Raw genomic sequence first — 57,671 nt, 5'->3', positions numbered from 1 at the left:
GACGCCTTAATCTCAATCAATGCTGACGATCAAGATGCAGTGAATGAAGTAAGTATAAAGGAAATTCGGCCGAATCCATACCAACCGCGCAAAGTATTCGAAGAAAAACCTTTGCAGGAACTGAAAGCATCCATTCTCGAACATGGAATTATTCAACCCCTTATTGTACGGAAAAGCATAAAAGGGTATGAGTTGGTAGCGGGTGAACGAAGGCTCAAGGCGGCCCAGTTAGCCAATCTCGATAAAGTTCCAGTGGTCATCAAAGAGTTCACAGATGAACAAATTATGGAGATTGCACTCATTGAAAATTTGCAGCGGGAAAATTTGAATCCTATGGAAATCGCAGTGGCCTACCAAAAGCTGTTGAAATCTTTTTCTTTGACACAGGAAGACCTTGCCCAGAAGGTGGGGAAAAGCCGACCCCATGTAGCTAACTTTCTGAGGCTTTTGCAGCTTCCGGAAGAAGTCCAAACATTTGTATCGGAAGGACAACTATCCATGGGACATGCTCGAGCGTTATTGGGAATTGAAGAGGACAAGCAGCGAATCGAAATAGCTAAAGAGGCCGTGAAAAAAGGATTAAGTGTCCGGGAATTATAGGAACTCATCAAAAGATTAAATGGAGAAAAGCGTGTTCCACGTGAAACAAAAACTCCAATAACCTCGCCTTATATTCGAAATTTCGAGGAAAGGCTGCGTGAAAGACTTGGTACTGCAGTTACTGTAAAGTCTGCTGGAACAAATGGTAAGGGGAAAATTGAAATTTCCTTTTTCTCCGAAGATGACTTGACAAGAATTCTAGATTTACTCGAAAAAAACAAGTAATACAAGCAACTTGCCATTCGGCAGTTTTTCTTGCTTTATAAGTATCTATATACCTTGCAACTAAACCACAAACGAAGGCGGAATTCCTTGCGGCAAGGCTTGGAATCTGCCTAATTTTTTTTAGGTCGCAAAGCATATTTTGCTATCCACGGCGTCTAGGCTAAGGTGGCTGACCTGCGCCCGCGGCTTTAGCATCAACCAAGTTTTCTAATGCAATTGGATATAATAGCAGCAGGAGCCAAAGCATCGTTGTGATTGGCTGTTACATCTGTGAGAGGGGGATCACTGGCATGGAAATTACCTATTTGGACAATGCTGCTTCAACCTGGCCTAAACCGGAAGGAGTAGCCGAAGCCATGATGGAGGCTGTTCGCGACTATGGGGCAAATCCTGGGCGTGGTGGCCACCAATTATCTATGAAAGCCAGTACAATTGTTTATAAGGCCCGGGTTAAGCTAGCCCAACTATTTTCCATCAAAAACCCAAATGATATAGTGTTTTCAGCAAATGCAACAATGGCGCTGAACCAAGCGATAAAAGGATACGTAAAACCGGGTATGCATGTTATTACTACATCATTAGAACATAACTCTGTGCGACGTCCGCTTGAATTTCTAAAGCGTACCGCTCAAATAGATATCACTTACATTAAACCTTCCAATAAAACTTCCATACTAGATGATATTGCGAAGGCCGTTCATAAGGATACAGGCCTGATTGTGGTGAGCCACGCATCCAACCTGTTAGGAAGCATTCTTCCTGTGGCGGAAATTGGCCAGCTTGCTTATGACAATCGCGTTCCGTTTCTTGTGGATGCATCGCAGTCTGCAGGTGTGCTTACTATCGATGTCGAGAAGATGCATATTGATATGCTGGCATTTCCCGGACATAAAGGTTTATATGGCCCGCAGGGAACAGGAGGGCTGTATATAAATCCTAAAATTGAATTGGTCCCGCTGGTTCATGGGGGTACAGGAAGCCAATCCGAAGCGATTGATCAACCGGCGACAAGGCCGGACCGGTTTGAGAGCGGTACGCTGAATACGCCTGGAATTGCTGGTCTGTTGGCTGGATTAGAATTTGTGCTGGAAACGGGAGTAGAGGCTATTCACCAGAAAGAAAAGAAACTGGCTGATAAAGCGGTAGAACGGCTTTCGTCGATTACTGGAATTGAAATAATCGGCAGGAATGTGGAGCTGGAGCGGCTGGGTGTCATTTCTTTTACTATGAGTGGAATAGAAGCGAATGAGCTGGCTTATGTGCTGGACCAGGAATATGGGATTGCCGTAAGGGCCGGATTTCACTGTACGCCGCTTGCCCATGAAACGGCAGGCACAATGGAAACAGGAGCCGTCCGGATCAGTTTTGGTTATTTTAATGAGGAAAAAGATGTTGATAAGCTTGGAGATGCTTTAGAAGAGATTAGAGAGGGTTATATGTTGTAGGAGGCGTGAAGTATGGTTTTGTTCGGTACCATCGTAAACGCGGTGGCGATTGCGGTAGGAGCCCTGCTGGGTACTCTACTGTCAGGAATTAAAGAAAGTGTGAGAACAACGGTAATGCAGGGCATTGCATTAGCCGTACTGATACTTGGAATAAAAATGGGAATGGAATCCGATAATTTTCTGCTGGTTATTTTTAGCCTCGTTGTTGGAAGTATACTCGGCGAATGGTGGAGGCTGGAGGACAAGCTGAATGCCCTTGGTTTTTGGCTGGAAAACCGGATTGGTGGCAAAGGAAAGGGCAGTGTGGCAACCGCCTTTGTAACGAGTACACTTGTTTATTGTGTAGGTGCGATGGCGATATTAGGTTCAGTAGACAGCGGCCTGCGCAATGACCACCAAATCTTGTTGACCAAATCCATGCTTGATGGTTTTTCAGCCATCATATTCGCCTCAGCGCTTGGGCTAGGTGTGCTCTTCTCTGCTATTCCTGTTTTTGTTTATGAAGGGATAATGACGCTGGGTGCGCATTATATAAACCAAATTATCAGTAAGGATATGCTGTTCGCCATTGTTAAAGAAGTAACCGCAGCGGGTGGTATTATGATTATTGCTATCGCAATAAATCTGCTAGAACTTAAAAAAATAAGAACGGCAAACATGCTGCCAGCTATTGTTATTGCAGCTATTGGTGTACCGGTTATCCATAACTGGCCCCACATTAAAGACTGGTTTTCCGGTTTATTTTAAACAAACAAAAAAGCATATGTTTCACTGCTTATCTCATAGGGAGCCGTGAACATATGCTTTCGTTTTATTCAGGAATTGTACCGAAGACCGGATTTAATGTCATCGATGGTGTCACGTAGCGATATGAATTCTCTCGCAGTGAACCCGTCAGCTTGATGGCCTTGTTTAATGATTGTGCGATTGTGTCAGCCATTTTCATTACAACGCTTAGGCGGGTATTCTGCAAAACGAAGTACTCCATGAAACCACCGATATTCACTATACCTGTTATGTGGAAAATACCGACCTCAGGCAAATTCTTTTTTACACCTGCACCGGGTTTAATCGGTCCGTGTGAAACGGTAATTTTACCTACGCTGCTTAGCTGGCCAAGACATGCATCTATCGCAATTACGAGTGGTTTGTCAAACATGGAATGAACACGATCGATCGTTTCAGAAAGGTTTACCGCATGAACGGGATCATCAAGTGTTCCGAATACGGTAAAATGCCGGGGATATAAACTTTCAAGTTTGGTTCCGATTAGCGGGCCAAGGGAGTCACCGGTTGATCGGTCAGTGCCGATGCAGAATACAACAATGTCCGAATACCCCCGGTAGAATTTAAGCCGTTGCTGTATATTTTTACTTAGAGAATCAATGGCTCCATCCTCTGAATGGTCGATGCGAAAAGGACCGGGTGGAAACAGTTGTACCATTCCATCGTTATTCATACGAGCCTCCCATACAACATAATAATTACAGTATATGCCAGATAGAAGCCAGATATACTTGTGTAATAATATATTCAAGCAGAACAAAAAGGGGACATTAGTAACACCTTACAAAAAGGGGTATAAAGATGTTTACCACGTTAAAATTGTTTCAACACGCGCAATGGAGTGCAAATACGCGGAGGGCATGGGCTTCTCTCAATCTCCACTATGATTTATACTAGAAAGTGTTCAGATGAAGGAAGAAGAGCGGATAGCGATAAAGACCGGATTGGAGAGGGGTTTAGCCATTGACGGCTGTAGAGAAATATTATAGCGATTTAATGCTGTATCTAACAAACGTGGAAAGATGGATTCTGCTGGGGGAAACCCTGCTAAAAATTATTGTGATTCTCATTGCTGCCCGGATTGTCGTGGGTATATCCGGTGCTGCCGTCCATAAAATTCTGCGGGATCGGGAAAGCGGACCCCTGCAGCGTATTCAGATGGATTCCCGCCGGAGCGGGACCATGCGTACCCTTATATCAAATATTATTAAATACACGGTGTATTTTATCGCATTCTACAATGTGTTTACCTTTATAGGCTTTGATCCGGGACCTCTGCTTGCGAGTGCCGGTGTGCTTGGACTTGCCATTGGCTTTGGCGCACAAAATTTGATTCGCGACATTATTACAGGTTTCTTCATTATTTTTGAGGATCAGTTCGCGGTAGGTGATGTGATAACGGTCAAAAATGTTACCGGCACCGTACAGGCAATTGGTCTGCGGATCACAAGAATTAAGACGTGGACGGGTGAGGTGCATATCATTCCAAATGGAAGTATTACAGAAGTAACAAACTTGTCCATGGAAAATTCCATGGCTGTGGTGGATGTAAGTGTTGCCTATGGAGTGGATATTAAACATGTCATTGAAATTCTTGAGGAGATGGCCTCTCAATGGATGATGGAGATGGATGATATCGTAGATACACCATCTGTTCTTGGTGTAGAAAAATTCGGGACGTCAGACATCGTAATTCGCGTTATCGCCGAGTGTAAACCGCTCAAACATAATGATGTTATGCGTACGTTACGTGCTGACATCAAGGAACGGTTTGACAAGGAAGGAATTAAAATCCCTTATCCCCATATGGTACTCGTATCAGCCAATGGGGAACTAAATGAGCAAAATACAAGCGGAAATCGATCCGGCCAGCCTATTCAATAAAGGGGGATTACAATGGAAGCAAAACAGTACGGACTAGGGGATATCGTTCAAATGAAAAAACAGCACCCTTGTGGAACGAATGAATGGAAGATCATTCGCCTTGGGATGGATATCCGAATTAAATGCATGGGTTGTGAGCATAGCGTGCTCATTCCGCGGCAGAAATTTGATAAACGGGTAAAGAAAATAATTGTCCAAGCTGAGCCGAAAGAAGAACAACAAGAAGGAATATAAAAACAAAACCATAACAAGCGGACAAGTAAGAAGGGGCTGTCCGGAAAGTGATATTTCAGCCGAAACCTTGATAAAAGGAAAACCCAAGAATGCTATTAAATCAACATTCTTGGGTTTTTGTTTTGTGTGCATTTTACTCTTAAATGGACTTTTTAGACAGCCCCTTTTTTAGGCTGCTTTTGTGTGGATGTTGAAAAAGATTTGTTTCAGTGAAAAATTATCCATTCCTTCATTAAAATTTTACATGTAATTAAAATATCTTAGCCGTTTCAATGGTATGAATATAGTAATAACAAATCATGTTCCATTGATAGGTAATAAGATACAGAAGGAGAGTAGAAGGGATGAAATTTCTTCGAATCAACCATTCTATAACACGTAAAATTTCCATCGGGTTTATTGTGCCATTTGTGTTATTTGCTTTATTTTTTAGTACCCTGCTTTATCAAACTTCCGCTTATATTATCAATCAACAGGTGATCCCGGGTTTTGAAAAGACGCTTAAGGTGTACGCGGATGGGCTCGGGAACACGGTTGGCCCGATTCTAGTAAAGGGCGCTATGGACAATGATGCCCAGTATGAACAACTGGCTGCCGTACTGAATAGTTATCAGAAAAAAACAGGCGTCGAGAATGTGTATGTTATTGTCAAAGAGAACGGAAAGGCAAAGCTTGTTGGCCTCTCTAACTCGAAGGCACATAATATTCAGTATCCTCTGACACCGGAAATGCAGGCTTCCTTTAACAGCTCTGCTCAGATCAGCGGAATTTACACAAATCAGCTGGGGGTACATAAATCTATTTTTACGCCTATTTTGGGAATGGATGCGATTCTCGGCATAGATATGGATGCAAGTTTTATTACTGGTTTACAGAAAAACCTCTTAATCGGCAGCGTGCTCTTAATTGTGTTAAATATTATAATCGGTTTGATAGTGGCATCGATCCTGGCAAAGAAAATTACAAAGCCGATTATCTCGTTAACACAGCACGCTAATGCATTGGCGTCCGGTAATCTAAGCAATAAAATTACAACGAGCAATGAAGATGAGATTGGGATGCTTGCCAACAGTTTTGAGTCGATGAGAGAGAAGCTTCATACGCTTGTGCAGAAGCTTTACACGAGTTCGGCACTTGTGGGTGAGACAAGCCAGACACTGTCTGATGCATCTCATCAGGTATCTGCTGGTTCCCAGCAAATCGCGGCCGCAACACGCCAGGTTGCCAGCAGCCAGAACGACCAGCTGGGCTACATTCAAGAAGTATCCAGCATGTTTACGGATACTTCAGAGAGGATTTCTTCTGTAAGTGAAAAAATTCAAACAATGGCCGATGGGTCTCTGGAAGCTAAAAACCTGTCTCAGCAGGGAAACGAACAGGTTGCATTAATATCAGATCAGATGGAGCGGATTATCTACCTTGGAAATCAAACCGCAGAGGAATTAAAACGACTGGGAAGCCGTTCACGTGAGATAGCTGATGTCGTCAATATTATTAAAGATATTGCTTCTCAGATTAACCTGCTCGCTTTGAATGCTTCCATCGAAGCCGCACGTGCCGGGGAGGCAGGCAGGGGTTTTGCTGTAGTTGCTCAGGAGGTAAGGCGTCTTGCTGAACAGACGAATTCTTCTACCATAAGCATTATTGATAACATCCAGGCACTGCATACCGCTTCCGATGCTGTAATTGATAAGAATGAGAGCAGTTTTAAAGAAATTATAAGAGGCGCGGAATTAATCCGCAAAAACGGTGAAATATTCGAAACGATATCTGCGGAAGTATCGGCACTTGCTGAGGGCACAGCCAGTATTGCGAGGGAAACGGAAGAGATTGATGGACGAACCCAGCAGGCCATGGCTTCCATTCAACAGGTTGCGGCTATCTCCCAGGAGGAAGCTTCCGCTATTAAGGAAATGTCTGCCTCAGCAGAGCAACAGAATGAATCGGTAACCCAGTTGAAGACACTGAGCACGGGGCTCACCGATTTATATAAAGAGCTGGAGCAGTCATTTAATTCATTTACAATGGAAATCAATAAAGAGCAAGCAGATGAAACTGAACCACGTGATTTTGAAACGAGTAACTTGGAAACATGTGAACCTGCAATAAATGAAGAAGAAAGAGAAGAGGTTCAAGCTCAGTAGACTGTCTGTTGGAACACCGGCCCTGCCGGTGTTTTTCTATACCTGAACATGCTATAATGATAAAAGTGTATTTTGGGAAATTATCGAAGGAGTGTTTATATACATGGCTAATTCTTGCGGTATTGTCGGTCTTCCGAACGTTGGAAAGTCGACTCTTTTTAATGCAATTACACAGGCAGGCGCTGAATCGGCAAATTATCCGTTCTGCACAATTGACCCGAATGTGGGGGTTGTGGAAGTGCCGGATCCCCGGCTGGATAAACTTACGGAGATGGTAGTGCCAAAGAAAACGGTTCCCACTGCCTTCCAGTTTGTCGATATTGCTGGCCTCGTGCGCGGTGCAAGTAAAGGGGAAGGGCTCGGCAACCAGTTTCTCTCCCATATACGTGAAGTGGATGCTATTACGCATGTCGTCCGCTGTTTTGAAGATGAAAACATCACACATGTAGAGGGAAAAATCGACCCTATTAATGACATAACGACGATTAACCTTGAGCTTATTCTTGCAGATTTAGAATCCGTCGAACGGCGGGTTGAGAGGTTGGGAAGAAAGGTTAAGTCAGGGGATAAAGAAGCGAAAGCGGAATATGACGTTCTTGTGCGCCTAAAGGATGCGCTTGAGAATGAGAAGCCTGCCCGCAGCCTGGATTTCAGTGAAGATGAGCAAAAGCTCGTGAAGCACTTTCACCTCCTAACGGCAAAGCCAGTTCTTTATGTAGCAAACGTTAGCGAAGATGGCATTCATGAAGCGGAAGAAGGCGGTAACCCATACGTGGAAAAAGTTCGCGAATTTGCCGCTTCAGAAGGATCTCGCGTCGTGATTATATCCGCTAAGGTAGAATCAGAAATTGCGGAGATGGACGAAGAGGATAAGGCAATGTTTCTTGAAGAGCTTGGGTTGAATGAATCTGGATTGGATCGGTTAATTCGTGAAGCCTACGCACTTCTTGGCCTTATTACGTATTTTACAGCGGGTGTGCAGGAAGTACGCGCATGGACGATTCGCAGAGGAACCAAAGCGCCTCAGGCTGCGGCTGTCATCCATAATGATTTTGAACGCGGCTTTATTCGTGCAGAGGTCGTTGCTTATAGCGATTTAGTGGAGGCTGGCTCCATGAATCAGGCCAAGGAAAACGGGAAATTCCGCTTAGAAGGCAAGGAATATGTAGTTGAAGACGGGGACATTATGCATTTTAGATTTAATGTATAAAAAAGGCTAGACATTATTACCAATAAATGGTAAATTATAGACAAGAAAACTAAATCAAACTTCTCGTACAAGCTTTCGATTAAAGTATTGCAAATGACGCTGGGCTTTGTTATAATTTTGAAATGCGAGTTTTGAAACGAATTTAGTGATTTGCTCGCTCCTTGCCCTATTTAGGGCCGTTTAGTCCAGAAGGAGGTGAAAGGTATGCGCAAGTATGAAGTAATGTACATCTTACGTCCAGACCTTCAAGAGGAGGCTGTTAAAGCCGACGTTGAACGTTTTGCAGCGGTTATCACTGATAACGGTGGCGAAATGGAGAAGGTTAATGAACAAGGTAAGAAACGTCTTGCATACGAAATCAATGATTTCCGCGAAGGATATTATGTATTAATGAACTTCCAATCCGAGCCAGCGGCTGTCAATGAGATGGAACGTCTGATGAAAATCAGCGATGACGTCATTCGTTATTTAATCGTTCGTGAAGACGAGAAATAAGTTTGAGGGGAAGGGGTTATTATGATTAATCGTGCGATATTGTTAGGTCGCTTAACCAAAGATCCTGAACTTCGCTACACGCCAAATGGAGTTGCTGTCGCTACATTTACCCTTGCGATTGATCGAAGAACAACCAATCAGCAGGGTGAGCGTGAAACGGACTTTATTCCGGTTGTAGCCTGGCGCCAACTGGCCGAATTGTGTGCCCAGTATTTGAAGAAAGGGCAGCAGGCGGCGGCAGAAGGGCGTATCCAGGTTCGCAATTATGAGAATAAAGAAGGACGTAAAGTTTATGTTACGGAAATCGTAGCAGACAATGTTCAATTCTTAAGCGGTGGACAAGGACAGTCATCTGGCGGTCATACTGGCGGAGGGTTTGAATCAGACTTTGGCGAACAGCGCAACAATAACAATCGTCGCGATTCCTTTAATGATAATCCCTTTGCCGGTGACCAGAAACCGATCGATATTTCGGATGATGATCTGCCATTTTAATGAAAAGCTAAAAACTCACAAGGAGGGAAATTCTCATGGCACAACAACGTCGTGGACGTGGTAAACGTCGTAAAGTTTGTTACTTTACTTCCAATAAAATCACTCATATTGACTATAAAGATATTGAACTGCTTAAGAAGTTCATCAGCGAGCGTGGTAAAATTTTACCTCGCCGTGTAACAGGAACTTCTGCAAAATATCAGCGTATGCTTACCATCGCTATCAAACGCGCGCGCCAAATCGCGCTTCTACCATACGTTAACGAAGCTTAATAGCAGCAAGCAGCTGGCACAACGCCAGCTGCTTTTTTGTGTTCTCGTATAAGAAGGTATGTTTCGACTTAACGGTATTAAAGTTATTTTCTGCTGGGACGAAAGGTTCCTAAACACCGTAAAAACTTCTATGAGGGGAAAGGAGAGAGCGGCATGGTCCACGATGTTTTTCTCATTATATGATTCTATATTTTTGTGTGGTGTAGTGCTTAAGGACATCATCCCAGGTCATGCACAGGCGCACAATATCTTCCTCGATTAATTCACTGCCCGTCTGCACCTCGATAAACTCCAGATCTGTCACGGCTCGAATGGCATGCTTCGCGCCGACCGGAATTTGCAGAACATCTCCGGTTTTTACCCGGTATAGCTTATCATTAAGTACAAACTCTCCTTCACCGCTGACGATGGTCCACACTTCACTGCGTTTATGGTGCAGCTGGTAGCTCAGGTTCTTGCCGGCAAGAACGCCGATTCGCTTCGTCAGTACTTCATGATTGTCACCAAGTTTGCAGTAGTCCAACACCCGGTACCAGCCCCAGCGGCGTTCTTCAAACATTGGGCGCTGGTTATCATGTTTCATGATTTCCTTAATCCGCGGGCTTGCTTCCTTATCGGATACCAGGATGCCATCAGGGCTTGCTGCGACAACCACATTGGAGAGCCCCAGCACCGTTATAGGAATATCCAATTCATTATCCTGCAGCGATATTGATTCCGATTCCAACCAGCGAAGTGGTAATGAATTTTAGGGCGCGAACCTTTAAACTTTCTACTTTTGCGTCTGCCCATGTGAATCTATCATTTTAGAAAAAAGTTTGAGAGCATAGCAGAAAAAGCTGACAAAGTACCTGCTAGCATGACATTTATATGTGCCTGAAAAAGCAGATTATAAATCATCATATTAACCAGTACACCGGATAGCCCAATCAACGCGAACCAGTAAAATCTGTGATCTTCCGGGCTGTCCTTCCACAGGGTAAATAGATGTTTGATGTAGATCCACTGCTCGGTAAAAGACATTTTCGATTCACCGGCAGCCCGCGGTTCGAACCGGTAAGGAATTTCCGTAACCTGGCTGTATTTTCCCCGCGCCAGCACTTCAATGAAAATTTCCAGCCAATCGGCCGCAAATCAACATCGTTTATTACGGATTTTTTAAACATGAAATATCCGCTGGTTGGATCGTTAATGGGACGCAATACTTTTAGAAATATTTTTCCCAGATAACGCGTACCAGCTGATATCACTTTGCGTACAATGTTTAGCCCATCACAACCTGGTATAAAACGGCTGGGAATTACGATATCCGCTCTGGCTTCTATCGCGCCTAGCATCGGAATAAGCATCTCCGGTGGATGCTGCAGATCGGCATCCATGACGGTGACGGTATCACCCTGTGCCAGTTCAAATCCCCGGACAACCGCTGTGCCGAGCCCTCTTTCATTTGTGCGGTGCTCATACCTGACATGCGGGCCTTGTCTACTTAACTGTTCAAGTATTTGCGGGGTTTCGTCTATACTGTCATCTACAAATACCAGTTCATATGAATACTCACCCAGTACTTTTTGAATGCGATGTGAAATGGCCAGAACGTTTTCTTTTTCGTTAAACGTTGGAATAATTATGCTAAGCAAGATGGTAACCTCCTATGCGACCCAATACACAGCTGCGAACCTTCCCATATAAAATAGAAGCACAAGAATACTCACAATGAAAATGGATGTCTCTATGTATCTGGTTCTTATCAAATGAGCCAGATAGATGAATCCCGGAAATAACACGATGGTAAAACGCGGCATGCTCATTAATAACCCATGTGACACCGAGCTTAAAGGTATCATTAACCCAAAAAACATATACAGCCAGTGTTCAAATTTTAAATTCCTGAAACCAAAAATAAGAAGCAGCAGAAAAACGGCCGAAAAAGAAAATTCCACTAAGGAGAAGTGAAGACTGTGCCATAGAGAAACCCATGGAAACACGGTTTTCCTAAACCAATACTTCTGGGCATCAACAAAGGCAAGCTTGTTTGTGCCAAAGGAAAGCCCAATTGACTTTGCGTACATGACCAGCAGTGGGAAGATAAGAAAAACTCCCAGATTTCTCGTTAAAGCTGCCAGCCCTGCAAAGGATAAACAGCCAGCAGCATAACCGCTTTATTGGCTACTCTTTCTGAGTACATATATACACAGATTTTGTAAAAGAAAAACAATGCAGCAAGAAAAGCCGCATTCGCCAGCAGAAGACCTGCGACAATTAAGGACTCTTTATGGTCAGGAAGAAATAAATGTATGACTTTTCCTAAATACCGCGTGATCATTGGGGATAAAGGAAAGAAAGCGGTGGGTTGTTCAGTTGGGTAGCCGTTCATGGCGATTTTTAAGTACCACACACCGTCCCATCTGGAAAAAGCCTGCAGGAGTTTTCTTAGGGGGCTTATGGTATGGGACCATGCACGGTGTAAAGAAGACAAAAGTAACGGTGACGACTGCTGATACGAATACAAGGAATGTGTGGAGAATGTAAGCAGAAAGAATGTTAAACATATGGCGACGATTAAACATGTTACACCACCTGAAGAGTCGTTGGTTTAATGGTTCTGCGATTGCTGCTGCGTATCATGAAAGCCCCTTCCTTCCTATACCCCTGATACTTGTTGGTTAAATCAAAAACCAGGTTTTCTAATGAAATTCTAATAATACATTTCAATTTCGCGAGTTCGCATACTATAATAGGACAATATGAAATAAAAGGAGTCTAATGAAATGAAAGGAGGCGGAACCCATGAGATATAATTTGAGGACGTTGCTGGAGGGCGCTTATATGAGTGCGATATCCCTCGTTCTGTTTCTTATAGCGTTTTATACGCCGATCAGTGTAGCGGCAGTATTTGCCCTTCCTGTCCCTCTCACGATATATGGATACCGCCATAGCCTGCGTGCATGCCTGCTGGCAGGACTTGTAACATTAATACTTACCTTAATTTTTGGGAATGTGTCCGGCCTTACCATATCTCTTCCTGGAATTGTACTGGGCCTCACAATGGGAATAAGCTACCGAAGGGGAAAGTCGGCTGTCCAGGCACTTATCGTGGGCACGATTGTTTCTCTTGCCCTTTTTCTGTTAAGCTTAGGCGTATCTAATGTCTTATTACATATCGATCCGATCCAGCTGTTGTTTGATCAAATGAAGCAGACGGTTCAAATGATGAGAAATCAGGTAAATAATTATATGAATATCCTGCCGCCAACGCAGGGTACGCAGAGTTCACCAGAAATGGCAAAGCAATGGAATATGCGATTGGACCAGATGTTGCAGCAGATCAATATGATGATGAACGTTCTCCCGGCTATGTTCATTTTAGCCTCATTCATCTCGGCGCTGGTCAACCACGCACTAAGCAGGCACATTGCGAAAAGAATCGGCCAACCAATCCCTGCTCTACCTCCGCTGCGCGATTTGCGTTTTTCACGATCAATTCTGTATTATTATTTTATCGCCATGCTTATTATGAGAATACCGGGCCTCAGCCAGATCCACTTTCTCAATACTGCGGCCCTTAATGTATTTGCCTTGCTTACCATTCTTTTTTATATTGAAGCCGCTGCCTTGTTTTCTTTTTTCAGGAATCGTAAAGGTTTAAGCAAAGGGCTGTGGATTGTTTTTTTGTTGTTATTCCTTCTTCAACCGTTTACCTATATACTAATATTATTAGGAATGATAGATGTTGGATTTAATCTCCGCAGTCGATTTTTTGGGAAATAGGAGCTGAGTATATGCCGAAGTTCCTGTCAAAACGCTGGTATGGCCTACATCTGATACTGGCTTTTGCTTATGGATTAGTTGCAGCCGGCCTGCTGGCTTTTTATGTCCACTGGTCGCTTGGTTTGCTAGGCCTGCTTGTATTGATTGCGGCTGTTTTTTTTACCATTCGCAATTATAATGCCACCGTGCGTGAAATGGAGTCATTCATCCGTACGCTAACCCACCGGATTAAAAAGGCAAGCGACGAAGTTGTTAATGAAATGCCAATCGGTATTGTTCTTCTTAACGAAGATAAATTAATTGCGTGGCATAATCCTTATATTCAACAGATCACACAAAACAACGAGTTAATCGGTGAGAATTTGCTCGATGTGTTCCCGCCTTTATCCGAAGCTAAGGAAGGCGACAAAAAAGCCGAAATTACGTACCGGAGCAGGGTGTATAGTGTTTTGATCCGGCCTGAGGAAAGGCTGCTTTATTTTACGGATATTACCGATTACAAAGAACTCCAGATGCATTACAATGAGGAAAAGCTGGTTATTGGCATTGTGCACATGGATAATCTGGATGAGGTGGCCCAGGGGATGGATGAGCAGACGCGAAGCATGCTGCTTACCAATGTTACCGGGCTGATTACGAAGTGGGCCAATAAAAATGAAATTTATTTGAAACGCTTTGCCTCAGATAAGTTTCTTGCTGTGTTTGATCAGGCTACTCTGCACCAGCTAGAGGAAACCCGTTTTGCCATACTTGATGAAGTGCGTGAGATGACCGGCAAGAATAAAGTGCCGCTTACGCTTAGCATAGGAGTTGGGGCGGGAAAGGATCTGTTTACTGAGCTTGGCGAAATGGCCCAATCGAGCCTGGATGTTGCGTTGGGGCGCGGTGGTGACCAGGCAGCCATCAAATATAAGGATAAGCTGACGTTCTACGGCGGTAAATCCAATGCGGTCGAGAAGCGCAACCGGGTACGCGCCCGCGTGATTTCGCATGCCTTAAGCGATTTGATGCTGGAAAGTGACCATATACTGATAGTGGGCCATAAGATGCCGGACATGGATGCTATCGGCGCCGCCATTGGGGTACTTAAAGCTGTTCATGCCAATGAAAAAGATGGATATATCTTATTAGATGAGAGCAATCCTTCTATAGAACGGCTCATGCAGGAAGTGGAAGAAAATGAGCTGCACGATTACTTTATTACGAGCGAGCAGGCTATGCAGATGGTCACCCGGCGCACGCTGGTGATCGTTGTGGATACACACCGTCCGTCTATGGTAATTGAACCCCGGCTTCTTTCCGCTACAAGCAAAATTGTACTGATTGACCACCACAGAAGATCTGCCGACGAATTTATCGCGGATCCGGTTCTTATCTATCTTGAACCGTACGCTTCTTCAACGTCAGAGCTCGTAACAGAGCTTCTTCAGTATCAGAATGATAAACTGACGATGAGCACGCTTGAAGCGACATCCCTGCTGGCTGGTATTGTTGTAGATACCAAAAGTTTTGCGTTCCGCACGGGTTCGCGGACTTTTGAAGCGGCTTCCTTTCTGCGGCGCAAAGGGGCGGATCCAAATCTGGTGCAAATCCTGCTGAAGGAAGACTTGAACCAGTATGTTCGCCGTTCAGAAATTCTCCAGAATACAGAAATTATCAACCACACGGCCATTGCAAAAGGCAAAGAGGGCGAGACCTACGGACAGTTGCTCATCGCGCAGGCTGCTGATACGCTTCTGACGATGTCAGGCATCGAGGCTTCTTTCGTTGTCTGCAGGCGCCCGGATGATATGGTATCTGTGAGTGCCCGATCGCTGGGAGATTTTAATGTGCAGGTCATCATGGAACAATTAGGCGGCGGCGGCCATTTAAATAACGCCGCCACCCAGATAAAGAATACAACCGTTGAGCAGGTTGTTATACAATTAAAAGAAGCACTGGAAACTTGTCAGGGAGGGAAACAAAAATGAAAGTAATCTTTCAACAGGACGTTAAAGGGCAAGGAAAAAAAGGGGAAGTTAAAGAAGTATCGGAAGGGTATGCCCGAAACTTTTTATTGAAAAAAGGGCTTGCGAAAGTTGCAACAGAAGGCAACGTCAAAATGCAGGCTGCCCATGAGAAAAGTGAAGAGAAGCGTAAAGAGCAGGAATTTGAAGATGCCAAGAGGCTCGCAGAAGTTGTGGAGCAAACGACGATTACAATTAAGGCCAAAGCCGGGGAAGGCGGCCGTCTATTCGGCGCAGTTAGCTCCAAACAGATTGCTGATGAACTGAAAAAAACAAACCTTAAGATTGATAAACGCAAGCTTACGCTTGATGAGCCTATCCGTACGTTAGGCTATACCAATGTCCCTGTTAAACTGCACCATGATGTTACGGCAACGCTAAAGGTCCACGTAGTGGAAGAGTAGAATTGAGGGATAGACCATGAGCGATCTTTTTCAGGATCGTATTCCGCCCCAGAACATAGAGGCCGAGCAGGCCGTTATTGGGGCTATTTTTTTGGAACACGAAGCACTGATTAATGTGCAGGACATTCTCCTGCCGGAAGACTTCTATCGAACGGCGCACCAGCGAATTTACCATGCCATCTTAAGCCTGGCTGAACGTTCAGAACCGGTTGATCTGGTAACGGTAACGGCAGAGCTTGAAAATAGAAAAGAACTTGATGATATCGGCGGCGTCACCTACCTGACGGATCTCGCGACATCGGTGCCTACCGCGGCCAATGTGGAATATTATGCGCGCATTGTGGAGGAGAAAGCCCTGCTGCGGCGCCTTATCCGGGCTGCAACAAAGATAGCGGCAGATGGCTACACCTCGGCAGAGGATGTGCCAGGCCTCCTAAATGATGCAGAGAAAAGCATCATGGAGATCGCCCAACGTCGCCACGCTTCATCCTTTACACATATTAAAGATGTTTTAATGGAAACGTATGAGCAGATTGAAGCACTAGCAGCCAATAAAGGCGAAGTATCCGGTGTTCCTACGGGCTACCCGGATCTCGATAAAATGACATCGGGCCTTAAGCCGTCTGAGCTTATCATTCTGGCAGCCCGCCCCAGTGTAGGGAAGACGGCGTTTGCCTTGAATGTCGCCCAGAATGTAGCAGCCAGGGCGGGGGCGCCTGTGGCCATATTCAGCCTGGAGATGGGTGCCACTCAGCTGGTTCAGCGTATGATTTGCGCGGAAGGCAATATAGATGCCCAACGCATGCGGACCGGTTATTTTGCCGATGAGGACTGGCATAAGCTGACGATGGCGATCGGGACGCTCTCAGCGGCACCCATCTATATCGATGACACACCAGGCATCACGGTAAGCGATATCCGGGCCAAATGCCGGAAATTGAAAGCAGAAGCTGGGCTTGGGCTGATTCTAATCGACTATCTCCAACTGATTACGGGCAGACGCGGCGGAGATAACCGGCAGCAGGAGATTTCTGAAATATCCCGTACGCTTAAGCTGATTGCCCGGGAGCTGGAATGCCCGGTTATTGCCCTATCACAGTTAAGCCGTGCCGTTGAGCAGAGGCAGGACAAGCGGCCCATGTTGTCCGATATTCGTGAGAGCGGAAGTATTGAGCAGGATGCAGACATCGTGGCGTTCCTTTACCGGGATGATTACTATGATAAAGAGACGGAGAAAAAGAATATCATTGAAGTGATTATAGGCAAGCAGCGAAGCGGGCCAACCGGCACTGTCGAGCTCGCGTTTTTAAAAGAATACAACAAGTTTGTCAGCCTTACCCAGCAAAATGAAGGCTGATGCATGCATAGATTATGCGAGTTAATCCCCATCTTATAGAGAGGGGATTTTTTTCTTTTACTTAGCTTGAACAAATTGAACCTGTGCATTCTACAATATTGTCGAACGAATTATTAGAAAACCTGTAGATTGTTCGTGATTTAGTTGACACAGGGCATAGTCGTTGCTAAACTTAGTATGTTAAAAACGTAGGAGGTGCTCAGCCGATGTCAACGGTAGTTGTTGTAGGTTCCCAATGGGGAGATGAAGGAAAAGGTAAAGTTACCGATTTTCTTGCTGAGAAGGCTGAAGTGGTAGCCCGTTATCAGGGTGGTAACAATGCAGGCCATACGATTGTATTAAATGGCGTACGTTATAAATTAAACACAATTCCTTCCGGGATTTTCTATAGTGATAAAATTTGCGTGATCGGCAACGGAATGGTTGTCAATCCAAAAGCACTTGTGGATGAACTTGAATACTTACATAGCTACGGCATCACAGCGGATAATCTTCGCATTAGTGACCGCTGCCATGTGATCATGCCTTACCATATGAAGCTTGACAGCATGGAAGAAAGCAAGAAAGGCGAAAACAAAATCGGTACGACCCTCAAAGGAATCGGGCCGGCTTATATGGATAAATCAGCCCGTATCGGGATACGTATGGCTGATTTAATGGATAAAGACGAATTTGAGAAGAAGCTCCGCCGCAATCTGGAAGAGAAAAACCGCCTTTTTGAAAAATATTATGAGACGGAAGGCTTTAAAGTCGAGGATATCCTCGATGAGTATCTAGGCTATGCGAATCGCCTTCGCCAGTATGTGACGGATACTTCTGTTGTGCTAAATGACGCTATAGACGCAGGAAAGCGCGTGCTGTTTGAAGGGGCACAGGGCGTTATGCTCGATATTGACCAGGGTACGTACCCGTTTGTAACGTCTTCTAATCCGGTTGCAGGCGGCGTCTGCATTGGTTCAGGTGTTGGCCCGACAAAAATCCGCCACGTTGTAGGGGTAGCCAAATCTTATACAACCCGCGTAGGTGACGGGCCATTCCCAACAGAACTTCATGATGAGATTGGCCATCATATCCGGGAAACAGGCAGAGAATACGGTACGGTAACAGGGCGTCCGCGCCGCGTCGGCTGGTTTGACAGTGTGGTTGTACGCCATGCCCGCCGCGTAAGCGGAATTACCGCTCTATCTTTGAATTCACTTGATGTTCTGACAGGACTTAAAACAGTGAAAATCTGCTCGGCATACCGCTATAAAGGTGAAATCATGGAGCACTATCCGGCTAATCTTAATGTACTGGCGGAATGTCAACCGATTTATGAAGAACTGCCGGGCTGGACAGAGGATATCACAGGTGTTCGTTCACTTGATGAGCTGCCGGTGAATGCCCGCCATTACGTTGAGCGTGTAACGCAGCTGACAGGAATTCCGCTTTCCATGTTCTCGGTAGGGCCTGAGCGTGAACAAACCAACGTTGTAAAAAGCGTATATGCGTTATAAAAATATATAGAGCAATTAAGCCCGGCTTAACCAAAAGCCGGGCTTTGTTTTGTACGAAGCGAAGTCCGCGATGTTTTCCTTACTTAAGGCTGATGAACAATAACCGGCAGGGATTTATAATAGAGGGTGGAAGTTGATAGGGTGAGGTGAGTGAGACCGTTGAAACAGAAAATACTTGTGGTCGATGATGAACGGCCAATTGCGGATATATTGGAGTTTACGCTGCAGAAGGAAGGGTATGACGTAATCTGTGCTTATGATGGTGAAGATGCCCTTATTCTGGCGGAAGCGGAGCACCCTGATTTAATTTTGCTCGATATTATGCTCCCTGGAAAAGACGGGATGGAAGTGTGCCGGACGATCCGGAGAACAGCGAATATGCCGATTATTATGCTTACGGCCAAAGACAGTGAACTGGATAAAGTGGTGGGGCTTGAGCTCGGGGCGGATGACTATGTGACCAAGCCATTCAGTAGCCGTGAACTTCTCGCAAGGGTCAAGGCGAACCTGCGCCGGCATGTGAAGACTGAAACATCTGCTGCCGCGGAAGATACGGATTTCATGATGAAAATTGCAGATATGACGATTGATACAAAGTCTTATACCGTGCGAAAAAGTGGCCAGCCGATCGAAACGACCCACCGTGAATTTGCGCTGCTTCATTATCTTGCGAAAAATTGCGGCCAGGTTCTTACCCGCGATCACCTCCTGCAAGCCGTGTGGGGATTTGATTATTTCGGCGATGCCCGCACTGTAGACGTGACCATTCGCCGCCTCCGAGAGAAAATTGAAGATAACCCCGGTTCTCCCCAATATATACTGACGCGGCGGGGAGTTGGGTATACGCTGCGCAATCCGCTGGAGGAATAAACCATGGCGCGGGTTCGTTTCTTCCAAACCGTACAGTGGAAAGTAGTCGTGCTTTATTTGCTGCTTATTTTAATTGCGATGCAGGTGATTGGCGCCTATTTTATACGTTCGGCTGAATCGTATTATTTGAATAATTTTAACGATACACTCAATACCCAGGCGAATCTGCTGGCGGTTAATTTGGAGCGGTACATGGACGGGCAAACCAGGCAGACGGTATCCAAACAGGATATGGACAACCTGATTCATAACTTATTTGCCCTCCGGGGTGCGGATGTTCAGCTGATTGACCAGAATGGCATTGTGGTCACAACAACGGAAGAGAATAAAGTGTCGATTGGACAGAAAAATACCGCGCAGGCGGTAAACATGGCCCTCATGGGCACCCGAAGCGAATCAATTCAATACAACCCGGATACAGGCCAGCGGGTAAAGGTACTGGCGCTACCAATCAAGAAGGGCAACCGTCTGCTTGGCGTACTGTACATGGTGGCTTCCATGGAAGAGATGTACCATACGATGCAGCAGATTAATAGGATTCTGGCAACCGGGACGGGCATCGCTCTTCTGTTGACGGCCGGGCTTGGTGTGATACTGGCCCGCACTATCACCACACCGGTTAAAGAAATCACCCGCCAGGCCATCGCGATGGCGAATGGGGACTTTAACCGGCGGGTTCATATCTATTCCGGGGATGAAATCGGACAACTGGGCACTACTTTCAATGACCTCGCAAGCAGGCTTAAGAAAGCACTGGCCGAGACTGAGGCGGAGAAGGAAAAGCTGTCGTCCATCCTGGCCAACATGAGCGATGGTGTCATCGCGACAGATAAAGATAACCGGATTATTCTGATCAACGTTCCGGCGCAGCGGATGATCAATATGCCATACCAGCAGGTCATAGGAAAAGACCTGTATGAACTTCTGCGGATTCCTAAGCAGGTGGATGAGGCGGACTCTCTTTTTGAGGGGACAGGAACCCTTGTGATGGATATGCAAATTGATGGAGAAGACCGCCTTGTTCGCCTTACCTTTACTTCGCTTACGCGAAAGCAGGAAGCAGAGGAGAACGGTTTTATTGCCGTGCTGCAGGATGTAACCGAACAGGAAGCGCTGGAGAGGGAGCGCAAGGAATTTGTCGCCAATGTCTCCCATGAGTTGCGTACACCTCTGACCACACTTAAAAGCTATCTCGAGGCCTTAGAGGAAGGCGTGGTCGATAACCCGGAACTTTCCCGCCGTTTTCTGCGTGTGGTCACAACGGAGACGGACCGCATGACGAGGCTTGTCAATGATCTGCTGCAGCTTTCCCGGTTTGATGCGGGCCAGCATATGATTGATCAGCGTGCGATTAACGTGAGACTGCTGCTGCTGGATCTCGTCGAGCGTTTTGCGGTTAGAACCCGGCAACAGAATATCCGGGCGCTTATTGATGTTCCGCCGGACGATGAGCTGCCGCTCATCTGGGCGGATCGCGATGGCGTTATCCAGGTGTTGGACAACTTGATGTCTAATGCCCTCAAGTATTCAAACGAAGGCACAAGTATTACGCTGCGAGCGCACAGAGAGGGCGACTGGGTGCGGATTGAAGTAGAGGATCAGGGAATTGGCATTCCAACACGGGATCTGGAACGCATATTCGAACGTTTCTACCGGGTAGATAAAGCCCGCAGCCGCAGCATGGGAGGCACCGGGCTAGGGCTTTCCATTGTCCGCCAAATCGTAGACGCACACGGGGGCAAGGTTGATATTGAAAGCGAATGGAAAAAAGGCACAAAGGTAAGCTTTACACTCCCGATTTGCGAGGAGGTTGAGGAAGATGATTGAACGGGTGAAAACCTTCCTCCTCATTGCATTGATTGCCGCGAGTTTTGCTCTGTCCGGCTATCTATGGAACATTCAGCCAAGGCTCGATAATCTTGGGCCTTCACGCTACATTGCGCCGCAGCTTGTTGGCCATACTGTCGCAATGGCCGATTTAATAAAACCTTCCGCTGTTGTTTTTCACACCGGGGATGGGCGGCATCTGAAAGCCGCAGTCGATACGGTTTCTTATAAAGCCATCATCGACAACATCAGTAAATGGGACTATTACAATTTCACTGTGTTAAAGCCTGGCGAGGAAGACTGGGACAGGTTGTTAAACAAGCGCAGAGGAATCGAAATGATTTACCGGGCAGCATTGCCGCTTGATGTGTTTAATCGCTTTTTCAATTCCCGGAGCCAGCTTGATGCCCACATACCTGAGATTAGCAGGGTGTGGTTTTATGAGAGCCGGGAGCAAAATGCAAGCTACATTTTGTATATATCAGACGCGGATAAAACCGTTGTGCAGGCACGCACTTCATTATCGTCTCATGATTTTGAAGCAATGTTTAAGAAACCCATCGCAGAACATCTGCCCGAGCAAATGGTATTTCATGCCCAGGCAACTGCCCCTCATGGGGAGGGCCACCCTTATATGAGGCCGATTTACCTGCCTAAGTCTGAGGGAACGGCGTGGCGTTATCGCCAGTTTTTCCAGCCTCTTACTATCCGTCAGGTGATTGCTACCCTTTTCGTGGACCCCAGCCTAACGCGGGAAGTCACAGAACGGGATGGAACGATGATCTATACAGATGGGAGCCGGCTGGTGTCATTGCCGCGGAGCCAGCGGTATTTGCTGTACCGTGACGCTATGCAGCAGTCCAGTGGAGGACAGGCAGTGGCAGGATCGCAGTCACTGGAGACGGCAATTGATTTTGTCAACCAGCACGGCGGCTGGACAGGGGATTACAGCCTGGAACATTATGATGATCAACAGCACAAACATGACTCCATTGTTTATCAGTTCAGGCAGCAGATTCAAGGGTATCCTTTGTTTAGCGGGGATGAGGGCCAAAGCATAATGGCCGTGGAAACCGATGGTTCTGCTGTGTTCGGATTTCAGCGTCCAATGCTCCAGCTGGATACATATTTTGAACGCGTCCCGGTCCACATTAAATCGGGTACCGAGCTGCTGAATGAGCTTGTCCACAGGAACGTACATCAAAAAGATATTACAGGCATCGAACTCGGGTATAAAGAAAATATTGTAAATGATTATATGGTTGTACAGCCGGTTTGGGTCATCCACAGGGGAGCAAACAGCCCGCTGTTAATCGATGCGATAAAGACTGAAGAAGGAGGCAGCGGAAATGGACTGGGGTAGAGCGAAGATCATTTTAATCCTTTCATTTTTGCTGCTTGATATCTTCCTTACCTATCAAATTATAAGCGTAAAAAACCGCATTCAGGAAACGGCTCCACAGGGCGAGCTTATTCCGTCCAGCCTGGATGACCTGCTTAAAACACGCCACATTGTGATGAATGTTGAAATTCCGAAAGAAACGCCGGATATGCACTACATTAATGTCCGGTTCACACCGATTGCGGATTATACGGAGCAGCTTATTGGCCAGCGATTGGAACAGCAGAAAGGAAATGAGATTATCGCGCTATTCCAGCAGCCGTTTCCACTGCTTTCGCCTTCGAGTTCAGGCGGTATAATGAAGGATCTAGGCAATTCCATCGCTTTCTCGCAGGATTACCGGTATGATAAAGAAACAAGTACCGCCGATATGAAACGATTCTATCAAGTAAGCCATACATTCCCACTTTTTAGTGCGCCGCTGGATATTGTGGTTGCTCATGGTCGTGCCGTGGCGTATCGCCAAATTCATGTTCAGGTTATTAATCAGGGTGTAGGCCGTAAAATGATATCCGCGGTGACCGCTGTCCGGACATTAATTGATAATGGATATATTCGCTACGGCGAGGGAATTTCAGGTATCTCACTTGGTTATTACGGGCACATTTATGACGCTGATATTCAAGTGCTGGCCCCGGTTTGGCGCGTTGTCCACACCCATGACACCCACTATGTAAACGGGATCACCGGAGCAATTGAACAGGCGCCGCCCCTTGAAAAAAACAGCAACTTCTCTAATAATAGTGATATAACAGGGTAAGGAGCGTTCAAACTTCATGAGATTTAGTGTGCTTGCCAGTGGAAGTACTGGCAATTCATTTTTTATTGAGTCGAAAAACAGTAAAGTGTTAGTGGATGCCGGATTAAGTGGTAAACAAGTAGAGGGGCTTCTTGCAGAGGTTGGAGAGGATGCAGCTGATCTGGATGCCATCCTGATTACACATGAACATAAAGATCATATAAAAGGTGTGGGCGTGCTCGCGCGCCGCTACCAGCTGCCCGTTTATGCGAACAGTAAAACATGGGACGAGCTGGATGGCCAACTAGGGAAGATAACAGACGAGCAGCGGATGATTATGGAGGTCGGAGAAGTTGTCCAGTTCGCTGATTTATCGGTTGAATCCTATGGCACTTCACACGATGCGGCAGAGCCGATGGGGTTCTGTTTCTATGAGGAAGAAATGAAGGTGAGCCTAACAACCGACCTTGGGTATGTAAGCCAGCGCATTAAAGAAACAGTAAAAGATTCGGACGCCTACGTTTTTGAATCGAACCACGATGTTGAAATGCTGCGAATTGGCGGCTATCCGTGGCACCTGAAACGGCGTATTCTAAGCGATGTAGGCCACCTGTCCAATGAAACCGCAGGGGAAGCATTGAGTGATATTCTCGGTGGCAATGGGGAAACGGTGTACCTTGCGCACCTCAGCAGAGAGAATAACATGACAGAGCTTGCCAGGCTTACGGTAAATAATATTCTGCAGGAGAACGGATTTAATGTGGGAGAGAGTGTCATTCTGGCCGATACTTCTCCGGTGCGGCCGACTCCGATGAAGGAAATTAAGCGTAATTAACCAATTTTTTGCTTTATGCCTTTCTAATTAATACTTAAGAAACCTCAGTCATACTCATTTAAGATGAAATACTACTTCGATTAAAACATGTTATAGAGAAAGGAGATAAAGTAATGGGCTACTATGAAGACGATTTTGACTCCAATAGAAGAAATAAACGCGGCGGCCCTTCCGGCTTTATAACCGGTATAATTGGAGCGATTATCGGCGGGCTTGTTGTGCTGATGCTCGCACCAACCATGATAAAATCCGGTTACCTGCCTATGCCAAACACACAAACGGCATCTCCGGCGCCGCAGACGGCTCCTCAACAACAGGGAGGAAACGGCCCGGTTGCCCACTATAACGTGGATGTTAATTCATCCATCGTAAACGCCGTGAAGAAAACGGAAAATGCGGTAGTGGGGGTTATCAACCTTCAGCAGTCGCAGGATTTCTGGGGCAAGAGCAGTGGCCCGGTTGAACAAGGAACCGGATCCGGAATAATTTTCCGTAAGGCCAACGGAAAAGCGTATATCGTAACGAACAATCACGTAATTGAGAATGCTAGCCAGGTAGAAGTGTCGCTTCAAACCGGGCAGCAACGGTTGAAAGCGAAAGTGGTTGGAGCCGATCCGCTCACCGACCTGGCTGTTCTTGAGATTGATGGGACGAATGTACAACAAGTCGCGGAATTTGGTGACTCCAACAAACTTCAGGTGGGTGAGCCTGCTATAGCGATTGGGAATCCGCTCGGCTTGAAGTTCTCCCGTACCGTTACAGAAGGTATTATCAGCTCCACGGAGCGGACGATGCCGGTTGACCTGAATGGGGACGGACAGACAGATTATGAAGAAAACGTTATTCAGACGGATGCGGCGATTAACCCGGGGAACAGCGGTGGTGCGCTCATTAACGCGGCCGGCCAGGTTATCGGCATTAACAGCCTGAAAATCGCGCAGACCGGTGTGGAAGGCCTTGGATTTGCGATTCCGATCGACGACGCCAGCCGGGTGATTGATGATCTGATTCAGTATCATTCCGTGCAGCGGCCGTACATTGGAATTGATCCGGTAGATCTGCAGCAGATTTCGCCGGATGAATGGAAAAGCACACTCCATATCCCGAACAATGTCCAGAGCGGAGTGGTCGTACGCGCTACAGTGCCTTATGGCCCTGCTGAGAAAGCCGGTATTAAGCAGTACGATGTTATCGTGAAGCTGGATAACCAGTCGGTTGAGAATTCCGCACAGCTACGCAAGTATATCTTTACAAAACGGGTCGGCGATAAAGTAACCGTGACGTTCTATCGCGGCAGCACGCAAAAAACAGCGACCGTAACACTGGTGAAACAGGAACCGCCTAAACAATAGACGTAAAAGATTTCATCCCAAAAACGTGTCCTAATTAGTATTACCTAACCATAGGACACAGTGTATTGGGTAGTCCAACTGGAAAGCCTGCAGGTCACCTTAAGAATTCTAAGGGAGATGTGCAGGCTTTAGTTCTCGTATCGGAAATTATATTTTGCTTGAACGTATTGAAGTGCCTTGAGTGATTTTTAAATGGGACCTCCGGTCCCAAAACAGCCAAGGAAAACATCGTGAGGCGCATGTCCGCACCTTCCTTTCCCCCTTGTGGAGCGTGTGGAACAGAGGGCGAAAACGACCGGCAACCTGTCTCCATCATTGAGATACCCAAATGTTTTGCCGGTCCGCCCGTCGTTCCACAAAGCGGCCGTAAAAAATTCTATGAGGGGAAAGGAGAGAGCGGCGTGGCCCGCGATGTTTTTCTCAGTATGATGGGTCAGGGAAAAATGAAAAACAGGATAAACTAGGACAGCGGAGATTTTGACTGGAGGGATTATGAGATGGATCCAAAGAAGAAAGAGTATCTTGAAAACGGGGGAGAAAATGTAGAGGTGTGCTGTGAAGAGCATATGGAAGTAGCGCTTGAGGATTTTATTGATGAATTCGAAGCGGCTCCCGATGTTTATATGCTCAAAAATGTCACCTTTACGGCATGGAAGGCTCCTGAGCACTGCGCCTACTGCACAAACAAACCGAAGTATATTGTGGTTTAACTATCAGGTGTTTGTACGTTATTCACAGGCAAAAATGTGGATAAGTTGTTGATAAAAACACACAAAACAGGTTATCCACATGTATATATCGTGAATAAGATCAAGAAAACCTTGTCCGATCAAGGTTTTTTGCTGTATAACGGGGTACTGCTATTCACATAAAGTTATCCACAAAATGTGGATAACATGCAGAAATCCGGGGATAAGTATACGAAATAGTGGAAAAATAGCAAGGAGTTTGTATAGTTATGCACATTAGGATTGTTGCGGTCGGCAAATTAAAGGAAAAATATTTAAAGATGGGGATAGATGAATACACGAAGCGGCTGTCCGCTTATGCCAAAATCGAAATCATGGAGGTCGCCGACGAGAAAGCGCCGGAAAACCTCAGCGAAGCCGATATGCTCAGGGTTAAAGAAAAAGAAGGCGAGCGCATTCTGGCTGCCATCAAACCTGACACGCATGTGATTGCGCTTGCCATCGAAGGAGAGATGTGGTCCTCGGAGAAGCTCGCCAAAAAGCTGGACCAGTGGGCCACCTATGGGCAGAGTTCCATTGCCTTTATCATCGGTGGCTCGCTCGGGCTCTCAGACGCTGTGATGCAGCGGGCCAATGAGTATTTGTCGTTTTCGAAGATGACGTTTCCTCACCAGCTTATGCGGCTGATCCTCGTGGAGCAGGTGTACCGGGGGTACCGAATTAACCGGGGGGAACCGTATCATAAGTGAGGGCTTTTTATAAAACATAACAGGCTTAGGATATTAGCCATAATTTTTTTACTTGCACTTCTATCCTATATACCAAATGGAGTCCGTACACCGAAATTAGCAGGACAATGAAAGCCTTTAATCGAATTCATATGTATGCAATGAGTTTCCAAAGTGTTAGAAAATAACATCCTATATTGCTATGTATCACTCGGTATTACTTCTAGTAGTGTCTGGGCGATGATATCGGTTACTGTCGATTACATAAAACCAAAAAGGAGGAATTACTTCATGCAATTTCACTTTTTAGTAGGGAACGATAATGGTAATAGTGAGCATGATATTTTCATTGATGGGAGGCTTATACAACAGCCTAATGTAAATTGTACGGTAGATGCACTTCCCTGGAGTGAAGACCAGGCACCGGAAAGTATTATTAAAAATCTTCAAGATCAACTCATTGTCACAATTGATTCCCCGTCCGCACGGCCTGGAATGTATTACATTGGAAAGTTTGCATTAGAAAGCGGCGAATTATTGGATACCATGCAAGTAGGTATTGATTTTAAGTACGATGTGGATTTACCAGTTATTAATACTTTAGCGCAAATCGCAGCCGTAGCCGTTCAAAAGTCTTTTGAGGAACAAAAGGGGATTCTTGAGAATATTGAAGTGACAGTGGATATGGCCACAGCACTTCCTATTACGCAGCATACGGATGAATCATCTTCCGTATTTGAAAGAAGATTCACAGTAGCACCTCATAATGTTACCGTTCATCTAGGAAAAATGCGCGTCACAGTTAAAATTGTATTCGATTTTACAAAAGTTGTCCCTGAGGCTACCCCTGTAACCTTTGCGCTTCAGAAAGATGAAGAAGGCAACTGGAGAGACGGAGATATTTTTGAAGAGTTTATAGAAACATATAATCAACCAGCAAATTTCAATGGTAGTTATTTTAAAAATAAAAGGATCCTGCATACTGATATTGGAGATGGGTCTACTGAATATCCGATTACAGAAGGGAATAAACTCCTGCGTCAATTCGTTCATGGCAGCAATCATGGGGCAGGCTATGCAATTGAAGAGGCATTAGATGAGTTCAATAGATTGATTCATTTATCGGATAGTCCTAGACAATTTTTTAGTGATGTTATCAAAAACCCAAAACATAAGTATCACGCTAAAGCGATCAAAACACTTAAGAGGCCGCTAGAGGGGCAAGCTAAACAAATTTTAAACAATATTAGAAAGCAGCTTACTAAAGCTAGAAATGAAATCGATGTGATTTGTGTATATGGCGGAGGAAGTATTTTAATGCGTTCTATTCTTTTCCCGATGCTTAAAGAATTATGTAATGAGCGTGAAATTAAACTTCTCTATATTCCTCCACAATATGCTGTTACGATGAATGCCCAGGGACTCGATTCCTTTGTCAGGGGAAAAATTTATGAGGCATTAAAAGAAAGGGCAAAGCAAGCAGTTTAATCCTATCTTTTGTTCACCATCGTTTATTGCATAAGGTAAGACGGTTGCAAAGGGGGCCAGTTGTATGAAAAAGCCCAAAAAACAGGGTGATAATATCAGCTTAAAAACCAAAAAGAATGAATCCCCTATTATAATAGAATGGATTAACTGTCAAACCAATTTAATGGATTCTATTCGTTATCTAATTGAAAATGAAGTAACAGTTAATGGAATTAGAAATTTACAAAATCATATTCCAGCTGAGAGAGCAATTGCATTTAAACAATTACCTAGTTCTCCTAACAATGAAAATGCAATTGAAAATTCTCAGAGCCTGAACATATCCGCTACTAAGGATAATGTTGCACAACTTAATACTTCATTACAAGTTGAATCGGGAACATCCCATTTATCCGTGTCGGATAAGAAAAAAACTGAAGAAACTTTTGCTGACGATAATATTGACGACGAAGATATAGACTCATGGCTTTAATTAATAGGTTACTGCAAAATAAATCATGTCACCCTAAGTAATACTTTGCATTACAAGGTGTTACTTAGTGAAAAATCAGAATCAATATTAGAGATAATATGCCTAGAAATTGAGTAATTCTAGTATTGCCAAGTAATACGTGTTTGAAGTTTCAATTTATTTATTTAGTATAGAAATGGAATAAGTCGCCAAGTACGCTTCCTATATTCTTCGTATGCTCTTTGAAATTGTGCTGCAAGCGCGGCTTCTTCCACTTTAATGCGGTAACCGTAAATGATCGCAAATATCACAAGCAAAACACAGGATGCAAGCCAGGAATTTAAACCAAGCCCTAATCCGATGAGCGTAACAAGTGTACCTGTATACGAAGGGTGACGGATATATTTATAAGGTCCCTTCTCAATCATTGTATGATTATCATCGACGGAAACCGCGAGCGAAAAATGTTTCCCCAGGATTCGGATTGCCCACAGCCTAAATGCGACTCCCGCAATCATCATAATTGTCCCGATATTAGCAATCGATTGGCCAACCCATCCCAAATGGAAAAAATGCAGTTGAAAAGCGATTGCGCTGCCTAACCAAATACCAACCAGGATAATAAACAGGGAACCTTTGTCTTTTTTGCTGGCCGTTATTGTACCACGCATACGTTTATTTCGTATTGCAATGATAAACTCCGAACCGATCCAAATGTAAAAAGCAATCCAAAAAGGAATTCCAATATCCATCTTTGCCACCTCACGGAAATGAATAACGGCACTGTGCGAACAATAATTTGAAATTTCCTATAACTTCACTATATATCAAATACTACTGTTAGGGTAATAAAAGAAGAACAACCAAAGAAAAGTTATGAGTGAGTGCTAAATGACAGAAAAAAGGCCGCCTCACAAATAAGAGGCGGCCACACTAGTTAGAGCGAATCTCCTGGCAATCTATTAAGGTAAAACTACGATGGCATCCCCAACCGGACGCTCGCCTGTTGAGTCTGACGGATGGGTTATCAATTTCGAACCAATCGTCATCGTCGTAGACCCACCACCGTCCAGGTTGAGGGCATCAGTCGCCCCAAGCGATTTCATAATCTGCGCGCTTTCCTCGAAGCTTGCACCCACGCTGTAGCCTGGATGGCGGCCATCCACAGTTACGAGCAAGATGGTTCCATCCGCTTTCACACCAGCAAGAGTCCGGGGATTGCGGCGCTCACCGAATCTGTAGAAGAACTCCGGATTATCCGGCCAATTAAAACCTTCTGCCATAGCTGGAATCTTTACTTTGCCACCTGCAAGCAAGCGGGGTCCGCCGTTAACGATTCCAGTTGTGTTGTTTACGCGAAGTTCCGATCCATTTGCCAGAACTTCTTTCTTTACGTTTATTTTCATTCCTACTTTCGCATGAGTGCGCAGCCAATCAACCGCATTCCCAGTCCCGGCCAATACCGATCCGTCCTTCGGAATAGCTCCTCCGCGATGATCACGGAATTCAATCACCACTCCGGTTGCGTCTAATACAGCCTCTACCCCTTCGCCGGGGTCGCTGGTTTGGCCAAATTTAGAAGTAAACTGAATGAGTTCATTCGGATTTGTAAATGTGAAATCCTGTTTAGGTTTGTCCGATGGAAGGTCACCCGGCTCGCCGCCATCCCGAATCAAACCAGGTTTTCTGTTTAATCCGTTAATATCCCGCTTTGCCCCATCTGATGCGGCTGCAGTTAGCTGCGTCACAACAGAAGCAATCCGAGCATTCTTTCCTGAGCCGGAAAGAATCAGGCTTGTCCTGCCATTTACCGCCTCGCTGATCAGATCTCCATTAATCATCGAAACACCGGCAAGATCCCCTTCTGTACCATCGCTAGGACCCATTACGAAATAACCGCCATTTGTAGCGGCAAGAGCATGGGTTCTGGCCGCTATGCTGCTTACCTTTTCTCTATCCGGGATAATTTCTGTGCCTAGATCAGGCGTAATTCTGCCTTTGAATTGCTTGGGGTTTATTTCAAGTACGTTAACAACCCACGGACCCGTTGTATTCCCTCCATCCTCCCCGGAATACACAACATGCAGATTCTGATATCCCTTTGCCGTTAGGTCATCACGAAGTTTGTTCGCTTCACTTTCCGTTTTAAAAGATCCAACACGAACCAGATAGCCAAGTGGTCCATGCTGGGGATCGTCAGCAGCCCGTTTCGAGATCACTTCAACTCTGGGTTCGCAACCATCAGATTTCAGGCGCTGAACCAAAGCATCTGCTTCATTACGTGTGTTCAGAAATGCAACGTCGACGATGTAGACATCTTTTTGCGACTGAGTCCCGCGGACAATGTGCGTGTATGTAACTCCCGGTGCAAGATTTGTTTTCTCACGGGTCTCTTTAAGATTGGCTGCACCAAGCTGAAGTGTTTGGTTTTTGAATGTTGAGGCTTGTCCAACCTGGGGCAAAATCACAGGTGAAACTACAGGAGTTACGGCCATAGCCGCAACTACGGATAAAGCAAAAATACTACGAGAGGATCGTGTTTTGTTTCGTTTCATTTGGTGGTTCCTCCTTGTTAGGTTCCCGTATTTTCTGAAAAAGAAAGAGTAGTCTCTATCAAAAATAGATTCCTAAACTGTCCCTTCCGCTGTGTAATCATGCGATAGTAAAATCATAGAGAAACAATATTAATCAATTGGGATCATATTTTGAAGCTATGTTGGTATTTATGTAAATTCGATCTTAACTTTAACCATAACTGAATATAATCCGGACGAATAACAGTTGAGAGTTTTCCCGGGGAATATTCGCTAGGATTCGACCATATTTGTGTCTATTTTTTGACATAATATGTACTCTAAATAGACGAAATGTGCTATACTATTTTTAGCATAGAAATATAAATAAACACACGAAAAGGAAAACGCTTACGATGGAGTTGAAGGGAAAGGAGCTAGAGGTGGATGAAGAGCAATTATCGTTTTTTTATTATGGGTATGATAGTTTTTATGACAGTCATCAACTACATTGACCGCGGTGCCATTTCTTACGCACAAGCCACCATCATCAAAGAGTTTGGTTTGAATCCAAAATCATGGGGTGAAGTGTTAGGTTATTTTGGTTACGGTTACATGTTTGGCGCTTTGTTCGGTGGCGCGCTTGCCGACAAAAAGGGACCCAAGTTTGTTTGGCTATTGGCCGGAACGCTCTGGTCTTTATTTGAAATTGGGACTGCCTTTGCAGGTGATATTGGTATGGCTCTTCTTGGTGGATCGGCTCTGGTTGGTTTCGCTATGTTTCGTATCTTATTTGGTCTTTCAGAAGGTCCAATCTTTTCAACGATTAACCGCACGATGGCTAACTGGGCCGCTCCTAAGGAAAAAGGCTTCGCAGCCTCAATCGGCCTTTTAGGAACTCCGCTTGGTGCGCTTCTGACGGCGCCAGTAGCGGTGGCTTTACTTTCTTTTCTAAGCTGGAAGAGCATGTTTATTATTCTCGGTATTGTTGGGTTAATCTGGGTTTTCATTTGGTCTAAGATGTTTACGAACCGTCCGGAACAGCACCCGAAGGTGACAGCGGCAGAATTGGCCGAGATTCGTTCGGATGCCGACTTGCTAAGCAGTGAAACGACATTGGTACAGGCTGAACAGGAAGATGTTCCCTGGTATCACTTCTTTAAAAATCCTACTTTAGTGATGAATGCCATTGGCTATTTTGCTTTCCAATATGTAAACTTCTTAATTTTAACCTGGACGCCGAAATATTTGCAGGATACGTTTAATTTTAAGTTGTCTGCCCTGTGGTATCTGGGCATGATACCGTGGATCGGCGCCTGTATTACCGTACTTCTTGGAGGAAAAATCTCCGATGCTTTACGCCGCAAGACTGGCAGCCTGCGAGTAGCCCGCTCCGGATTAGCGGTTGTTTCGCTGCTGTTGACTGCGGTGTGTTTCATGATTATTCCTACCGTCCATAGTGTAGGGGCTGTGCTCACCCTTATGGCGATCGGAAATGCATTTAACTTCCTGCCTAACTCTGTATATTGGACCGTCATTATTGATACCGAACCTTCCCGCGCAGGCACATTCGGAGGCGTGACTCACTTCTTTACCAACATTGCTACTGTAGTTGCTCCTACACTGACAGGCGCATTGGTTGCAAGCAATGGATACACCGCGATGTTTGTGGCTGCTGCTGTAGCATCTGTGATTGGGATGATCGCGATGCTATTCGTTAAGCCTGGTAAAAGAACCATTATTAACGCTACACATAATAAAGCAGTTTAAATTTATCTACCCTCGTGCATGCGGGGGTTTTATAATTTAAATAGACAGTCATATGAACTAAACAGCATCGTATTGAGTGAGTTTTCTACTAATAAAGAGGGGAGATTACAGATGACGACAAGCGATATAGTTCGGATGGATTTGCATACGTTATCCCAGCATATCGAGGAAAAGAAGCTGTCTCCGGTTGAAGTTGTACAAGCGCTGCTGGAACGCATAGAACAGTTAAATCCAACCTTGAATGCCGTGATAACGGTATGCGATGGGGAAGCACTCGAAGCAGCTAAGCAGGCGGAAGAAGAGATTAGCAGGGGAAATTATAAAGGTCCTCTGCACGGGGTGCCGATCGGGTTAAAAGATTTAATTTTCACCAGGGGTGTCCGCACTACGATGGGATCAGAAATCTATAAAGATTTTGTTCCTGAAATAGATGCCACTGTCGTCCAAAAGTTGAAAGAGGCCGGAGCTATTATCATAGGAAAATTAAATACACACGAATTTGCTTACGGCCCTACCGGTGATATTTCTTATTTCGGCGCTGTGCGAAATCCGTATGATACAACAAGGATAACAGGCGGCTCCAGCAGCGGCTCGGGAGCATCAGTGGCAGCGGGACTTGCCTTTGGCGCCCTGGGTACAGACACCGGCGGATCGATCCGGATTCCGTCCTCTGCTTGTGGAATAGTGGGCATGAAGCCTACGTTTGGCCGTGTTAGCAAGCACGGCGTGTATCCGTTGGCGTTTACTTTAGATCACGTTGGTCCAATGACGCGAACAGTTTACGACAACGCACTCTTACTCAATGTATTAGCAGGCTTTGATGCACAGGATGATTATTCCGTACAGCGGGATACTGAAGATTTTACGCGGTTAATTGGTGAATCGATTAAAGGAAAAGTGGTTGGAATTCCTACCAACTTCTATTACGATCAGCTTCAGCCTGAAGTTCGTTCGGCAGTGGAAAACAGCTTTGAAATCTTTCGTGATCTGGGAGCAACAATCGAGCATGTGGAGATTCAAAATCTGAACCAAATTTCCTTAGCCCAGCTGAAGACAATTCAAAGTGAAGCGTATGCCATACATCAACATCATGTAAAAGACTGTCCTGATAAATTCCATCCTCAAGTGTTGGAGCGTTTAGAAGCCAGCTTCACCGCGCGTGGCTATGAATATGTAGAGGCCCAGCAGGTTCGCAGGCAGATTCTAAATTCGTTTAAGGAAGCATTTGAGCGAGTGGATGTGCTGCTTACGCCGACGCTTCCGATCCTTCCAACAAAAATCGATGAGCGTGAGGTTGAGATCGAAGGGCAGACAGCGCCGGTTCCTGCGTCACTGCTGCGCTTAACAGGGCCAACCAATACAACAGGCCTGCCAAGCTTATCTCTGCCTTGTGGATACTCTTCGGAAGGTTTGCCTATGGGGATCCAGCTAATCGGCCCATCATTTGCCGAAGCTTTACTGTACCAGTTCGGCAGTGCATTCGAGCGTGCAGTCAATTTTAAAGGGTTCCTGGATAAAAATTTATCCGTAACCCCACTATAAGCAAAGACCTCCGAGCAGGAGGTCTTTTGTTATGTTTTGCCGATCCGTCCGTCGTTCCACAAAGCGGCCGTAAAAGCTTCTATGAGGGGAAAGGAGAGAGCGGCATGGCCCGCGATGGTTTTCTCATGCCCTTTTTGCCATTTGTATGGAGAGATTTTTATAACTGTCCGACTCCTCTTTCATCCCCTTTTCCTGATATACTTTGCTCAGCCAGCGTATTGGATCAAGCGCAGTCGGGCTTAATTCCATCTCCCATGTGAAACACTCAATGGATTTATCGAGCAGGCCGAATTGGTAGTATAGTTCCCCGAGCGCCATCAGATGGTCGAGATCATTTGATAATGCCTGCAGCTGCTGGAGCTCATCAAATACCGGCAGATCAGGGCTGGTTTCTTTTATCGGCTGCAGCCACGCCTGTACTTCATTGATATCCAATTGTTTAAGCAAGCCGCCAACCACTCGGCGCACAAGGGCTTCTTTTTGTTCAGGTTCAGCTGGGTGCAGGCGGCTAATAAGTTGATTGATGCCGGTTAGCGCTAATAGGGAAGGGGTATCCACGTGATCGATGATGGTTTCAATCATCTTATAGTGGGCAGGCGAGAGGGTAGAAATATGATTAAGCATGAGAGCTAAAGCTTCGGGATATCGCTGTAAACGGATTTGCTCCTGGAGAAGGTCATGAGTCAATGGAGGGTAGGCGGCTGAACATTTACACAGAAAGTTTAGCACGCTATATTGTTCATCCGGATTTAGCACGGCCTGCAGTAAACGAATAAATTCATCATAAGCATAGAAGTCATGTTTCATTTCAAAGAGATTCATGAACAGGATGACTCGTTCAAGAGGGCGTGATTGTGCTTTAAGCAGTTCGTGGAGTTTGATTTCGTATTTTCGTTCGCTGCGGTTTTGATAGCACAACGATTCCATAAGCAGGGGAGCTTGTTCAAGGAAGGCGTCTAGACTCTTTTGCTCTGCTTTGCGGTGCTTTTCAAACTCGGATGTTCGAATGATTTCTTGTATCGCTTTTGTCTCCGGGGAGAAGGTGAGCAGTATTTTTGCAATCTGGTAGGCGTTAAAAAACTGCCCGTTTCGTTTAAAGTGGTCAAAAATTTGCCGAATGATGCTGACCAGCTGCTGCTGTTCAATAAAATTATCCATGTAAGTGGCTGCAAGGGCAACCTCTGGCAGTGATAGCTGATTCTGTAAGTGATTGAATACATCGCTGACATCAGGGACGTGAACATTTCGGTTTTTTGGCAGGAACACGGGAAAAAGAGGATGGGAAGTATCAAGTAAGATGCCTTGTGCCCATACCTTGTCCAGAAAGGTTGCCTCTTTTATTTGTTCAACCTTTCCTCCGCCAATTAAGATGTTCTTAAAATAGATGAAATAAAAAACCGAGTTATTCGAATCGATAATCTCCAACACTTTACTTTGAAGATAGATCGCGACTCGATGAACTCGGCCTTGAGAAGTTTCTGCTGAGGGTCTAATGTTCCATTTCATTCTGTGGGAATCACTCATATCGATACCTCCCTTTTTTTCAACTATACCACACTCTATTTTTTAAAAGCAAACCGGCATAGAGTGCCTAAAGAAGCTTTTCCCTATAATTGGCACGGATTGGATTAACGTCAGCTGGCCAACTATAGGGAAACGTTGAGGGCTATCTTTTTTCCCGGATCACCTTTTCTATCGCTTTTTTCATGGTGATACCAGCGCGGTTCCAGGATAGTTTGAGGATATCCTTTCTGCCTTGCTGTCCCTTTTTTCTGCAAACGCCGGGGTGGGCATAAGCATATCGCATCTGTTTCTTCAGGCTATGGATATCCGGTTCCGCCCATAGTTGTCCTTTCTGCGCGAACAGATACCGAAACTTTTGTGATATAGCGTGGCGGCTGTTCATGCTAATTGCGGGTCTTTTTAGCTTATAATCCAGTAAAAAAGCGTTTCTATTGGTTAAGAAGTCCATGTGTCCTCCCCACCTGGTGGTGATAACGGGAACACCGCTTGCCAGTGATTCGAGAAAAGGCAAACCTACCCCTTCGCCCCTGGTAGGCAGGACAAATGCATTTCCACGCGTGTATAGCCCTTTAAGCTGATTTAGATTTTTAAAACCTGTAAGTATAACAATCGGAGCTGTCCTGGCGCCAAACCCCAGTTGTTTCTTGTAAGCTGAAATTTGTTTTTCTATCCATTTGTGCGTTTCGTGCCGCCTGTAACCATTTGTTTTGATGACCAGTATCACTTTATCCTTTTGGGAAAATTCTTTCCAATAGGCCCTAAGCAGCGTTTCGGGATTTTTGCGGTGTTGAAAGCCAAACACAGAAATAAATACGAACTTTCCCTCTGTATTCTTTATAGAGAGCTTTGGATTCGCTGGCTTAAACTGATTCGCGTAAACACCGTGCGGCACAATATAGATGGGGACTTTAACACCACTGTTGATCAAAGCGTTCTTGTTTTGCAGAGATGGCACAATTACGGCGTCAAATTTATTTATGTTTGGAAACCAGTTATTGGGGATTTTTGTCGTTTCCCAAACCGTATTGAGGATGATATACGTAAACCTCTTTCTTTCCTTTTGCATATTGATTGTGTTAGGGGAATGGTGATAGATTAAAACCTTGCGTTTATTTCTAGCATACGGCTTCTTTATTAAAGGGTTCAGTGCTGCTGTATTCGTTCGTTGTGTTTTCATATTGGTGAGTACTTTCACATTAACACCCTGCCTGCTTAATGCAAGAGCATACTCTCTACTCGCTTTCCCAATCCCACTTGCTCTGTGAATAGGGCCTTGCCAAATGACTTGATAATTTGTCATCTCCTTATACCCTTCTTCACAATAGCCTTTGTCTTGACATTCGTTTTCTTTGTAACGTTAACCCTCTTAAAATAAACTCTGCGTTCATGTAAAGATACCGATCTTGCATAGCCTGCTGCTTTTTCCAGGTTGGCTAGTGATAACTTGATACCGCGCTTGCTTATTGCCTTGTTTAGTGCCCTTTTTAAAATAAGCTGGCCAGGAAAATTGGCATGAAGAAAGTTTCCATACGTTTCAAATTCGGAGAAGGTAATTTGTTTTGATCTGTCAATGTTTCGGAGAATGGCCCCAAACCAAGTTGTTTTGTGCCTCGTTTCAATAGCCTTTTTCAGCTTAGCAACTTTTGCTTTTTCAAATAGCATGTAGTGGGTAACAAATGAGCGGCTTGAGGTTTTATTTCTACCCAGCAGTTTTCTGTATGTTTTGAAATACTCAGGCCGGCTCCAACCCCTGCAGTAAAACACGGTCTTCTCATTTTGTCTGAATACATGAGGGCGAGTGAGCACTGTGTCAGCATCGATAACCAGATAAAACTTCTGGGAACATAATTTATCGCCGCTTAGCTTTAAAAATTGCTGAAAAAGCCAGCCAGATCGATTCCACCTATTTGTGCGGTAGTTAATATGTTTTTTCGTAATCGGAAGGACGAAGTTTTCATTTATAAACTTGCAGTTCTTTTGCTTGCATAGCTGTTTTATTTTTACACTGTTAGGGGAAACGATCAGGATATCGCCAATTGGGTGTTTTACATGTTTTCTTACGCCATCAATCACAAAAGGGAGAACCTTTAAGTCCTTCTCAATAGCGGGTATTAGCACATCAATTTTTGTCCTGCTCATGTATTGGTTGTTTGGTCGAAGTGACATTTTTTCATCTCCATTTGCAAGTATCTACACCATGGTATGTCAGGGTAGATGCAAGCAATTGTACTAAAGCGGATAATGAAAAAAATGTGTGGATAACGGGGAAGCCTGCAAAGCCAGAGGCATAAAGGGAAGGGCTAAATACTTTGAAGTTGTTGAATAAGTAAGACATATTTGTCTAAATGCTGGCTTAGCTGTACAACTTCCTCATCTAAAAAGGTTCCCTTCTTAATGACTAACTGTGTTAATTGTATCCGCAATTCTTCTACAATAATAAGTAACGCATCTACACCAATTACAGAATGAGTTTCCATATGTGACCATTCAACAATGACGTTCTCATTCAAGGAAACAAGCTGTGGTTCTTTTAAATGACGTCGTTGTAGCTGGCACATTAGATAAAGTCCCCTTCCCAGATAACTAGGTATAAAGATCCAGTAAATCGTTATGTATTTATTCTACACATAATTGAATTAAATGGAAGCTGCTTTTTTGCGGCATTTATGAATAATTTGTTCAATTTTTAATTATGTTGACATATGTGAACGGATAGTAAAATGTGAGGCGAGTTAACTACTTAAAACACTTCCAGCATTATTTTTGAAGCTGCCGGAACCATATTGAAGTAAAATGGGAGGAGGAAGATGAGGATAACACGGACCGGGGAGGTGATCCCATATGGGCTTTTTTAAAAAATACATACAAACATACGGTAGGCTATTCTGCCTTGCTGTTGTTTTCTTAACGATAGAGACACTGTGCGATCTGATGCAGCCAACCATCATGTCCAAAATCGTCGATATCGGCGTGGCCGGCGGGAAGATGGATTATGTGCTGCGCATGGGAGGGCTTATGCTGTTTATTACAGCGGTAGGCGCGACTGCGGCATCGATACGTAACGTCATCTCAAGTAATGTATCACAAAATTTTGGGGCCGGCTTACGCGCAGACCTGTACAGAAAGACACAAACGCTTTCATTCAAAGATATTGATAGATTTGACAGGGCTTCTCTGATCACAAGGCTGACAAATGACGTGTCACAGGTGCAAATGTTTGTGAACGGCCTTATGCGGGTGTTTGTGAAAGCTCCGCTATTATGCGCAGGCAGCCTGATTATGGCTATCCGTTTAAATCCCCATTTAGCGGTCGTGCTTGCCATAGTTGTTCCGATTGTTGGCTTATTAATTATCGGCAATATGCGAATTGGCTTCCCTTTCTTTATCAATGTCCAGAAGGCGCTTGACCGGGTGAACCGCGCAATGAGAGAGTATTTGTCCGGGGTGAGAGTCGTAAAAGCCTTCAACCGGTTTGATTATGAAGTAGACAAATTTAATGAAGCCAATAAAGAGTTTCAATTAAAATCCACCACAGCCATGCGGGTAATGGCTGTGTTTAGCCCTGGAATCGCGCTTACCGTTAATTTCGGTATTATCGCGGTTCTCTGGCTTGGAGGGCTGGGCGTGAGCACGGGGCAGATGCAGGTCGGGCATATTATCGCGTTTATCAACTATATGACGCAGATCCTTTTCTCTCTGATGTTGATTTCGATGGTTTTCAATATGTTTGTCAGAGCGAAGGCGTCTGCCGGCCGCATCGATGAAGTCTTTGCGGTGCAAAACTATATGACATGGGGCAATGAATTTGTGGGATGTAAGGAGATAAAAGGAAGGATAGACTTTGAGCACGTATCCTTCTCCTTTGAGAGGGGAGCAGGCGAACCGATCATTAAGGATGTTACGCTGACCTGTATGCCGGGCGAAACGGTTGGCATAATTGGCTCTACAGGATCAGGCAAAAGCAGTCTGGTAAGCCTCATCCCCCGTTTCTATGATGCGGCATCAGGCTGTGTAAAAGTAGATGGGCAAGATGTGACAAAAACAGATCCGAAGAAGCTACGAGAGAAAATAGCGATCGTTCCCCAGAAAAGCATACTGTTTACCGGCACGATACTGGATAACCTCAGGTGGGGAAAGGATAATGCCACGCAAGACGAAATTGAGGAGGCGGCGAGGGTTGCGCAAGCCCACGATTTTATCTCTTCCTTTCCGGAGGGGTATAACACGAGACTCGGACAGGGGGGCGTGAACTTATCAGGGGGACAGAAGCAGCGTATATCTATCGCCAGGGCACTCATAAGACAACCCGAAATTCTAATCCTAGATGATGCAACGAGTGCGGTTGATGCGGCCACGGAATCCAGAATAAAAGAGTCGCTAAAGACCTATGCGAGAGGTCTTACCTGTCTCGTTATTGCCCAGCGAATTACATCTGTGATGGACGCGGATAAAATTGTTGTACTCGATAACGGTGAAATCGTTAGCATAGGCAGACATGCGGAACTAATGAAATCGTGTGAGGTTTATCGGGAGATATTTCAGTCACAGTTAGGCAGGGAGGTGGCGCATGATGTCCCAACAGAATGAGCAGCACGAAGAAAGTAAAACCCAACGCGATTATTCCATCGTCAATAGACCGGGCAGGCCTGGGGGAAACTTTGGCGCATTTCGCAGAGGTGGACCCATTGTTAAACCAAAGGATCTGAAAGGGACGCTTAAAAGGTTATGGTCATACTTTGGTGAACAAAGAACATTATTAACGGTTATCTTCCTTTTTATCGTGGTTGATTCGGTGATTACGCTTCTAGGGCCTTATTTAATTGGCATTTCCGTTGATGCTATGTCCGGTCCCAGGCACCTCGTTAACTTTAATGTGCTGGGCATTGCCGTTCTAACCCTTGTTGGGACGTATGTTGTCGATGGACTGCTGACCTTTCTGCAGGGCTGGCTGATGGCGGGTGTCTCCCAGCAAATTGTGATGAGGCTGAGAGAAGCGCTATTTGCAAAACTCCAGAAGCTTCCTGTTGCTTTTTTTGATACACATCCACACGGGGAACTGATGAGCAGATTGTCTAATGATATTGATAATGTCAGTACGACGATATCTCAGTCAACCACACAGTTAATGTCGGGATTGATTGCGATAGCAGGTTCGCTTATTATGATGCTCTGGCTAAGCCCTGCGCTCACATTGGCGAGTTTTATCACCGTACCGCTCGTTTTCCTGCTCACCCGCACCATCGCCAGAAAAACAAGTTCTTTATTCAAGGAACAACAGGTACAGCTTGGCAGACTGAACAGCCACGTGGAAGAAACCATTTCAGGTATACAGGTTGTTAAAGCGTTTAATCATGAAGAAAAAGCAATCGCGGAGTTTGATGAAGTCAATTCGCGGCTGTGTGACGTAGGATTGAAGGCGCAAATCTGGTCAGGCTTTCTCATGCCGCTTATGAATGCCATCAACAATATTGGCTTCGCCGCAGTAGCAATTGTGGGCGGTATTCTAGCTGTGAAAAGCCTCATTACAGTTGGCATTATTGCAAGTTTTTTAAGCTACTCCAGGCAATTCGTCCGGCCTTTGAATGATCTGGCCAATATTTTTAATGTCCTTCAATCGGGAGTAGCCGGCGCGGAGCGGGTGTTTGAGATTATGGATGAGCGCGAGGAACCTGCGGATTTGCCGGGTGCAATCGTACTGGAAAATCCCCGGGGTGATGTCGCATTTGATAAGGTTAGTTTTGGGTATAGACCGGATGTGCCTATATTAAAAAATGTAAGTTTTCATGCGGAAAAAGGCAGCAGTACAGCGCTTGTTGGCCCTACAGGAGCCGGTAAAACAACGATCGTCAACTTAATAACACGCTTCTATGATGTAACCGGGGGAAGGATTTTAATCGATGGCAGGGACATTCGGGAATACACAAGGGACAGTGTAAGGAAGTGCTTCGGTATTGTGCTGCAGGATACGTATTTATTCTCGGGAACAATTAGAGAGAATATAAAATACGGCAAGCCGGATGCTACAGATGAAGAGGTGGAGACAGCGGCGGGAATGGCAAACGCCAGCGTGTTTATTGGGCGTCTGCCTGATCAATATGACACCGTACTTTCAGAAAACGGGGGAAACTTAAGTCAGGGTCAGAGACAGCTGTTGGCCATTGCACGGGTTATTCTGGCTAAGCCCTCCATACTTATTTTGGATGAAGCCACCAGCAGCATCGATACCCGTACCGAGCTTCACATACAGGAAGCTTTGTTAAACATTATGCAGGGGCGGACCAGCTTTATCATTGCCCACAGGCTCAACACGATTCGGGATGCAGATACCATTATGGTTATCGATCGCGGGCACATCGCAGAAGAAGGGAACCATGCTGCCCTCATTCAGCAGCAAGGGCTGTATTATCGCATGTTTATGAACCAGTTTAAAAACATAGAGGGTGTCCTGGATTAAATATTGATTGGCCTTCCCGGTTGTTTTTTAGTGTCAGATGGGGTAAAAATAAAAAACGGAGACGTTACATGAGCGTCTCCGTTTTGTGTACGATATGTATGGCGTAGCTTCCATTGAATTTCACAGTATTCTATGCTAAACTGAAAAAACATCCGCTTTTTAATGTTGATAAAAATAATTATCCATTATAATAATAACACAATGAATCCGGTCTGTCAAATCTTTTCTGGCAGCAGCCAGGTTTTTAAGTAAAGGGAGGGGCAGGGATATGGAGAAGCAGAATTGGCAGAAAGAGCAACAGCGGGTTGACAGGGTTATTGGCATTATTGATCAGCGGCTCGATAAGCTGGAGCAGCATGTCAGCGAGACAAAGCTCGATATTGTGCAAATAAGAAAGAACTTTTGGGATGATGTTACCGTTAATCTTGAGGATGTGTACGAATTAGCGGAAACGCATGCAAGTATTAAACAACAGGTGGAGGTACTGTCCGAGAGGGAACGCAGCCATCGTCATGCGCGCAATCAGCTGCTGGCGTTAAAAAGGCTGAGGCAGTCACCTTATTTTGGCCGAATCGATTTTGTGGAGGCCGGTAGGCATGAAACTGAGCGTATCTACCTTGGTACCGCTTCACTCATGGATGAGACGGAAGAGAACTTTCTTGTTTATGATTGGAGAGCGCCTGTATCAAGCCTTTACTATGATTACCCGCCGGGACCGGCGCAGTACGAAACGCCTGGCGGCACAATAAAGGGAACCATTGATTTAAAGCGGCAGTATGTTATCCGCGATGGTCGTATTCGTAGCCTTTTTGACACGGGCATCACCGTTGGCGACGAGCTGCTGCAGCAGGTACTTGGTAAACAGGCAGATTCTCAGATGAAAAGCATTGTCGCGACCATTCAGAAAGAGCAAAACCAAATTATTCGAAACGAAAAAAGCCATCTGCTTGTCGTGCAGGGAGCTGCTGGGAGTGGCAAAACGTCTGCAGCTCTGCAGCGTGTGGCCTACCTGCTTTACCGCTATCGCGGCATGCTGCGAGCTGAAAATATTGTCCTCTTCTCGCCTAATCCAATGTTCAACAGTTACGTTTCGACAGTTCTGCCGGAGCTGGGTGAGGAAAACATGCAGCAGGCAACGTTCCAGGAATATCTGGAGCGGCGGCTTGGTAAAAATTTTCGGCTTGAAGACCCGTTTACGCAGATGGAATACACGCTTACGGCTATGGACCAACCAGGTTATATAGATCGTATCGAGGGAATCCGCTATAAGGCAACTGCGGATTTCATGCACGTTATTGAGCAATATGCTGCGGCTCTGGGACGGGGAGGAATGGTATTCAAAGATGTGAAATTCCGCGGCCAGATCCTGTTTTCTGCTGCAGATATAGCCGGGCAATTCTACCGTATGGAGCAATCCCTGCCAATCCCGAACCGCATGAAGCTGCTAAGCGAATGGCTTCTGAAGGAATTAAAGGAGCAGGCGCGCAGGGAACGAAAGAAAAAATGGGTTGAAGATGAAATCGAATTGCTTGATACGGAGACGTATGCGCGCGCGTACCAGAAACTGCGCCGCAAAAAACAATACACAGAGGATACGTTCAACGACTTTGACCGGGAAAAGGAACTGCTGGCTTCTGTTGTTGTGCAGGAGCGTTTGAAGCCAATCCGGGCACGTATTAAAAGGCTCGGGTTTGTAGATATTCCGGCTATATACCGGCGGTTATTTGCAGAACCGGCCTACATAGCCCGTTTTGATGGAGCGCCGGCCTCTGGGAATTGGCCCGGTATTTGCTCACAGACATTGGATAGGCTTGAGCGTTCTGAACTGGCTTACGAAGATGCAGTGCCTTATCTTTACCTGAAGGAGCGAATCGAGGGTTTTGAGACCAATACTTCTATTCGCCATGTATTTATCGATGAGGCGCAGGATTACTCCCCTTTTCAGTTTGCTTTTATTAAGCGGTTGTTTCCACGGGCCAAGATGACTGTGCTTGGTGATTTGAACCAGGCTATCTTTGCGCATGTCGGCTCGGGCGAAGCGTTTTCGGCCCTGGCTTCCTTATATGAAGCCGAACAGGCTGAGACCATCGTATTAAAGCGAAGCTATCGTTCTACGCGCCAAATTATTGAGTTTACAAGCAGCATGATTGAAGGTGGGGAAGAGATTGAACCTTTTAACCGTGAAGGTAGTAAGCCCGTGGTTAAACAGGCCGCAGACAAACCCCACCTTGCTCAGTTTATTAGCGGAAAGATCAGGGAACTCCAGGCTGCTGGCCACGAAACGGTTGCTGTTATTTGCAAAACGGCTCAGGAAAGTGAGGAAGCCTACGATGCCCTCAGGAACGAAGTGCCGCTGCGCCTTATCAAAAAGGAAACCGCATCGTTCGAGTCCGGTGTACTGGTGATCCCTTCTTACCTGGCCAAAGGCGTCGAGTTTGATGCCGTGATCATTTACAATGGTTCACTGGAACAATACGGAAGGGAAAATGAACGCAGGCTATTCTATACGGCCTGTACAAGGGCGATGCACGAACTGCACATTTTTTTCCTTGGTGAAATGAGCCCGTTTATCGCTGGCGTCTCCGCGGACACCTATCACTTGCAAAGTTAACGTTAGCTTGAATAGCCTACTAGAAAACTTGGCTGACGCCAAACCGTAGGTGAAGGTCGATAGCCTTAGTTTCTCTTTGCTTGTCCATAAAGAAATTAATGTTACTTTAAAGCGCTATTTCTTACCCGGGGACCGGATGATCCCCAAAACGCTAAAGAGATACCCAGATGTTGCACCTAAACGGTATAAAGGAATCTAAGGCTATCGCCTGCGCTATGCTTGCCGATAGCCAAGATTCCCTAATGCGGTCCGCCCGTTGTGACAGAAAGCGGCCGAAAAAACTTCTGCGGGGGGAAGGGACAGAGCGGTATGTCCGCGATGTTTATTCTTATTAAGCAAGCCTAAAACTTTATCATTCCTTTACATTAATTCAACGTTTCCGCCTTGATAAAAAAGTACAATAAGGGTAGATAATTTAGGGGAGACCCACTGATCTAGTATACCTGGAGGGACTCATTGTGCTGAAAAAACGTGAGTTGTCGGATTGCCGTGTTTTGTTCGATTTAATGAGTGATCCTGCTGTCTTCCCATTCGTGCGTCACAAAGCAAGTTCCTTCGGGGAGTTCCTATTTATCACGAAGCAAATAATCGAACAAGAAGAGCAGGGTAACTTAATATCCCGCACAATTCTTGACGAATGCGGGCATCCGATTGGCACGATTACTTTATACGACATTGAAAATCGGGCAGGCTTTATTGGCACATGGATTGGTAAGATGTATTTTGGGAAGGGCTACAACCAAGCCGCAAAAGAGGCGTTTTTAAGTGAATTGTTCTATGAGCATCAAATGGAGACGGTTTATATGCGAATTCGCAAGGAAAATGTCCGTTCCCGTACAGCAGCGGAAAAGTTGCCTTACTGTCAACGGCTAAACGAAAATCCGAAGCACTCGTTTGTGCATAATCATGCAAACGCCGACATGTATGAATTTTACTATATTCAAAAAGTTCGTTACACCATGCACATTGAAGCGCAAGCAGCCATGAGCGAAGTTATCTAACACGAGCCATGGCTGCCGTGTCCTTGGCCATCTACACGTTAGCGTTCCTGCAGGCTGTTTAACGGCACTTCCTGCTCTTTTTCCGGGTGATCAAGCGGGTAAATTCTTGCTGTTTCTTTCTTTTCGTCAACGTGTTGAATATATACGGAAACCCCCTGAAAGGTAACATCTACTACCTGAGGTGATGTGGTAATCTCCTTAGCCCGCTGTGCATTCATGAACATAACCTCCTTATTTTTTATTGCTTTAATATTTACAGGAAGCGGCTTGCCTATTCAAAAAAGTGCACGCAGTAAAATTCCCATCTTAAGGTTGATGGGAGATTTTATTGCTTACAGGGACATCCAATTTTCGGTTCCATGCAATCAGCAATGCATTGAGGAAAAGAATGATCATGGTTATATAGAAGACATCCCGGATATCATACGCAGCTGCAACCGAGCTCCCCAGGAGCGGACCAAGAAAGTTGCCGAGGAATTGGGCACTGGAGTTGAAGCCGAATGCTTTCGCCTGGATATTCTTCGGAGCCAGCTTCTTAACCAATACATTTAAGGATGGCAGCATACCGCCTACAAACAAGCCAAGCAAGAAACGGCCAATGATCAGAACCGTAATGTTGTTGGTTAATGCCTGAGGCAGGAAGGACAATCCCGCCATAACGAGTGAAACAATTAAAATCTTTCGCTGCCCAACTTTGTCGCCAAACCGTCCAAGAAGAGGGGAACCGATTAAGTTGGCTACACCGGAAGCGGCGACAACGAGTCCCGCAATAAATGCCAGGTGGGCGCCGTGGTATACCGTCTTGGTGTAAATTGTAAGAATAGGCTGAATGGACATCATGCCCAATTGGGTAACGGTTGTCGCAACGAACACAGGAATAAGCGGAATAAGAAGCCGCCAGCTGTGCGATTCTGTATCGTTTTCCATTTTGGCCGCTTTCTCAGGCACGATTTCTTTAACCAGAATCATCACGATGATGCTAGCCAGGAGAAGCAATAAACCCGTTAAAATAAAGACATCCCGAAAACCAAGCACTTCAGCCAGAACCCCCCCGATAAGCGGTCCAATAAGTGTGCCTGCCATCTGGCCGGTTTGTAAGGTTCCCAATGCTTTTCCTGAATGTTCATCTGGCGTAATGGAAGCCTGCAGGGAAATAGACATGGAAATGAAACCGGAGAACACACCGTTAATTAGCCGGAGAACAAGCAATTCCCAGGGTGCATGAACAAACCCCATAAGAATGGTCATGATCCCCATCCCAATTCCGGCCCGCAGAAGCATGGGTTTTCGCCCATATTTGTCAGCCAGCGATCCCCATAACGGCTGAAACAAAACCGCCGTAAGCATTTGGGAAGAGAAAATGGCCCCTGACCACTTTTCAACATCCGCCATTTGGTGAACGCCGAGGTCCTCTATAAATAAAGGGAGAAATGGAAGGATTAAGCTTGTGCCAGCGACCGCGATAAAGTTAGCTATCCATAAAATAGCTAATGTACGTTTCCAATTCATCTATTCGCCTTCTTTATATAAATATTTACATATATATAATAAATATTATGCGGATGAAAATAAATGCTCTATTCGCGGAAATAGAAAAGAAACTCTCTGTGTCGTAAGAGTTTCTTTGAAAGGATTACCTAACAGCTGCCATTAGATACTTGGAAATTTTAGAGTACGGGATAAAAAATTCGGGCATTCCGTTTACGTACGGCGTATATTCGTAGAGGCCAAAATAAATAACGATTCCCTGGTTGGTTAAATAATAACGCTGATTAGCCGGTATTCCTTTGAACGGGGTTTGCCAGAAGTACTCTTTTTGCGTTTTTAACTGTGCCCTTATCTCCGCGTTTATAACGGCCGTATAGTTTGTGCCTTTTTTAAATAAGTCTTTCAACTGATAAATCCTGCCGCTATTTGCATCAACCGTATACGCCACTTTGTCATACATCCCGTGCGCGCCGCCCGTATATGAATAGTCGGTGAATACCGCGCTTACGATGCCATTCTTATTGCGTTTTACCGCATATTGCGTCTCTACACTTAGTTTTGCTTCCGGACTGTAGGAGCCCTGTGCTTCTTGGTTGAGCTTTACAGCAGATGCTTTCACGGTCTGGGCATGGGCTAAAAACAGGGTGTTAAGCGTGTTTTGTACCTTGCTGTTCTTGATTCCTTCAAACTTGGGATACGTGATCTTTCCTGTAACATGCTCAAGATTAATAGGCATGCTTTGTGAAATAATTTTAACTTGGGAACTGGTTACAGCAGCCGGAGCACCATATACAATGGGCGCTGCCCCGATACAGGTGCCAGCTGCTGCAGCTGAAAGCAAAACGGCAGATAGCAGTCTTTTCATTACACTCCTCCTTGCGCGCTAGCCAAATTTAATGTTGCAACAGCATGGAACATGATGGAAAATGCTGCTTCTTCTACTATAATAAAAAAAGAAAGTTTTGAATAGCCGGCTAATGTAAAATCCCCCACCCAATGATGAGTGGAGGATTTGTTTACTCCTCTATTTTTTCCAGCGGCCTCTCAGCAGGCCCTTCGATAACTTCGCCCGTTATCGAGAAGCGGGAGCCATGGCAGGGACAATCCCATGTGCGATCCCCACTGTTCCATTCGACTTCACACCCCATGTGTGTACAGGTGGTTTCAACCATATGCAGTGTGCCCTGCTCGTCCCGGTATGCACCCGCTCTTCTCCCAATATCGACTACCGCCCCTTCGTCGTTTACTAAGGTCTCTGGCCTCATCTGAATGAGTTCAACTTTGCCCTCAACTAAGTGTTTGGCCACATCCGCGTTCTCTACGATAAGCGTTTTAATGCTCTGTCCGGTGCTTGACCTTGATGGGGCATAAAGTTCCCGGTATGGATTATCCCTTTCCAGCACTAAATCACGTAGCAACAACGCTGCAGCCGTTCCATTGGTCATTCCCCACTTTCTGTAGCCAGTCGCAACTAGAATGTTTTCTTCGCTGGATGTGATAGGGCCAATGTATGGAACATTATCCGGGGTCACCAGATCCTGGGCGGACCAGCGATAAGGGATTTCTTTTATGCCGAAGGTTCCGGCGGCAAAATCTTGAAGAGCTTCGTAGTGATTAATTGTGGGGATTCCCTGGCCTGTTTTATGGTTTTCACCGCCAAACAACACCAGTCTATCTCCATTTCCCATGGTCGTATAGCGCAATGAGCGAGATGGTTGATCAACACTAAGGTACATCCCGCCCGGAAATTCCTTTTCGGTTTTTACACCGAGTACATACGATCGATACGCGTACAGCCTCGCAAAGTAAAACCCATGTAAATCACAGAAAGGAAAGTGGGAGCAGGCGATGACATGCTGGCATGTAATTTTATGCCCATCCCGCGTAATGACTTTTGGCTTGGATCCTAGGTCAGCCTCAACCGCTATTGTGTTTTCGTAAATGGAACCGCCTGCGTCAATAAAAGCATGCATCAACGCAGTTAAGTATTGGAGCGGGTGAAACTGAGCCTGATCCTTCATAACCACAGCGGCTTTTGCCGGTACTGGGATAGGGAGGCTGTCCAGGAATTCGCCGGGAATTCCCAGCTGTTTATAGGCGGCAAACTCTTTCTCCAGTTTTTCGATAGCAGAATCGGAACTGGTGTAAAGGTAGGCATTTTCTTTTGTAAGCTGACATTCAATGCTGTGCTCCTGAACGGCTTTTCGAATAAACCTAAGCGCATCCTTATTCGCTTCGTAATATAGCCTAGCCTTTTCTTCGCCTAACTGGTGAATGAACTGGTCATAAATAATGTCATGCTGCGCCGTAATTTTAGCCGTTGTCGAAGCCGTTGTCCCGTTCAGAATAAGGCCTGCGTCAATCAAGGCTACCTTTACCCCTTCCTTCGCAAGCAAATAGGCGGTCGTAATACCGGAGATGCCTGCCCCAACGATGGCCACATCCACCGTTATATCTTCGGAGAGTTTAGGGAAGGCGGGGAGCCTGACCGACTCCCTCCAGTATGAATCCGGAAATTGAGGCATTGCTTTGTTGTCCATAGCATGGCTATCCATTACAGGTTTCCTCCAATAAGAAAATGTATCTTAACCTTCCAGTAGCAGTGTTTCCGGATCCTCCAGTAGTTCCTTTACCTTTACAAGAAAACCGACAGCTTCTTTGCCGTCTACAATCCTGTGATCATACGACAGTGCAATGTACATCATGGGCCGGTTCTCTGAGTGCTCCTTATCTATCGCAACAGGGCGCAGCTGAATCTTGTGCATGCCGAGAATGCCAACCTGTGGTGCGTTAAGTATTGGGGTAGACAACAGGGAGCCGAATGTTCCGCCATTGGTGATGGTAAACGTGCCTCCCTGCAGATCGGATAAAGCGAGTTTTTTGTTTCTGGCCTTCTCCGCCAGCCCGGCAATTGCCTGCTCCAATCCGGCAAAGCTCAGCCTGTCCGCGTCCCGCACAACAGGCACCACCAGTCCTTCATTCGTCGAAACCGCAATTCCGATGTCATAAAATTTCTTAACGAGAATTTCGTCTTCCTTGATCTCCGCGTTTAGTAGCGGGAAGAATTTAAGCGCACCGACAACTGCTTTCGTAAAGAAAGACATAAAGCCCAGCTTTATATTATGCTCCTTGACAAATTTCTCCTGGCGGCGTTTGCGCACATCCATGATCGCGGTCATATCCACTTCATTGAATGTGGTGAGCATTGCAGCGGTGTGCTGTGCATTCACTAACCGCTCGGCAATGGTTTTGCGGCGCCTTGTGAGCGGTATGTGCTCCACCGGTTTATCGAAGCTGCCGGATGATGCTGCTTTTCCGCCTGCCTGCCGGTTCTGGGCAGCAGGAGCCTTTGCCTGTCGTGCTTGTGGCTGTCCGGTTTGATTCGCCTTGAAGTCCTCAACTGTGATTCTGCCAAGCGGATCCTGGCCTCTTACCTGATTTATATCGATGTTCAATTCTCTAGCGAGCCTGCGTGCAGCAGGGGTGGCCAGCCTGCCGCCCTCTCCATGGGTGTCTGCCCCGGCTTCTTCGCCATATGCGGAACGTACTGCATTTGCAGTAGATGCCGGCTGTGCAGCGTTTGCTTCGATACCGGATGGTACATGAGCCGGGGCGGGCGTTTGCACGGGAGAGGCAGCCTTAACGTCAGCAGGAACAGCCTCGATATCAGGAGAGGCAGCCTTAACGTCAGCAGGAACAGCCTCGATATCAGGAGAGGCAGCCGTGCCCTCTTCATTGCCAGCTCCCTGGCTGATAATGGCCACCACTTCTCCTACCTGAACGGTGTCGCCCGGTTCACGCAAAATTTTTGTAAGCGTTCCATCTTGTTCCGCACTCAGTTCCACATTAACTTTATCAGTCTCCAATTCAGCCAGGACTTCCCCCTGCGAAACCCTGTCACCCTCTGCCTTTAGCCAATTCACAATGGTTGCTTCTGTTATTGATTCAGCCAATTCCGGAATTCTTACTTCACTCACGATTATCCCCTCCTGGGTTACCTGTATTCATTTCCGTAAGAAAAAGGGCCTCCCTTAGAATGCGCTGCTGTTCGACCTTATGAACATCCGGAGACCCTTCTGCCGGGCTGGAGCGAACGGGCCGTCCAATATACCGTACATGCACACTACCTAATTCCCTTAGCTTTGGTTCGATATAGGACCAAGCCCCCATATTCTTAGGCTCTTCCTGTACCCACGCGATTTCTTTAAGCTGGGTGCAGCGGGAAAGCAGTTCCCGAATCGCTTTGGATGGCAGTGGATAGAGCTGCTCTACGCGAACCATATGAATTTTTTCATTGTTTACATTCAGTGCTTCCCATTCCGCCTCCAAGTCAATCGCCACTTTACCTGAACAAAGGATTAATCGCTCTGCAGTCGCCGCGTGTGCCTCCAGGCCGGGCTGCTCTAACAGCGGCTTAAAGGCGCTTTCACTTAATTCGGACAGCCTGGAACTTGCACGCGGGTTGCGGAGCAGGCTTTTAGGCGTCATCAGGATCAGTGGCCGCGCCTCCTCTCTTCCAACCCTTGAAGCCTGCCAGCGCAGAATATGAAAATATTGGGCTGCACTTGTTAGGTTGGCGATCGTCCAGTTTTGGCTTCCTGAAAGCTGCAGGAAACGTTCCAGACGGGCGCTGGAGTGTTCAGCCCCCTGCCCTTCATAGCCGTGCGGCAGCAGCATCACCAGGCTCGACTTTTGTCCCCATTTAGCCCGGCCCGGGGCAAGAAATGTATCAATGTGGACCTGCGCCGCATTGGCAAAATCCCCAAACTGCGCTTCCCACAACACCAGTGTGTTTTTAGCCAGCACGTCATAGCCGTATTCGAATGCCAGCACGGATGCTTCGGACAGCGGACTGTTATAAACAGCATACGAAGCTTTTGCGTCCTTGAGATGCTGCAGCGGTGTGAACGTCTTCCCTGTCTTATAATCATGCAGAACAACATGGCGCTGGGCAAAAGTTCCCCGCTCGATGTCCTGGCCAGTCATGCGGATGGGAGTTCCATCGGCCAAGATGGTGGCGAAAGCGAGCGTTTCCGCATGTGCCCAGTCGATGCTTGTTTCGAGTGCCTGTTCTCTGCGCTTTAAGATCTTCTCTAATTTAGGATAGACCGAGAACTCTTGCGGCCAGGTTAACAGCTCTTTGTTTAACTGAGCCAGTTTGGCGGCTGGAACGCTTGTTTTAATGTTGAACTCGTCTTCATCCTTGTCCAAGTGGTAGGGGACGTGTTCTTCTTTCTGATCGGTTTTCACCTGTTCATACGCGTTTTTAAGCTGGTTCTGCACATCCTGCCTAATGCTGGCTGCATCCTGTTCGCTGATCACGCCATTTCCCTTCAGCTTATCCGCATATAAAACAGGGATGCGCGGATGTTTCGATACTTTTTCGTAGAGCAAAGGCTGTGTCACGTTGGGGTCGTCCATCTCGTTATGGCCATACCGCCGATAGCCCATTAAATCAATTAAGAAGTCTTTCTTAAACGTTTTCCGATATTCATAGGCGAGTGAAATCGCCTGAAGGCACGCTTCGGGGTCATCGGCATTAACATGCACAATTGGAATTTCGAACCCCTTTGCCAAATCGCTGGCATAAAGAGTCGATCGCGAATCTCCGCTTTCAGTGGTAAAACCAATCTGGTTATTGGCGATGATGTGGATGGTACCCCCGGTGTGGTAACCTTTAAGCCGGCTTAAGTTCAGTGTTTCCGCGACTACGCCTTCACCCGGGAAAGCCGCATCCCCATGGATCAGAATCGCTAACGCTTTCGTTGTATCCTGTACAGGCTGCCCGGCCACCTTCCGATCCTCCTGGGAGGCACGTGTGAAGCCTTCCACAACGGGATCTACGAATTCCAGGTGGCTCGGGTTATTTGCAAGTGTTAACCTTATGCGTGCCGCATTATCCTCTTGAATTTCACGGTCTGCTCCCAAATGGTACTTCACATCGCCTGACCAGCCGTAATTGATGCCCATTGACCCTTCAGAAGGAACCAGTTCCTTATTGGGTGAGTGATGGAATTCAGAAAAAATCTTTTCATAAGGCTTGCCTAAAATGTGAGCAAGCACATTTAAACGGCCGCGGTGGGCCATGCCTATCAGAACATGGCGGACACCATCGTGTGCACCCTGCCGAATCAGTTCGTCCATCATCGGCACCAGGACCTCTAACCCCTCAAGCGAAAAGCGCTTCTGGCCGACAAACGTGCGATGCAGGAATTGTTCAAATTCATCAGCCTGGATGAGATTGCGCAACAGTGCGAGCTGCTTCTCACGGGACATGGACGTCTTCAGCGGAAGGGTTGCGACCCGATGATTTAACCAGTGTCGCTCCTCTACATTGTTAACGTGTGTAAATTGATATGCAGTTGAACCTATGTAAACCTGTCGTAGATACTCAATTACATCCCATGCCGTACGAAATTCGTCCGGTGCTTTGGACCAGGCGATTTTTGCAGGGATGGATTCTAAATCTTCTCTGGTCAGACCATAGTTCGCGATCGAAAATAGGTGTTCCTTATTTTCGGAAAATGAATTGGTCCTTGCTGCCAGATGGCCATTAATTCTAACATTTTGAATTAATTTCACGGCTGATACGGCTTTTTTCATAATGCCTAACATATCCAGGGTTTCCTGGCTTGCTATCGCATACGGCTCCTTCTGAGGCAGGGTTGGCGCGCCCCACCTCTCAAACAGTGCTCGCATCTGTTCATCCACTGTTTGCGGGTCTTCGAGATACTGCTCATACAGCTGCTGTACATACCCCAGGTTTGGACCAGACAAATCCTGCCACGGTGTATTGCTTCCCATATCGTTGCGGGCCAAGTTTATGACACCTCCAGCTTTTTTCTAGATGCAGAACTACTCAATGTTACTTTTCCCTTACAACCCAATAAGAAAACAAATCTGCTCCATTTTTGCGTACAACTGCTTTTTTGTTCCAGGTTATTTAATGTTTGTCTGCTGGTGGAAGCCTTCCTCAAGGAGATACTGCTCAGCTTTTGTATACGATTCAAAAGCCGCCTCAAGATTGCTGCCCGTATAGATGTTCCAAAGCTCATCTTCGTAGACGAGCAGCAGGGCGTGATTGTCGGGTCCAATCCAGTATTCACGCCGTTGATCATCGCTTGAACGGGCGGCTTCAGCTTCAATTTTACCGTCTTCAGTTGAGAGGGAATCAAGTGAAGCCTGGATCAGGTTTCGCAGTTCATCTGCGGAATAATCCGAAATATTCACCATTCCTTTATCATTTGCATCAGCATGAGCATGAGCAAGGTGTCCGGCATAAACAAAGCCGTTGCCATTCGGATGCAGGTGGTACACAACTGTTTTCTTACCAAACGCACTTTCTTCATAATGAAAATTTACACGGCCCAGCGATACATCTCTTCGTTCAAGCTGCGGGAATGATTCAATAATCGTTAATTTCTCTTCAAAAGTCAGCATGGATAGATCTCCTTATTTGTCATGATAGCCAATGTATGGCGTCACTTATCCTTTAAGCAATTGTTATTTATGTTTTCTTTTGGATAATCCACACTCATGCCGTAATATATAACAAGAAGGAACAGCGATTGTGGGGGCAGTATTTCATGCTTTATCTATTAATTGACCAGCTTGAGCGGGTGGGCTTTATCATCGCTACTGCTTTTTTTCTGTCCAGACAGCGAAAACTGAGAAGTTTTATGCAATACCAGGGCAAAAGAGAAGGGCTATGGCAGTTTATTTTGTTGTTCAGTTTCTTTGCTATTCTAGGAACGTATTCAGGCATTCGGATCACAGGAGTGGGTTACAAGCCTGAACCGCTGATTTTTGACGTAGCGGGCACAGAAGCTATTGCGAACGCCCGGACGATTGGCGTGGTCATTGCCGGGCTGCTTGGAGGGTGGAAGACAGGGCTAACGGTAGGGGTGATCGCGGGTGTTCACCGTTATTTGCTTGGCGGATTTGCCGCTTTACCCTGTATGGTTGCACCTATCATACAGGGGGTACTGGCAGGCTGTATGAAAAACACCTTAAAGAAGCACCATAAACATTCTTCATCTGTATGGGTGGCATGTGCCGTAGGCTTCGGGGCTGAAATCCTGCAAATGCTGGTGATTTTGCTTCTTGCCCGGCCTGCGGGTGAGGCGATTGCCCTTGTTGAAACAATCGGCATCCCTCAGGTTTTTTCTAACGGGTTGGGGGTGGCATTATTCTTCGCCATTCTAATCGAAGTAGAGCGTGAGGAGGAACGGATTGGCGCTGAATATGCCAGCAAAGCTATGCAGTCTTTACTTGTCGCTAATGCGGAAATAAAAGCGCTTCAGGCGCAAATGAATCCGCACTTTCTGTTCAATGTCCTCAATTCAATCAAGGCACTGATTCGAACCAACCCGGAGAATGCACGCCAGATGATTACCCTGTTCTCGAAATATATCCGGAAAAATATGCAGAGTGCCGGCCAGGATCTTATTCCGATTAGAGAAGAACTTGCACATATCAGGGTGTATCTGGACTTAATAAAATTCAGAATGGGTGATCTTATCGATATAAAATGGGATGTGGATGACTCATGCCTTAGTTATGAATTGCCGCCTTTAACCATTCAGCCCATTGTCGAGAATGCTTTCGTGCACGGGCTAAAAAACACGGTGAAAGCAGGGCAATTGCTGATTTCGGTGAAGGAAGCACAAGGAGGAATTACTGTATCTGTCGAGGATAACGGGTCTGGAATGGATAACAAAAGCGGGAAACTGGAAGGAGAGGAGCATATGGGATTCGCCTTGGTGAACATCCAGCAGCGGCTGCGGCATTACTTTGGTGAAGATGTTACGCTTATGATACGCTCCTATCCAGGCATAGGCACAGCGGTTTCTTTTACCCTGCCAAAATAAAGAGGGGGGCAATACGATGGCATGGCGGGTTTTAGTTGTGGACGATGAACATCTGGCACGTGAAGAGTTAGTGTATATGCTCGGGCAAATCCCTAAATTTGAAGTGGTAGGAACGGCAGCCACCGGGATGGATGCGATTAAAAAAACGAAAGAATTAAAACCTGAGTTTGTTTTTCTGGATATTCAGCTTCCGGATTTAACCGGGCTTCAGGCTGCTGAATTAATCCGGGAGCTTGGTTTAGATGTAAAAATTGTTTTTATTACCGCGTACGATCAATACGCAGTGGAAGCCTTTAAACTGCGGGCGTTTCATTATCTATTAAAGCCTTATGATAGAGAAGATTTGGAGCGGGTTGTTCTGTCTTACAGCCAGGAGGTAAAGCGTGAAAATCCGCACGACAAGCGTGACAGGCTGCCGCAAAATGCAGATTATAAGCCGAGGCTGGCAATCGAGATAGATAGTGATATCAAATATCTCTCGCCTGAGGAGATCGTCTACATCGATAAAGAAGGGCGCAAGGTCCGGGTACACACAGAGAAGGAACAGTTTGATGCCCAGTATACCCTGCAAGAACTGGAAGGAAAATTGAAGCCTTTTTCGTTTTTCCGCACGCATAAGAGTTATCTGGTGAACCTGAAGTTTATCAAGGAACTCCACCCCTGGTTTAACGGTTCCTATAATGTGTACATGAATGA

At 45.8% G+C, this 57,671-nt stretch carries 49 protein-coding genes and 2 pseudogenes (2 of these 51 only partly in view); 33 read left to right on the top strand and 18 right to left on the bottom strand.

Going from position 1 to position 57,671, the window contains the following annotated elements; translation table 11 throughout:
• The 3 genes and pseudogenes from PP175_RS25145 to PP175_RS25135 all read left to right on the top strand — a co-directional run.
• A pseudogene (locus PP175_RS25145) lies at positions 1-825 on the top strand (ParB/RepB/Spo0J family partition protein); it begins 27 nt to the left of the window's first position.
• Positions 826-1,115: 290 nt separating this feature from the next.
• The gene (locus tag PP175_RS25140; protein WP_272440909.1) at positions 1,116-2,270 is read left to right on the top strand and encodes an aminotransferase class V-fold PLP-dependent enzyme; all 1,155 of its coding nucleotides are present in this window, start codon (positions 1,116-1,118) and stop codon (positions 2,268-2,270) included.
• A gap of 12 nt (positions 2,271-2,282) precedes the next feature.
• Positions 2,283-3,017: a DUF554 domain-containing protein gene (locus tag PP175_RS25135; RefSeq protein ID WP_272440908.1), complete on the top strand. Its 735-nt coding sequence runs from the start codon at positions 2,283-2,285 to the stop codon at positions 3,015-3,017.
• A gap of 64 nt (positions 3,018-3,081) precedes the next feature.
• Here the strand turns inward: PP175_RS25135 and yyaC are convergent, their stop codons facing one another.
• Positions 3,082-3,729 (bottom strand): spore protease YyaC, encoded by a 648-nt coding sequence (gene yyaC, locus PP175_RS25130; protein ID WP_272440907.1) that lies wholly within the window; start codon positions 3,727-3,729, stop codon positions 3,082-3,084.
• 290 nt (positions 3,730-4,019) lie between these two features.
• Between yyaC and PP175_RS25125 the strand changes: the two genes are divergently transcribed.
• From PP175_RS25125 to rpsR, 7 genes are all read left to right on the top strand, one after another.
• A complete protein-coding gene (locus PP175_RS25125) occupies positions 4,020-4,940 on the top strand; it encodes a mechanosensitive ion channel family protein (RefSeq protein WP_334314180.1) in 921 nt (306 codons plus the stop codon).
• Positions 4,941-4,952: 12 nt separating this feature from the next.
• Positions 4,953-5,174, top strand: coding sequence for a DUF951 domain-containing protein (locus tag PP175_RS25120; RefSeq protein WP_272440906.1), 222 nt, complete (start codon positions 4,953-4,955; stop codon positions 5,172-5,174).
• Between the two features lie 344 nt (positions 5,175-5,518).
• Complete coding sequence (locus PP175_RS25115; RefSeq protein ID WP_272440905.1) at positions 5,519-7,318, top strand: methyl-accepting chemotaxis protein; 1,800 nt, start codon at positions 5,519-5,521, stop codon at positions 7,316-7,318.
• A 103-nt stretch (positions 7,319-7,421) separates the two neighbouring features.
• A complete protein-coding gene (gene ychF / locus PP175_RS25110; RefSeq protein WP_272440904.1) occupies positions 7,422-8,528 on the top strand; it encodes a redox-regulated ATPase YchF in 1,107 nt (368 codons plus the stop codon).
• A gap of 204 nt (positions 8,529-8,732) precedes the next feature.
• Entirely contained in the window at positions 8,733-9,023 is a 291-nt protein-coding gene (rpsF, locus tag PP175_RS25105) for a 30S ribosomal protein S6 (RefSeq protein WP_272440903.1), read from the top strand.
• A 21-nt stretch (positions 9,024-9,044) separates the two neighbouring features.
• Entirely contained in the window at positions 9,045-9,518 is a 474-nt protein-coding gene (locus PP175_RS25100) for a single-stranded DNA-binding protein (RefSeq protein ID WP_272440902.1), read from the top strand.
• 35 nt (positions 9,519-9,553) lie between these two features.
• Positions 9,554-9,790, top strand: coding sequence for a 30S ribosomal protein S18 (gene rpsR, locus PP175_RS25095; protein ID WP_272440901.1), 237 nt, complete (start codon positions 9,554-9,556; stop codon positions 9,788-9,790).
• A 175-nt stretch (positions 9,791-9,965) separates the two neighbouring features.
• Here rpsR and PP175_RS25090 read toward each other — a convergent pair.
• The 4 genes and pseudogenes from PP175_RS25090 to PP175_RS25080 form a co-directional block, all read right to left on the bottom strand.
• Positions 9,966-10,487 (bottom strand): annotated as a pseudogene (locus tag PP175_RS25090) (phosphomannose isomerase type II C-terminal cupin domain); the annotation flags it as partial.
• 104 nt (positions 10,488-10,591) lie between these two features.
• Positions 10,592-10,690: a hypothetical protein gene (locus tag PP175_RS30175; RefSeq protein WP_442870498.1), complete on the bottom strand. Its 99-nt coding sequence runs from the start codon at positions 10,688-10,690 to the stop codon at positions 10,592-10,594.
• Between the two features lie 29 nt (positions 10,691-10,719).
• Positions 10,720-11,427 carry a glycosyltransferase gene (locus tag PP175_RS25085; protein ID WP_272440900.1) on the bottom strand — a complete coding sequence of 236 codons (708 nt, stop codon included), beginning with the start codon at positions 11,425-11,427 and terminating at the stop codon, positions 10,720-10,722.
• A 473-nt stretch (positions 11,428-11,900) separates the two neighbouring features.
• Positions 11,901-12,341: a mannosyltransferase family protein gene (locus tag PP175_RS25080; protein ID WP_272443373.1), complete on the bottom strand. Its 441-nt coding sequence runs from the start codon at positions 12,339-12,341 to the stop codon at positions 11,901-11,903.
• A gap of 236 nt (positions 12,342-12,577) precedes the next feature.
• Here PP175_RS25080 and PP175_RS25075 point away from each other — a divergent pair, with 236 nt between their 5' ends.
• The 15 genes from PP175_RS25075 (at position 12,578) to PP175_RS25005 (ending at position 29,223) form a co-directional block, all read left to right on the top strand.
• Positions 12,578-13,558 (top strand): YybS family protein, encoded by a 981-nt coding sequence (locus PP175_RS25075; protein ID WP_272440899.1) that lies wholly within the window; start codon positions 12,578-12,580, stop codon positions 13,556-13,558.
• Positions 13,559-13,569: 11 nt separating this feature from the next.
• Positions 13,570-15,528: a DHH family phosphoesterase gene (locus PP175_RS25070; protein ID WP_272440898.1), complete on the top strand. Its 1,959-nt coding sequence runs from the start codon at positions 13,570-13,572 to the stop codon at positions 15,526-15,528.
• Entirely contained in the window at positions 15,525-15,968 is a 444-nt protein-coding gene (gene rplI / locus PP175_RS25065) for a 50S ribosomal protein L9 (RefSeq protein WP_272440897.1), read from the top strand. The genes PP175_RS25070 and rplI overlap by 4 nt, the downstream gene beginning before the upstream one ends.
• Positions 15,969-15,984: 16 nt before the next feature.
• Positions 15,985-17,325, top strand: a complete 1,341-nt coding sequence (gene dnaB / locus PP175_RS25060) for a replicative DNA helicase (protein WP_272440896.1) — start codon at positions 15,985-15,987, stop codon at positions 17,323-17,325.
• Between the two features lie 206 nt (positions 17,326-17,531).
• The gene (locus tag PP175_RS25055) at positions 17,532-18,821 is read left to right on the top strand and encodes an adenylosuccinate synthase (RefSeq protein ID WP_272440895.1); all 1,290 of its coding nucleotides are present in this window, start codon (positions 17,532-17,534) and stop codon (positions 18,819-18,821) included.
• Positions 18,822-18,971: 150 nt separating this feature from the next.
• A complete protein-coding gene (yycF, locus tag PP175_RS25050) occupies positions 18,972-19,691 on the top strand; it encodes a response regulator YycF (protein ID WP_442870406.1) in 720 nt (239 codons plus the stop codon).
• A gap of 3 nt (positions 19,692-19,694) precedes the next feature.
• Complete coding sequence (locus PP175_RS25045) at positions 19,695-21,518, top strand: ATP-binding protein (protein ID WP_272440893.1); 1,824 nt, start codon at positions 19,695-19,697, stop codon at positions 21,516-21,518.
• Entirely contained in the window at positions 21,511-22,881 is a 1,371-nt protein-coding gene (locus PP175_RS25040) for a YycH family regulatory protein (RefSeq protein WP_272440892.1), read from the top strand. Before PP175_RS25045 ends, PP175_RS25040 begins: the two co-directional genes overlap by 8 nt.
• Positions 22,868-23,680, top strand: a complete 813-nt coding sequence (gene yycI / locus PP175_RS25035) for a two-component system regulatory protein YycI (RefSeq protein ID WP_272440891.1) — start codon at positions 22,868-22,870, stop codon at positions 23,678-23,680. Before PP175_RS25040 ends, yycI begins: the two co-directional genes overlap by 14 nt.
• A gap of 16 nt (positions 23,681-23,696) precedes the next feature.
• Positions 23,697-24,494: an MBL fold metallo-hydrolase gene (locus tag PP175_RS25030; protein ID WP_272440890.1), complete on the top strand. Its 798-nt coding sequence runs from the start codon at positions 23,697-23,699 to the stop codon at positions 24,492-24,494.
• A gap of 113 nt (positions 24,495-24,607) precedes the next feature.
• Entirely contained in the window at positions 24,608-25,846 is a 1,239-nt protein-coding gene (locus tag PP175_RS25025) for a S1C family serine protease (RefSeq protein WP_272440889.1), read from the top strand.
• Positions 25,847-26,343: 497 nt separating this feature from the next.
• The gene (locus PP175_RS25020; protein WP_272440888.1) at positions 26,344-26,556 is read left to right on the top strand and encodes a CxxH/CxxC protein; all 213 of its coding nucleotides are present in this window, start codon (positions 26,344-26,346) and stop codon (positions 26,554-26,556) included.
• A 248-nt stretch (positions 26,557-26,804) separates the two neighbouring features.
• Entirely contained in the window at positions 26,805-27,284 is a 480-nt protein-coding gene (gene rlmH, locus PP175_RS25015; RefSeq protein WP_272440887.1) for a 23S rRNA (pseudouridine(1915)-N(3))-methyltransferase RlmH, read from the top strand.
• 270 nt (positions 27,285-27,554) lie between these two features.
• A complete protein-coding gene (locus PP175_RS25010; protein ID WP_272440886.1) occupies positions 27,555-28,751 on the top strand; it encodes a ParM/StbA family protein in 1,197 nt (398 codons plus the stop codon).
• Between the two features lie 64 nt (positions 28,752-28,815).
• A complete protein-coding gene (locus PP175_RS25005) occupies positions 28,816-29,223 on the top strand; it encodes a hypothetical protein (RefSeq protein ID WP_272440885.1) in 408 nt (135 codons plus the stop codon).
• A 164-nt stretch (positions 29,224-29,387) separates the two neighbouring features.
• On the opposite strand, the gene PP175_RS25000 is transcribed toward PP175_RS25005, so the two are convergent.
• Together PP175_RS25000 and PP175_RS24995 are read right to left on the bottom strand one after the other, a co-directional pair.
• On the bottom strand, positions 29,388-29,954 hold the full coding sequence (locus tag PP175_RS25000) for a methyltransferase family protein (RefSeq protein WP_272440884.1): 567 nt from the start codon (positions 29,952-29,954) through the stop codon (positions 29,388-29,390).
• A gap of 210 nt (positions 29,955-30,164) precedes the next feature.
• A complete protein-coding gene (locus PP175_RS24995; protein WP_272440883.1) occupies positions 30,165-31,757 on the bottom strand; it encodes a phosphodiester glycosidase family protein in 1,593 nt (530 codons plus the stop codon).
• A gap of 405 nt (positions 31,758-32,162) precedes the next feature.
• Between PP175_RS24995 and PP175_RS24990 the strand changes: the two genes are divergently transcribed.
• Entirely contained in the window at positions 32,163-33,485 is a 1,323-nt protein-coding gene (locus tag PP175_RS24990) for an MFS transporter (protein WP_272440882.1), read from the top strand.
• Positions 33,486-33,596: 111 nt separating this feature from the next.
• On the top strand, positions 33,597-35,027 hold the full coding sequence (locus tag PP175_RS24985) for an amidase (protein WP_272440881.1): 1,431 nt from the start codon (positions 33,597-33,599) through the stop codon (positions 35,025-35,027).
• A gap of 123 nt (positions 35,028-35,150) precedes the next feature.
• On the opposite strand, the gene PP175_RS24980 is transcribed toward PP175_RS24985, so the two are convergent.
• The 4 genes from PP175_RS24980 to PP175_RS24965 all read right to left on the bottom strand — a co-directional run bounded on the left by PP175_RS24980 (position 35,151) and on the right by PP175_RS24965 (position 39,109).
• Entirely contained in the window at positions 35,151-36,551 is a 1,401-nt protein-coding gene (locus tag PP175_RS24980; protein ID WP_272440880.1) for a hypothetical protein, read from the bottom strand.
• 142 nt (positions 36,552-36,693) lie between these two features.
• The gene (locus tag PP175_RS24975; RefSeq protein ID WP_272440879.1) at positions 36,694-37,851 is read right to left on the bottom strand and encodes a glycosyltransferase family 4 protein; all 1,158 of its coding nucleotides are present in this window, start codon (positions 37,849-37,851) and stop codon (positions 36,694-36,696) included.
• The gene (locus tag PP175_RS24970; RefSeq protein WP_272440877.1) at positions 37,848-38,717 is read right to left on the bottom strand and encodes a DUF6492 family protein; all 870 of its coding nucleotides are present in this window, start codon (positions 38,715-38,717) and stop codon (positions 37,848-37,850) included. Before PP175_RS24970 ends, PP175_RS24975 begins: the two co-directional genes overlap by 4 nt.
• A gap of 134 nt (positions 38,718-38,851) precedes the next feature.
• Entirely contained in the window at positions 38,852-39,109 is a 258-nt protein-coding gene (locus PP175_RS24965; RefSeq protein WP_272440876.1) for an aspartyl-phosphate phosphatase Spo0E family protein, read from the bottom strand.
• 283 nt (positions 39,110-39,392) lie between these two features.
• On the opposite strand from PP175_RS24965, the gene PP175_RS24960 reads away from it, so the two are divergent.
• From PP175_RS24960 to PP175_RS24945, 4 genes are all read left to right on the top strand, one after another.
• Complete coding sequence (locus PP175_RS24960; RefSeq protein WP_272440875.1) at positions 39,393-41,138, top strand: ABC transporter ATP-binding protein; 1,746 nt, start codon at positions 39,393-39,395, stop codon at positions 41,136-41,138.
• Positions 41,122-43,005, top strand: coding sequence for an ABC transporter ATP-binding protein (locus tag PP175_RS24955; protein ID WP_272443372.1), 1,884 nt, complete (start codon positions 41,122-41,124; stop codon positions 43,003-43,005). Before PP175_RS24960 ends, PP175_RS24955 begins: the two co-directional genes overlap by 17 nt.
• Positions 43,006-43,273: 268 nt before the next feature.
• On the top strand, positions 43,274-45,616 hold the full coding sequence (helD, locus tag PP175_RS24950; RefSeq protein ID WP_272440874.1) for an RNA polymerase recycling motor HelD: 2,343 nt from the start codon (positions 43,274-43,276) through the stop codon (positions 45,614-45,616).
• A 458-nt stretch (positions 45,617-46,074) separates the two neighbouring features.
• Complete coding sequence (locus PP175_RS24945) at positions 46,075-46,617, top strand: GNAT family N-acetyltransferase (RefSeq protein WP_272440873.1); 543 nt, start codon at positions 46,075-46,077, stop codon at positions 46,615-46,617.
• A 38-nt stretch (positions 46,618-46,655) separates the two neighbouring features.
• Here PP175_RS24945 and PP175_RS24940 read toward each other — a convergent pair whose 3' ends face one another.
• From PP175_RS24940 to PP175_RS24910, 7 genes are all read right to left on the bottom strand, one after another.
• A complete protein-coding gene (locus tag PP175_RS24940; protein ID WP_272440872.1) occupies positions 46,656-46,835 on the bottom strand; it encodes a small acid-soluble spore protein H in 180 nt (59 codons plus the stop codon).
• 88 nt (positions 46,836-46,923) lie between these two features.
• Positions 46,924-48,126: an MFS transporter gene (locus tag PP175_RS24935; RefSeq protein WP_272440871.1), complete on the bottom strand. Its 1,203-nt coding sequence runs from the start codon at positions 48,124-48,126 to the stop codon at positions 46,924-46,926.
• Positions 48,127-48,250: 124 nt separating this feature from the next.
• The gene (locus tag PP175_RS24930) at positions 48,251-48,970 is read right to left on the bottom strand and encodes a DUF3298 and DUF4163 domain-containing protein (protein ID WP_272440870.1); all 720 of its coding nucleotides are present in this window, start codon (positions 48,968-48,970) and stop codon (positions 48,251-48,253) included.
• A gap of 151 nt (positions 48,971-49,121) precedes the next feature.
• Complete coding sequence (locus PP175_RS24925; protein WP_272443371.1) at positions 49,122-50,645, bottom strand: FAD-dependent oxidoreductase; 1,524 nt, start codon at positions 50,643-50,645, stop codon at positions 49,122-49,124.
• 45 nt (positions 50,646-50,690) lie between these two features.
• Positions 50,691-52,082: a 2-oxoglutarate dehydrogenase complex dihydrolipoyllysine-residue succinyltransferase gene (gene odhB / locus PP175_RS24920; RefSeq protein WP_272440869.1), complete on the bottom strand. Its 1,392-nt coding sequence runs from the start codon at positions 52,080-52,082 to the stop codon at positions 50,691-50,693.
• Positions 52,075-54,924 carry a 2-oxoglutarate dehydrogenase E1 component gene (locus tag PP175_RS24915; RefSeq protein ID WP_442870405.1) on the bottom strand — a complete coding sequence of 950 codons (2,850 nt, stop codon included), beginning with the start codon at positions 54,922-54,924 and terminating at the stop codon, positions 52,075-52,077. The genes odhB and PP175_RS24915 overlap by 8 nt, the downstream gene beginning before the upstream one ends.
• A gap of 120 nt (positions 54,925-55,044) precedes the next feature.
• Positions 55,045-55,545, bottom strand: coding sequence for a hypothetical protein (locus tag PP175_RS24910; RefSeq protein WP_272440868.1), 501 nt, complete (start codon positions 55,543-55,545; stop codon positions 55,045-55,047).
• Between the two features lie 146 nt (positions 55,546-55,691).
• Here PP175_RS24910 and PP175_RS24905 point away from each other — a divergent pair, with 146 nt between their 5' ends.
• Entirely contained in the window at positions 55,692-56,975 is a 1,284-nt protein-coding gene (locus PP175_RS24905) for a LytS/YhcK type 5TM receptor domain-containing protein (RefSeq protein WP_272440867.1), read from the top strand.
• 16 nt (positions 56,976-56,991) lie between these two features.
• Positions 56,992-57,671, top strand: the 5' portion of a protein-coding gene (locus PP175_RS24900; RefSeq protein ID WP_272440866.1) for a LytR/AlgR family response regulator transcription factor. Its footprint extends 70 nt past the window's final position; only the first 680 of its 750 coding nucleotides appear in the window; the start codon lies at positions 56,992-56,994; its stop codon lies beyond the right edge, outside the window.

Origin of the sequence: Aneurinibacillus sp. Ricciae_BoGa-3 (assembly GCF_028421645.1) — a bacterium.
In the GTDB taxonomy this organism is placed as follows: Bacteria; Bacillota; Bacilli; order Aneurinibacillales; family Aneurinibacillaceae; genus Aneurinibacillus_B.
This window is presented reverse-complemented; position numbering and strand designations above follow the sequence as displayed.

Coding starts and splice junctions, on each gene's coding strand:
- helD (WP_272440874.1), top strand. CDS start 43,274: ATGGAGAAGCAGAATTGGCAGAAAGAGCAACAGCGGGTTGACAGGGTT.
- PP175_RS25070 (WP_272440898.1), top strand. CDS start 13,570: ATGCCGAAGTTCCTGTCAAAACGCTGGTATGGCCTACATCTGATACTG.
- rlmH (WP_272440887.1), top strand. CDS start 26,805: ATGCACATTAGGATTGTTGCGGTCGGCAAATTAAAGGAAAAATATTTA.
- PP175_RS24965 (WP_272440876.1), bottom strand. CDS start 39,109: ATGTGCCAGCTACAACGACGTCATTTAAAAGAACCACAGCTTGTTTCC.
- PP175_RS24925 (WP_272443371.1), bottom strand. CDS start 50,645: ATGGACAACAAAGCAATGCCTCAATTTCCGGATTCATACTGGAGGGAG.
- ychF (WP_272440904.1), top strand. CDS start 7,422: ATGGCTAATTCTTGCGGTATTGTCGGTCTTCCGAACGTTGGAAAGTCG.
- PP175_RS24960 (WP_272440875.1), top strand. CDS start 39,393: ATGGGCTTTTTTAAAAAATACATACAAACATACGGTAGGCTATTCTGC.
- PP175_RS24995 (WP_272440883.1), bottom strand. CDS start 31,757: ATGAAACGAAACAAAACACGATCCTCTCGTAGTATTTTTGCTTTATCC.
- PP175_RS25135 (WP_272440908.1), top strand. CDS start 2,283: ATGGTTTTGTTCGGTACCATCGTAAACGCGGTGGCGATTGCGGTAGGA.
- PP175_RS25055 (WP_272440895.1), top strand. CDS start 17,532: ATGTCAACGGTAGTTGTTGTAGGTTCCCAATGGGGAGATGAAGGAAAA.
- rpsF (WP_272440903.1), top strand. CDS start 8,733: ATGCGCAAGTATGAAGTAATGTACATCTTACGTCCAGACCTTCAAGAG.
- PP175_RS25005 (WP_272440885.1), top strand. CDS start 28,816: ATGAAAAAGCCCAAAAAACAGGGTGATAATATCAGCTTAAAAACCAAA.
- PP175_RS25040 (WP_272440892.1), top strand. CDS start 21,511: ATGATTGAACGGGTGAAAACCTTCCTCCTCATTGCATTGATTGCCGCG.
- PP175_RS24970 (WP_272440877.1), bottom strand. CDS start 38,717: ATGTCACTTCGACCAAACAACCAATACATGAGCAGGACAAAAATTGAT.
- PP175_RS24980 (WP_272440880.1), bottom strand. CDS start 36,551: ATGAGTGATTCCCACAGAATGAAATGGAACATTAGACCCTCAGCAGAA.
- rpsR (WP_272440901.1), top strand. CDS start 9,554: ATGGCACAACAACGTCGTGGACGTGGTAAACGTCGTAAAGTTTGTTAC.
- PP175_RS25010 (WP_272440886.1), top strand. CDS start 27,555: ATGCAATTTCACTTTTTAGTAGGGAACGATAATGGTAATAGTGAGCAT.
- PP175_RS24975 (WP_272440879.1), bottom strand. CDS start 37,851: ATGACAAATTATCAAGTCATTTGGCAAGGCCCTATTCACAGAGCAAGT.
- PP175_RS25075 (WP_272440899.1), top strand. CDS start 12,578: ATGAGATATAATTTGAGGACGTTGCTGGAGGGCGCTTATATGAGTGCG.
- PP175_RS24985 (WP_272440881.1), top strand. CDS start 33,597: ATGACGACAAGCGATATAGTTCGGATGGATTTGCATACGTTATCCCAG.
- PP175_RS24940 (WP_272440872.1), bottom strand. CDS start 46,835: ATGAATGCACAGCGGGCTAAGGAGATTACCACATCACCTCAGGTAGTA.
- PP175_RS25030 (WP_272440890.1), top strand. CDS start 23,697: ATGAGATTTAGTGTGCTTGCCAGTGGAAGTACTGGCAATTCATTTTTT.
- PP175_RS25000 (WP_272440884.1), bottom strand. CDS start 29,954: ATGGATATTGGAATTCCTTTTTGGATTGCTTTTTACATTTGGATCGGT.
- PP175_RS24930 (WP_272440870.1), bottom strand. CDS start 48,970: ATGAAAAGACTGCTATCTGCCGTTTTGCTTTCAGCTGCAGCAGCTGGC.
- PP175_RS25025 (WP_272440889.1), top strand. CDS start 24,608: ATGGGCTACTATGAAGACGATTTTGACTCCAATAGAAGAAATAAACGC.
- PP175_RS25140 (WP_272440909.1), top strand. CDS start 1,116: ATGGAAATTACCTATTTGGACAATGCTGCTTCAACCTGGCCTAAACCG.
- PP175_RS24955 (WP_272443372.1), top strand. CDS start 41,122: ATGTCCCAACAGAATGAGCAGCACGAAGAAAGTAAAACCCAACGCGAT.
- PP175_RS30175 (WP_442870498.1), bottom strand. CDS start 10,690: ATGATTTATAATCTGCTTTTTCAGGCACATATAAATGTCATGCTAGCA.
- PP175_RS25115 (WP_272440905.1), top strand. CDS start 5,519: ATGAAATTTCTTCGAATCAACCATTCTATAACACGTAAAATTTCCATC.
- yycI (WP_272440891.1), top strand. CDS start 22,868: ATGGACTGGGGTAGAGCGAAGATCATTTTAATCCTTTCATTTTTGCTG.
- PP175_RS25020 (WP_272440888.1), top strand. CDS start 26,344: ATGGATCCAAAGAAGAAAGAGTATCTTGAAAACGGGGGAGAAAATGTA.
- PP175_RS25120 (WP_272440906.1), top strand. CDS start 4,953: ATGGAAGCAAAACAGTACGGACTAGGGGATATCGTTCAAATGAAAAAA.
- PP175_RS24910 (WP_272440868.1), bottom strand. CDS start 55,545: ATGCTGACTTTTGAAGAGAAATTAACGATTATTGAATCATTCCCGCAG.
- PP175_RS24935 (WP_272440871.1), bottom strand. CDS start 48,126: ATGAATTGGAAACGTACATTAGCTATTTTATGGATAGCTAACTTTATC.
- PP175_RS25100 (WP_272440902.1), top strand. CDS start 9,045: ATGATTAATCGTGCGATATTGTTAGGTCGCTTAACCAAAGATCCTGAA.
- PP175_RS25045 (WP_272440893.1), top strand. CDS start 19,695: ATGGCGCGGGTTCGTTTCTTCCAAACCGTACAGTGGAAAGTAGTCGTG.
- yyaC (WP_272440907.1), bottom strand. CDS start 3,729: ATGAATAACGATGGAATGGTACAACTGTTTCCACCCGGTCCTTTTCGC.
- PP175_RS24905 (WP_272440867.1), top strand. CDS start 55,692: ATGCTTTATCTATTAATTGACCAGCTTGAGCGGGTGGGCTTTATCATC.
- rplI (WP_272440897.1), top strand. CDS start 15,525: ATGAAAGTAATCTTTCAACAGGACGTTAAAGGGCAAGGAAAAAAAGGG.
- dnaB (WP_272440896.1), top strand. CDS start 15,985: ATGAGCGATCTTTTTCAGGATCGTATTCCGCCCCAGAACATAGAGGCC.
- PP175_RS24990 (WP_272440882.1), top strand. CDS start 32,163: ATGAAGAGCAATTATCGTTTTTTTATTATGGGTATGATAGTTTTTATG.